This is a genomic window from Pseudomonas borbori (assembly GCF_900115555.1).
Taxonomy (GTDB): Bacteria; Pseudomonadota; Gammaproteobacteria; order Pseudomonadales; family Pseudomonadaceae; genus Aquipseudomonas; species Aquipseudomonas borbori.
In genome coordinates this window covers 1-56,736 of sequence record NZ_FOWX01000004.1, presented here as the reverse complement: position 1 = coordinate 56,736, position 56,736 = coordinate 1, and the positions used below count along the sequence as shown (strand labels likewise).

Here is a 56,736-nt window from a genome sequence, read left to right as displayed (position 1 = left end):
CGATCGTCAACGAACTGGTGATCCTGCCGGATATCGAAAAGCGCCTGGAGGCCTTTGTCCGCGTCGGCCACGGCATCATCATCTTCCCCGGCGGCGCCGGCACCGCCGAAGAGCTGCTGTATCTGCTCGGCATCCTCATGCACCCGGACAATCGCGACCTGCCCTTCCCGCTGATCATGACCGGGCCGAAGAAAGCCACGCCCTACCTCGAGCAGCTGCATGAATTCATTGGCGCCACCCTGGGCGCCGAGGCGCAGCAGCGCTGCAAGATCATCATCAATGACCCGGGCCAGGTGGCCCGAGAAATGGCGCAAGGCATCCATGAGGTCACCCAGTACCGGCGCAAGCAGAATGACGCCTTCCACTTCAACTGGCTGCTGACCATCGACGAGAGCTTCCAGCACCCCTTCGAGCCCACCCACGAAAACATGGCCAGCCTCAAACTGACCCGCAATCAGCCGGTGCATGAACTGGCAGCGCATTTGCGCCGGGCGTTCTCGGGTATTGTCGCCGGCAACGTCAAGGACAAGGGTATCCGCCGGATTGAACAACACGGCCCCTACGAGATCATCGGCGACCGGGACATCATGCTGCCGCTGGATCGCCTGCTGCAGGCCTTCGTCGACCAGCATCGAATGAAGCTGCCGGGCAACACGGCCTATGTGCCCTGCTACAAACTGGCGACCTGAGCAGGTGCGGCGCGCTTTCCCCGGAAGGCGCGCTGAATCCTGCGCGCATGAAGTCGCCACGAGAATTAGACCAACGGGGTACTTTGCAGCGCCGTGCCGCCCGCGTAATCTGGCGCAATGCCATTATTACAGCGCCAATTAATCGCCGCCCTACTGTTCGCCTGCCTGGGTCTCGCAGCCCAGGCTCAGCCGCTGCGCATCGTCAGCGAAGCCTGGCCGCCCTATATCCATGACGACAACGGCGTACTGCGCGGCCTCGATTACGAAGCCGCGCACACCGTCCTGCAACGCCTGGGCGTCGAGGTCGAATGGCAACTGCTGCCGTGGCGGCGCTGCCTGTTGGCCATGGAGCAGGGCCAGGCCGACGGCATCCTGGGCATCTTCCGCACCCCGGAGCGCGAAGCCGCGATGCTGTTTCCCCACGAGCCGCTGTCACAGGTCGAGTTCGTGCTGTTCTACGCCAGGGCCAACCCCTATCCATTCCACAGCCTCGTCGATCTGCGCGGGCTGAAAATCGGTGTCTCCGCCGGCTACTGGTACAGCAACCGGGCCTTTCGCGAGTCCGCACTGTTCGCCCGCGAGCCGGCCCCCAGCCATGTAGCCAACTTCGGCAAACTGGTGCGCAAACGGGTCGACCTGGTGATCAACGACCGCCGTAGCGGCCACTTTGCCCTGGCCCAGGCCGGCCTGGACAACCAGGTCCGCCAGCACCCCCGGGTTATCAGTCGCGACCGGATGTACCTGGGGCTGCGCCGCACTGCCGGGCATGCGCAACTGGCCCGGCGCTTCGCCAGCGAATTGCGCCGTTTCAAGCGCGAGCCTGCCTATGCGGCCCTGCAGGCGCGCTACAACGATCCGGCCCCGAGCACGCCGGCTAACCATTAAGCAGGCGAACGCTGCACAAGGGCATTGCTCTGTTATACTCCGGCCTTCCCGCCAGGCTTGCGCCCGGATGCTAGTCCCCAGAGGCCAGCAGTACCGGACGGGATTGCGCCCCCCAAGCGCGATTCAAGTCAGGCAATACACCCCATAGGGCCTCGCCCTCACTAGACAGGATTACTCATGTCCTTTGCCTCCCTCGGTCTCTCCGAGGCTTTAGTCCGCGCCATCGAGGCAGCGGGCTACACCCAACCCACCCCGGTGCAACAGCGGGCCATTCCCGCCGTGTTGCAAGGCCGCGACCTGATGGTTGCCGCCCAGACAGGGACGGGTAAAACCGGCGGCTTCGCCTTGCCGATCCTCGAACTGCTGTTCCCCAACGGTCATCCGGATCGCGAGCACCGCCACGGCCCGAAACAACCGCGCGTGCTGGTGTTGACCCCCACTCGCGAACTGGCGGCCCAGGTCCACCAGAGCTTCAAGGTCTATGCCCGTGACCTGAAATTCGTCAGCACCTGCATCTTCGGCGGTGTCGGCATGAACCCTCAGGTGCAGGCCATGGCCAAGGGCGTCGACGTCCTGGTGGCCTGCCCCGGTCGCCTGCTCGACCTGGCCGGCCAGCGTGCCGTGGATCTGTCCCACGTGGAAATCCTGGTCCTGGACGAAGCCGACCGCATGCTCGACATGGGCTTCGTGCATGACGTGAAGAAGGTCCTCGCCAAGCTGCCGGCGAAGCGTCAAAACCTGCTGTTCTCGGCGACCTTCTCCAAGGACATCACCGACCTGGCCGGCAAGCTGCTGCACAACCCCGAGCGCATCGAGGTCACGCCGCCGAACACCACGGTCGAGCGCATCGAACAGCGGGTCTTCCGCCTGCAGGCCAGCCACAAGCGCGCCCTGCTCGCCCACCTGATCAGCGCCGGCGCCTGGGAACAGGTGCTGGTGTTCACCCGTACCAAGCACGGCGCCAACCGCCTGGCCGAGTACCTCGACAAGCACGGCCTGGCGTCCGTGGCGATTCACGGCAACAAGAGCCAGAACGCCCGCACCAAGGCCCTGGCCGACTTCAAGGCCGGCAACGTACGGATCATGGTCGCCACCGATATCGCCGCCCGCGGCCTGGATATCGACCAGTTGCCCCATGTGGTCAACTTCGAACTGCCGAATGTCGAGGAGGACTACGTCCACCGCATCGGCCGCACGGGCCGCGCCGGCCGTAGCGGCGAGGCGATCTCGCTGGTCGCGCCGGACGAAGAAAAGCTGCTCAAGGGCATCGAGCGGATGACCAAGCAGAAGATCGCCGACGGCGACCTGCTCGGTTTCGACGCCAGCACGGTCGAGGCCGAGCGCCCGGAAGTGCGCGAACCGCAGAAGCCACGCCAGCCCCGCGGCGCCAAGCCGGCAGGCGAACGCCACGGCGGCGGGCGCAAGGACAAGGGCAAGGACAGCGGCAAGGCCAAGCCTCAGGCCGGCCGTGCGCAGCAGCCACGCGCGGCACAGACCGGCCGCGCCGCCGCGCCGGCAGTACCCGCCCTGCCGCCGGATCGGGCGCCGGATGAATTCCGCGACGACGAAATCGATAACTTCGGTAATCGGGCCGACTATGTCAGCCCACACCAGAACAAGCAGCAGAACCGTGGCCGTCGGCCCGGTGCGCCTGCTTCGGGCGCCGGCAACGGTGCTGGCCAGGGTCCGCGGACACCCGGCAATAACCCGCGCAGCGGCGCGGGTGCCGGCGGCCAAGGCAAGCGCCAGGGTGCTGGCGGGCGCAATGGCTCCGGCCGCGCCCGGCCGCCGCGTGACTCGCGCGAGATCACCACGTCGCTCAACCGCGATGAACTGCCGCGCCAGGAGGGTGCGGTAAAAAGCCCGCGCGACAAGCAGCCGGTGATCGTGCACAAGGGTTCGCGCAACACCGAGCGCTTCCCCACCCCCGAGCAGCTCGACCAGCTGCCGAGCAGTCGGCCGCGCGGCGAGAAACCTGCGCTGCTGACGCGTAACCGCGACAGCTAAGCAGCACCGTTAACGACAACGCCGACCCCAGGGTCGGCGTTGTCGTATCTACGCAGGCAAAAACGCCGCCCGTCGGCGTTCTGCACTACGGGCTTGGGCTTACTGGCGCACGCCTTCTACCGAGATGATCAGTTCGACTTCCGAAGATGCCGGACCGAGATCCTTCTCGATGGCGAAATCTTTCAGTTTGAGCCTGGTGCTGCCGGCAAAGCCGGCACGGTAGCCGCCCCAGGGGTCATCGCCCTGGCCGATGAATGTGGCGGCGATCACCACCGGCTTGGTCACGCCGTTGAGCGTCAGGTTGCCGGTGATGTCGGCCGTGCCTGCGCCGGTGGATTTCACCGAAGTGGAGGCGAAGGTCGCCGTCGGGTGCTTGCCGACGCTGAGGAAGTCATCGCTGCGAATGTGCTTGTCGCGCTCGGCGTGGTTGGTGTCGACGCTGGCCGTGTTGAGGCTGACATTGACCTTGCTGGCCTCCGGGTTCTTCTCGTCGAAGCTGAAGCTGCCGTCGAAGTCCTTGAAGGTGCCGTACAACCAGCTGTAACCCAGATGGCTGATCTTGAAATTGACGAAAGCGTGCTGGCCTTGCTTGTCGATGGCGTAGTCGGCGGCCGTGGCATGGCCCGCGCCGAGCAGCGCGGAACCGAGAGCCAGGGCGACGAGGGTTTTCTGCAACATGGGCATTCTCCTTGTGAGCTTGGGTAAATCGGCACGCGGGTCATTCCACGCGCCAGAAAGGCTGTCAGCGACCGAACATGCGGACCAGGGTGCGGTCACGATCGAGAAAGTGATGTTTCACTGCGGCCAGGGCGTGGATACCGGCGAAAATCACCAGCGCCCAACTGAGGTATTCATGCACCAGGCCGGCCACATCTTCCTGGCCGGGAATGCTGGTGATGGTCGCCGGCACCTCGAACCAGCCGAACACCCCGATACCCCGGCCATCGGCGGTGGAAATCAGGTAGCCGGAGAGCATCAACACGAACAAGCCCAGATAGAGGAAGGCGTGGCCGAACCGGGCGCCCAGGCGGGTTAGCCGGTCATGCCCGGGCAAGCTGGTCGGCGGCGGGCTGATCCAGCGCCAGAGCATGCGCCCGATCAGCACCACGAACAGCAGGATGCCGATGCTCTTGTGCAGGTCCGGCGCGGTCTTGTACCAGCTGCTGTAGTAATCCAGGCCGACCATCCAGTAGCCCAGCCCGAACAGACCAAAGACCGCCATCGCCACCAGCCAATGCAAGGCGATGCTGATCAAGCCGTAATGAGAGGAGGTGTTGCGCCACTGCATCGGAAAGGCTCCGCACAAAAAGTTCGACAAAAAAATGATCCGGCAAGGGTAGCGGCAAATCTATCGAATAAAAGCGGAATTTTTCGCTTTGAAATATCGGGAAATACGATGTGTAAACCTGGAATTTTTCCCCAACGAAATTGGTTCGCCCGGCTTACCAGAAGTTCAGCCAACGCCTACCAGCGGTATTCCGGAGCGGATAACCGGCACTGCCGCGCTCGCGAGCCGGCCGACAGTGACGCACATGGGCAGGGAGGCATCTGATAGGCTTGCCGTTGATGACTGGGAGACTGTTTCGATGAGCCTGAACGACCACTGGATGCAGCGCGACCTGAATGTGCTTTGGCATCCCTGTACCCAGATGAAAGACCACGAACAGCTACCCCTGGTGCCGATCAAGCGCGGTGAAGGGGTCTGGCTGGAGGACTTCGACGGCAAGCGCTACCTCGACGCCGTCAGCTCCTGGTGGGTCAACGTGTTCGGTCACGCCAACCCACGGATCAACCAACGCATCAAGGATCAGGTCGACCAACTGGAGCACGTGATCCTCGCCGGCTTCAGCCATGCGCCGGTGATCGAGTTGTCCGAGCGCCTGGTCAAGCTGACTCCGGCCGGCCTCGACCGGGTGTTCTATGCCGACAACGGCTCATCCTGCATCGAAGTCGCGCTGAAGATGAGCTTTCACTACTGGCTGAATGTCGGCAAGCCGGCGAAGAAGCGCTTCGTCACCCTGAGCAACAGCTACCACGGCGAAACCATCGCCGCCATGTCGGTGGGCGATGTCGCCCTGTTCACCGACACCTACAAGGCGCTGTTGCTGGACACCCTCAAGGTGCCCAGCCCGGACTGTTATTTCCGCCCCGACGGCATGGACTGGGAAGCCCACTCGCGGGCCATGTTCGCCCATATGGAGCGAACCCTGGCCGAGCACGGCCATGAGGTCGCCGCGGTGATAGTCGAGCCGCTGATCCAGGGCGCCGGCGGCATGCGCATGTACCACCCGGTCTACCTCAGGCTGTTGCGCGAGGCCTGCGACCGCTACGGCGTGCACCTGATCCACGACGAGATCGCCGTCGGCTTCGGCCGCACCGGCACGATGTTCGCCTGCGAGCAGGCCGGCATCCGCCCGGACTTCCTCTGCCTGTCCAAGGCCCTGACCGGCGGCTATCTGCCACTGGCCGCCTGCCTGACCACCGACCGCATCTACCAGGCGTTCTACGATGACTACACCAGCCTGCGCGCCTTCCTCCATTCGCACAGCTACACCGGCAATCCGCTGGCCTGCGCCGCGGCCCTGGCGACCCTGGACATCTTCGAGCAGGACAACGTCATCGAGGCCAACAAGGCCCTGGCCGCGCGCATGACCAGCGCCACCGCGCACCTGGCCGATCACCCGCATGTCGCCGAAGTGCGTCAGACCGGCATGGCCCTGGCCATCGAAATGGTCCAGGACAAGGCGAGCAAGACCGCCTACCCCTGGCAGGAGCGGCGCGGTCTCAAGGTTTACCAGCACGCCCTGCAACGCGGCGCCCTGCTGCGCCCCCTGGGCAGCGTGGTGTATTTCCTGCCGCCCTATGTGATCAGCGAAGAGCAGATCGACTTCCTCGCCGAGGTGGCCAGCGAAGGCATCGATATCGCCACGCGCAATTCGGTCAGCGTGGCCGTGGGCAATACCCAGTATCCGGACTTTCGCGATCCGGGCTGACGACGTGAATCGTGGACGCTTCCCCCATCCACCATTGCGCTACTGCGGTGGATGAAAAGAGCGTCATCCACCCTACGGAAAGCGGTGCGCACGGCGCACCCTACGGCTAGAATTTTCGCCTTTGTCCCAGGTTCGCCTCCTATGCGCCTATCCCGTTTCTTTATCGACGCCCCGCTCTCGCTCGGCCAGCATCAGTTGCCGGAAACCCAGGCCCACTACATTGGTCGCGTGCTGCGGCATGCGGTCGGCGATGCCGTGCAGCTGTTCGACGGCAGCGGCAACGAGTTTCTCGGCGAGCTGATCGAGGTCGGCAAGAAGGCGGTGCGCGTCGAGTTGCGTGAAACCTTCGCCGGCCTGGCCGAGTCGCCGCTGCACATCCACCTGGGCCAGGGCCTGTCGCGGGGCGAGCGGATGGACTGGGCGATCCAGAAGGCCAGCGAACTGGGGGCCAATGCCATCACCCCGATTGTCAGCGAGCGTTGCGAGGTGCGCCTGAAAGACGAGCGCGCCGACAAGCGCATGGCCCATTGGCGCCAGGTGGCGATCAGCGCCTGCGAACAGTGCGGCCGCTCGGTGATTCCGCTGATTCACCCGCCGCTGGGCCTGGGCGACTGGCTCGAGCAGACCGAGGCGCAGTTGAAGCTGGTGCTGCATCCGGTGGCCGAGCCGCTGGCCAGCCACGGCAAACCGCAGTCGCTGGCCTTTCTGATCGGTCCGGAAGGCGGCTTGGCGGATGCCGAAGTGACGCAAGCGCAAAACGCCGGCTTCCATGCCGCCCGCCTGGGCCCCCGGGTGCTGCGCACCGAGACTGCCCCAGTGGTGGCGCTGTCTGTCGCCCAACAGCTCTGGGGCGATTTCTAGGCGCAATAACGCCCCCTCGGCCCCTTTGCCGCCCCATCATGATCGCCTCTCGACTCGCTCGCCCGAGGTAACACCAGCGCACCACGGGTGCCTGACGGGCGCACCCGCGCGGGGCCGGTGTTACCGCCGGAAACCCCTGATCTAGAGGCCCGGCACGGCTGTGCCAGAAGCCTGGCTTAGATGAAAAAACGCTCACAGAGCAAGCTCTTGTAACAATCTGAAACACGTCATAAAGCTTCTTTTTCGCGACCTTTTTCAGGTCATTTTTCTAACGCGCGCAAATCTCCGATAACGCTAGAAGAATCCTTCAAAACGGCCTGCTTTTTGCTTACGTATCGCATCCTGCCCAACCCATGCGGCGGCAGGACGCCCCAACTATCGTATCGGCACGTATCGCGCCAACGATTCACAACTCCCATAACAAGCCGAGCCGGCGCTGCACTCCACAAGAGTTCAGGCAACCGTCACCGGCACTTGGAGCATTCCCCCCAATGAACGATCTGGTTAATTACCTCAACGGCCTCGTCTGGAGTCCGGCACTGATTTATCTGTGCCTGGGCGTTGGCCTGTATTTCACCCTGCGCGGCCGCTTCCTGCAGATTCGCCACTTCCGCGAGATGGCCCGCCTGATTTTCGCCGGCCGTACCGACAGCCATGGCATCACCTCCTTCCAGGCGCTGACCATGACCCTCGCCGGGCGCGTGGGCACCGGCAACATCGCCGGGGTCGCCACCGCCATCACCTTCGGTGGCCCGGGTGCGGTGTTCTGGATGTGGATGGTGGCCTTCCTCGGCGCCAGTTCGGCTTTCATCGAGTCCACCCTCGGCCAGGTGTACAAGGAAGAGGTGCGGGGCCAGCACCGCGGCGGCCCGGCGTTCTACATCGAGAAAGGCCTGGGCATGAAGTGGTACGCGGTGACCTTCGCCATCGTCACCATCTTCGCCTGTGGCCTGCTGCTACCCGGCGTCCAGGCCAACTCCATCGGTTCCGGCTTGCAGAACGCCATGGACATCCACCCCAACACCACCGCGGCGGTGCTGGCAATCATGCTCGGCATGATCATCTTCGGTGGAATCAAGCGCATCGCCTCCTTCACCGAAGTCGTCGTGCCCTTCATGGCGCTGGGCTACATCATCGTCGCCTGCGTCATCGTCATGCTGCACATCGAGCAACTGCCTGAGGTGATCGCGCTGATCTTCAAGAGCGCCTTCGGCCTGGAGGCCGGCTTCGGCGCTATCCTCGGCCAAGCCATCATGTGGGGGGTCAAGCGCGGCGTGTATTCCAACGAAGCCGGCCAAGGCACCGGCCCGCACGCCTCCAGCGCCGCGGCCGTCAGCCACCCGGCCAAACAGGGCCTGGTCCAGGGCTTCTCGGTCTACATCGACACCCTGTTCGTCTGCTCCGCCACCGCCTTCATGCTGCTGATCACCGGCCAGTACAACGTGCAGGGCGCCGACGGTGAAGCGCTGTTCACTGGCATCGCCGGCGTCGCCGCCGGCCCCGGCTACGTGCAGAACGCGATGGAAAATATCATGCCGGGCTTCGGCTCCTACTTCGTCGCCATCGCCCTGTTCTTCTTCGCCTTCACCACCATCCTCGCCTATTACTACATCGCCGAAACCAACATCGCCTACCTCACCCGCAAGGTAGATCGTCCTTGGCTGGCCCCGCTGCTGAAGTTCGGCATTATCGCGGCGACCGTCTACGGCACCGTCAAGACCGCCGACCTGGCCTGGGGCCTGGGCGACCTCGGCGTTGGCCTGATGGCCTGGCTGAACATCGGTGCCATCCTGCTGATGCACAAGGTGGCCTACACCTGCCTGAAGGACTACGAGGCGCAGAAGAAGCTGGGCCTGGACCCGGTCTTCGATCCGGAGAAGCTCGGCATCAAGAACGCCGACTTCTGGACCGGCAAGCAGCCCGTCAGCGAACCGGCTACGGCGGATGCACCGCTCGCCGGTGCGCAGCCCGAAAGCGCTCGCTAACACGCTGAAATAAAAAGCCCCGTCTGCCGGACGGCCCCGACCGGGGCCGCTCGACAGGCGGGGCTTTGTTGTTTTGGCCGGCGCCGGTTAGATCAGCCCGAGATCCTCGAGCTTCTGCTCCAGAGCGATCAGGTCGGGAATCTTCAGTACATCCTCGCCAATCAGCACCGCGTCCAGCTCCAGCGGCGACAGCGCTACATCGGCGCGCAGCAGCTCGGCGCCGACCCTTACCGAGCGCGGGATGCCCTGGACCAACAGGGCGATGAACTTGACCTTGGCGCGGCCGCCGAGGGCGTTGAGGATCGCCACCCGCGCGCCGGAACCGACCTGCACCTGGCCATCGGAGGCCGCCTCGAAGGACAGCAGCGGCAGACTCAGATCACGCCAGCCAATCTGGCCGAGGAACCAGGCCGGCATGCCGGCACCGACTTGCGGCGTGCGATAGGCAACCAGTTCGGCGACCGCCACGTTGGGCAGCAACAGGCTGCGGTCGGCCAGCGGCACCAACAGGGCGGTCAGGCTGTTGACGGTATTGGGGGTGGCTACGACTTGGCTCATGAAAAGGCTATGCCCCAGTTATCTGTGGTGTGGGTTGCCGCGCTTCGGCTGCACGGCACTGCTCGGCCAGATGATTGACCAGTCCTGCGGCCAGCTCCCGAGGGTCGCCACTGAAGCTGCTGTAACCGCCCTCGCGCAGGCTCTCCGGCATGCTCGGGCAGGCGCAACTGTCGCCACGCTGGGTCCAGATGGCCCCACCCTGACGCCGCACGTACGCGGCCGCCGCACAGCCATCACTGCCCATGCCACTGAAGGCGATGACGCCGCACAGCCCGGCAAATTGCTGGGCAAGATTGAGCATCATCTGATCGATCGACGGGCTGTAGGGTTCCGGCCAGGCGCGTTCGCCGACCTGCATGGCGCCTGCGTCGCTGAAACCCAGCTCACGGCTGATCGGCACCACCACCACCTCGCCACAACGTACCGTATCGCCATTGCGCACCGGATTGACGCGCCACTGGCTATGCCGGCCGACCGCCTGCGGCAGCGCCGACTCGAAACTGGGGTCGATATGCTGGGCATAGACGAAGCCCACCGGCAAACCGCCGGGTAAGGCGTCGAGGAACGCCTTGACCGCCGCCGGACCGCCGAGCGAGGCGGCCAGCAACCAGACCTGCCGCGCCGGCTCGCCAACCACCAGCGGCGTATCCGCGAGCACCTGCGGCAACTCCAGGCGCGCCGGCCGCTGCGCCTCGGCCAGTAACGCCTGCAGGCTGGGCCCAACCGCTTGCGAGGGGTCGCCGATCAGTTTCTTCAACTTGCCGAACAGGCGGCGCTCCCAGCGCGGATAGTTTTCCGAATGCCGCTCCGGTGCATGCCCTTCGCCAAACAGGATCGGGGCACTGGCGTTCTCCATCAGGTTGTCGACCAGAGGGAAATCCTCGGCCTGGGTCAGGTCGACCAGCCACAGATCGGTCTCGCAGGCCGCCAGGGTCGCCTCATCCAGACGGGCCGGATCGCTATTGAACACCACCTGATAGCCACTGCCGGTCAACGCCTGCTGCAGCACATGGCGCTGCAGGGCAGTGTCGGCAATGACCGCAATGCGTGCCACAGAGTGCTCCGTCATGTTGGCGTACCCGGGCCGCGATCCACCGGGTGGCGATCCACCAGCCTGGCAATGCTTTCGAGCAACAACGACTCCTGATAGGGTTTGCCGAGGTATTCGTTGACCCCGATGGCCAGCGCTCGCTCGCGGTGTTTCTCGCCGCTGCGCGAGGTGATCATGATGATCGGCAGGTCTTTCAGGTGCTCGTCGTGACGCACCAGGGTCGCCACTTCGAAACCGTCCATGCGCGGCATTTCGATGTCCAGCAACATGATGTCGGGCCTATGTTCCTGCAACTGGGAAATGGCGTCCACGCCGTCCTTGGCGGTCAATACGTTCATGCCGTTACGCTCGAGCAGACGGCTGGTGACCTTGCGCACGGTGACCGAGTCGTCCACCACCATGACCAGGGTCGGCCGATCCGCCTCGATTTCCGCGGCGCTCGCCGTGTGGCCGGGCAGGCGCGGATGCAGTTGGTTGAGCAGGTGCGCATGCAGCACGCGGATGGTGGCCAGCAGGTCGAGAATCACCACCACCCGACCGTCGCCGAGGATGGTCGCCCCGGAAATGCCGTGCACCCCGGCGAACTGCGGGCCGAGGCTCTTCACCACGATCTCGCGGGAACCGGCCAGGGAATCGACCTGCACCGCCACCGCGTGCTCGCTCGAACGCACCAGGATCACCGGCAACGGCAGGCTCTGGCCGACCAGCTTGGGTTGCTGACCGTTATTCAGCAGATCGCCGAGATAGCGCAACTCGTAGGCCTGGCCGGCGTACTCGAAGCGTGGCGTATCCGCCGTGCCCGCGGCGCTCTGCTCGTAGAGGGCTTCCAGCTCGTAGGGAGAAATCCGCACGATGCCTTCGATGGTGTTCAGCGGAATGGCATACAGGTCTTCGCCCGACAGCACCATCAGCGCACGGTTGACCGACACGGTGAACGGCAGACGGATGGAGAAGCGGGTTCCCTCGCCCGGCGTCGAGTCGATGCTCATGGAGCCGCCGAGCTGTTTGACCTCCGAATGCACCACATCCATGCCGACGCCACGCCCGGAGATCTGGGTGACCGCCGCGGCGGTGGAAAAACCGGCCTCGAGAATGAACTGGAGGATTTCGTGATCGCTCAGATCCGACTCCTCGTCCATCAGGCCACGCTCGATGGCCTTGCGCCGCACGGCATCGAGCCGGATGCCGCCGCCATCGTCGCTGAGGGTCAGGACGATATCGCCGCCCTCGCGGCCGAGGTTCAGGCGGATGGTGCCGTGCGCAGGCTTGCCCGCGGCGCGGCGCACCTCGGCCGATTCTATGCCGTGGTCGACGGCGTTGCGCAGCATATGCTCCAGCGGCGCGACAATCCGTTCGAGCACGCTGCGGTCCATCTCGCCGTCGGCATTGCCGAGGACGAACTCGACCTGCTTGCCCAACTCGCCGGCGACCTGGCGGACGATCCGCCGCAACCGCGGCACCAGCCGCTCGAAGGGCACCATGCGGGTGCGCATCAGGCCTTCCTGCAACTCGGTATTGACCCGCGCCTGTTGCAGCAACAGGGTTTCCGCGTCGCGGCTGCGCATGGCCAGGGTTTCTTTCAGGTCGAGCAGGTCGGAGGCGGACTCGAACAATGCGCGCGACAGCTGCTGCAACTGTGAGTGGCGGTCCATTTCCAGCGGATCGAAATCCTCGTAACCGGCTCGCTCGGCCTCGGCCTGGTAGCGGCTGAGGATCTGCGCCTGGGTCTCGATATCGAGGCGGCGCAGTTGATCGCGGACACGGTCGATGGTCGCTTCCATCTCGCTCAGGGTGAAACCGAAATCACTGACCTGCTGCTCGACCCGACCGCGGAAGATCGAGGTCTCGCCGGCCAGGTTGACCAGGCCTTCAAGCAGGTCCGCCGGCACCTTGACCAGCTCCTGCGGGGCACGCCGGGCGGCGGCGTCCTGCGCCGCCTCCTGGGCGCGACGCACGAACGGCAGGACTTTGGCCGCCCGCTCGCGGGCCGGCAGGTCGCTGGCCGCGACTATGGGTGCAGCCAGGCCGTACACCTGAGCCGGCTCGACAAGCGCCGCCGCACCGTCTTCCGCCGCCAGACTGGCCTGCAGACGCTGACGCAATTGATCGAGCTCTTTCTGCAGCCCCTCGAAACCCGACTGCACATCGAGAAACAGGCTTTCCGGCCAGGGTGCGCCTTGCAGCAGCGCCTCGCTCAGGTGCGACTCGAGGTCATGGGTCAGGTTGCCCAGGCGGTTCTGCCCGGCCAGCCGGGCACCGCCCTTGAGGGTATGCAAAACGCGCAACATGTCATCGACCGCGACAACATCGTCGCGCTGCTCGTCCCAGCGGCCCATGGCTGCTTCCATGGCTTCCAGCAGGTCGTCGGCCTCCTCCAGGAAGATGTCGAGGATGTCCGATTCGTCATCGTCCTGCTCCGGCTCCTGGTTTTCCGCTAGCGTCTTGAGTTGCACCGCAGACGGCATGCTCAGTTGTTGATCCGGGTTGGCGCGAAAATGCTTGATCGTCTCGATCAGCGCATCGCCATCCGGCACCCTGCGTTTGCCACGTACCGCGTCGAGCATCTCGGCCAGGCGATCCTGGCATGCCTGGAGCAGGGTGAAGAGTTCCTGACCGGGGCGCAGGCGACCATCACAGAGCCCTTCGTAGAGGAATTCGAGTTCATGGGCGAGGTCGCCAATTTCGCGGATCTCCGCCATGCGCGCACCACCCTTGAGGGTGTGCAGGTCGCGCTGCAGCGACTCCAGCTCGAGGCTGTTGTCGACGTCGTCCACCCAGCGCTGCAGGGCCGCGCCGGAACTGTCGATGATGTCGAAACCCTCCTCGAGGAAGATGTCCACCAGTTCCTGGTCGGGCTGCTCCTCGAGCGCAGCTGTCGAGGGCATGCCAGCAGCGCCTGGCGCTGCCAGGGTGTCGGCCGGCGCCGGCGGCTCGACTGGCAGCGACTCAGACTCATCAGCGTCGGCCGCCGGTTCGATCTCGTCCTCGCCTTGCAGCAACGCCAACAGCTCGCGCTCAACCTCATGCTCGGCTCGGCTTCGGCTTCGGCTTCGGCTTCGGCTTCGGCTTCGGCTTCGGCTTCGGCTTCGGCTTCGGCTTCGGCTTCGGCTTCGGCTTCGGCTTCGGCTTCGGCTTCGGCTTCGGCTTCGGGGTCAGTCTCTGGGGCCGGCGCCGACGCAGGCAAGCTCTGTGTACCTCCGCCCTGGCGGAAGCGACGAATCGCCTCGATCAGTTCGTGCGGCTGCTGCAGTTCGGCCTGACTCTGCAGTTGCTCCAGCTGCATGGCCAGGCAGTCATGGCTTTGCTGCAGCAGGGCGGCCAGCGCGGGGGAATGGCTGAAGCGCCGATCCACCAGACCTTCGTACAAGGACTCCAGCTCATGGGCGAGGTCGCCGATCGGACGGATTTCGGCCATCCGTGCGCCACCCTTGAGGGTGTGCAAATCACGTTGCAGGGACGAGAGCGCGGCCTTGTTGTCCGGTTCGGCACACCAGCGCTGCAACGCCTGGCCGGCACTTTCGAGGATGTCCACGGCCTCCTCGAGAAAGATCTCGACCATCTCTGCATCGAGCGCCTCATAACCAGAGGACGTGCCAGAGGATGCAGCAGGTTCGGACTCGGTCAGGACGCCGGTGTCCTCATCGATCTGCAGCTCAATTGCCGTGGCCGTCTCGCCCTCGTTTTCCTGCGCCCAGGGCATCTGCTCGAGCGCCCTGGTGGCGGCATCCAGCTCGACGACCTCCAGGCCCGCCTGACCTTGCGCGGACAACAGAGCCAGGGCCCGCGGATCCAGTGCCTGTGCGAGCAAACCACGCAACGCCTCGACCCGCGCCGGCTCGGCGCTGACCTGCAAGCCGGCAGCCACCTGATCCATCATGCCGATCAGGGCTTCATGCGCCTGCTCGGCCTCACCGAAGAAACGCTCGCTGACCGCCAGGCTGCCCTCTTCCACCGCACCATAAAGGTCGAGCAGGGCTTCACAGAGCTCGTCGATCTGCGGCAGCTCGGCCATCTCCGCGCCGCGCCCCAGAGTCGTCAATTCATCCAGCAAGGCGCTCAGTTCCTGACGCTCGGACGGATGCTCACGCCAGCGCCGCAGCAACGCCTCGGCATCCAGCAGGATATCCATGCCCTCGGCGAGGAAAATGCTGATCAGCTGCGGATCGCGGGTTTCACCCCTCTCGCTCTGACGACTGTTTTGCGCGGCATCGAGGCGGTCCTGATGCAGTTTGTGCGTTCGCTCGAGGAACTCCGGGGCACCGGGCAGAGACGCCAGAGGCTGAGTCTCCAGTTGCTCCAGGCCCAGGCGGAACAGCTTCTCGGCTGCACTCAATAATTCGGCTTCGCCCAGATCCATGGGGATCAGGTTGCTTTTGAACTCCTTGACCATTTTCTCCAGCGGCGCGGCTATCTCCGCTACCGGCAGAATTCCGGCCATATAGGCGCTGCCCTTGAGGGTGTGCAAGGCTCGCTGCAAATCGTCGGTAACCGGCCTTGGCAGTTCCTGCGCGCAATCGGCAAGAAAGCCGACCAGGGTATCGAGGTGGGTTTCCGCCTCGTTACGGAAAATCTCCAACAGCTGCGGATCGAGGGGTTCTCCATAGAGGGGCTCGCCGTCGAGCACGTCGACCTGTTCGGCGCCTGCCGCGACCGCCGCGGCTTCGTCCGCAGGCGGGATAACCGGGGCAGCGGCCGCCATGCTCTGGCCTTTCGCCAGCGCATGCGCGGTGGCAGCCAGCAGGTCGACATCGTCACGCTGACGCTGGGCTTTAGCAGAGAATTCATCGACCAGTGCCGGCATCAGCGCGACCACATCGGTGACCACCTGGAGCACCTCGGCAACGGGCTGGATACTGCGGTCGAGTACCCGGTTGAGCAGGTTCTCGATCGACCAGCCCAGCTCACCGATCACCAGCGCCCGCACCATGCGGCCACTGCCCTTGAGGGTGTGGAAGGCCCGGCGGATTTCGACCAGGGCCTCGTTGCTGGTCGTGTCGGCGCACCATTGCGGGAAAAACACGCCGATGGTTTCCAGGACTTCGCCGGCTTCCTCGACAAACACTTCCATCAGCTCTTCGTCGACCGGCTCCTCATCGGCCGGCGGCGGCAGCAAGCTGGGCGGCACATCGTGAGCCGGCGGATTGATCGCCTGCAACGGTGCGGCCATGACATCGGCCAGCGACAGCGGCTTGTCGGCAGCGGGCTCATCGATCACTGGCGATGCACTCGGCAGCTCGACCTCGGGCACACCCAGCGACGCCAACTCGACCTCATCCCACTGAGCATGGCTGCTCAGCCCGTCCAGGCTCGGTTCTTCCAGCGGCATGCCGTCCAGTTGCATGGTATCGCTGCTGGGGGCAGACAACGGCACTTGTGGCTCTTCGCTGAGGTCGAGAGTCGAAAAGGGTTCGATTGCCTGTGGCTCGAACGTCAGCGCATCGCCCTGCAGTGGCTCCAGGCTCCAGCCGTCATCCGCCAGCTCGGCCTCGGCCGCAACAGCGCCGAGCTCGGCGAACTCGGCGCTCAGCTCCTCTGGCGGTGCCGGCTCGACCCGCACCGGCGGCTGTTCGGCTATCGGCTCAATAGGCTCGAGAGACGCCGCCGGCTCATCGGCCAGTACTTCGATGTCATCCAGCGGATCGGCCAGGGGGGCGAACTCTGCTTGCCGTGGCTCTGGCGGCTCGATAATCGAAGGTTTTTCTTTCAGTGGATAGCCGAGGCTTTCCAGACTTTCCTCGGCCACATCGAGAATCAGGTCGCCCTGGCTGCCATGATCTTCGGCCAGACGCTCGAGGTAGTACTCGACGCTGGTGATGGCATCGGCCAGGGTGTCCAGGCTCTGCCAGTTCGGCACGGCCTTGCGCGCCAGCAGCTGTTCCTGGATGTAGCGGTTGCAGGCATTGAGCAGCTCCGCGGCACGCGCCAGCGGAATCATCGCCAGGCCGCCACGCACCTGGGTCAGCAGCGCCGGCACACGCGCCAGATGTTCGTGATTCCACTGTGAGGCGATGAATTCGATGATCGCGTCCTTGGCCTGCTCCAGACCATTGCGCGCTTCCTTGATCACCAACTGGTGAATCTGCGCCACGTCGGTGGTGGGCAGGTGACTCTCTTCGCGGCCACCGTCGGCGACCGGACCGACCATGCCGGCCAGGGTCGCTTCGACGTACAGCAGCGCACCGGCCACATCCATCAGCACGGCATCGCTCGGCGCCTGCCGGCCAAGGTGCAAGCCTCGAACCACGTCGATCTGATCGAGGATGACCTTGCGCGGCTGGCCGAAACCGAGCACGGCCAGGGTGTCGGCAATCTGCTTGAGCGGCGCCAGCAGGCTACCCAGCTCGGCCACCTGAATACGGTCGCTGCGCACGAACAGGTCGAGGCTGTCCTTGACCTGCACCAGCTCCTCGCACAGCGCGCCGACCACCGAGCGCATGGCGTTGCGATCCGGGCCGGCCAGACGGGCCCGCTCCTCATCGACGACCTCGGTGTCCGGCAAGGCGTCGTCGAGACGGTACTGCTCCTTCAAGAGGCTGATGCGTGGCGACTGCGCCGGCGCCTTGGCCACATAGAACAGCAGGTTCTTGATCAACTCGTCGGTGGCAGGCTGGTTGATGCCATCGGCCCCCTGCTCGAGCAGGCGTTTCAGCTCTTTATCGACCTCGCGCAGCAAGGTGCGTACCGACGGGCTATTGACTACAGCACCGCTGGCCAGGCCCTCGACCAGACCCGAGGCGATCTGCCACAACGGACCGAGCGGCGCGTCTTTGCACAGCGTCTCGAGGCGCCCGAAAACCCGCGCCATGTAACCCAGATTGGTCGGCAGATCCTGATTGCGAATCACCCCGACCAGGGCCACCTGCAGCATCTGGCGCAGCTTGCGCAGCAGTACCGGCAGCTCCGCGGTGCGCAACTCGCCCATGGACTCGACCGACAAGGCCGGCGCACGCCCGGACATGTCCGGGGAAAACAGGCTGGTTTCCGAGAGCAGTTTTTCGCCGCGGGCGGCGCGCAGGTCGTTGAGCAGCGGCAGCACCACCATGGGCAAGTCGCGGCGTGCGGTCTGGATCCGGTCGAGGTAGACCGGCAGCTGGAGGATGGCCTGCATCAGCACTTCCAGGGCTTCGCCCTGGTTGGCCACGCGGCCGTCCATCAACGCCTGGGCCAGATGCTCCATTTCTTCGGCGAGCAAAGCCGCGCCGTAGAACTCCACCATTTGCAGAGTGCCCTGTACCTGGTGCACATAGGTCAGGCAGAAGCGCATGCGCGTCGAGTCCTGCGGAGCCTCGACGTACGCCTCCAGGGCTTGGCGCGCCTGCTTCAGGGTTTCCGCGATTTCGCCTTTGACCCATTCCAGGGCGACATAGTCGTGCCGATCCCCCATAGCCACTCCACTCATATACTTGGCTCTGCCTTATCAGGCTGTTGAAAAACTACCTGCGTTGCCATCGCTGGGTTAAAAGCAGGCTGCCTCGTCTACGCTTTTCAACGGCCTGCTATCCCTTGCGGGTAAACGCCAGCACTCGCTCGTCGGCCACCGGAAGCAGGTCCGGATGCTGCCAACCGACCACTTCACCCACTCCCACCACCAGCAGACCACCCGGTGCCAGGCGCTCGGCCAGGCGGTTGAGGATCTCGCGGCGACGCCAGCGACGAAAATAGATCAGCAAGTTCTGACAAAAAATGACGTCCATACCGGACACTGGCGCCTTGGCCAGCTCCAGCACATTGAGCCGGGCGCAACACACTCGCGCGGCCAGGCTCGGGATCACCTTGAAACGTCCATCGGCCTGGGCCTCAAAATAGCGTTGACCCAGCGGCGCATCGATTTGTTCCAGCTTGCGTGCGCCATACTGCCCATCGCGCGCCATGCTCAACGCGTTCAGGCTGATATCGGTACCGGTCACGCCAAAGTGCTCGGGGCGCTCGCTGCCACGCAGCATTTCGGCCGCCGTGATCGCCAATGAATAAGGTTCCTCACCGCTCGAACAACCCACGCTCCAGAACTCCCAAGGCCGGCTCAACCCTCGCTGCAGTCGCTCGTGCAGGTAGCGCTCGAGCACCTCGAACGATGGCCGGTGACGAAAGAAACGGGTCTCCTGCACGGTCAGGCGGTCCAGCAGGGTCGACCACTCGACCGCACCGCGTGGACCATCCGTGACCTGGCGAAAATAGCTGGCGTAATCCACCACCCCCAGCTCACGCATGCGCGCGCTCAGGTTGGTTTGCAAAAATGCTCGCCGCTGCTCGCTGATCACCATGCCGGTGCGCTCTTCGAGCAGCGTCTGCCAGGCGCGAAATTCGCCGGCGGACATGTCCACCACCGGCTGCAAGGCCCAGACGCCTGACTGCATGTCGTGCCTCTCGCTTATGGCCGTAGGCACAGGACAGCGACCGGACAAGGCCGCCACCCCGCGCGCTTATGCCTGTTCGCCGCTTTCCGGCAAGGTAAAGCCGGAAACCGACTTGCGCATCTCACTGGCCATCTTGGCCAGATTACCAATGCTCTTGGCGGTCGCCGTGGTACCGGACGAGGTTTGCGAGGTGATCTCCTGGATCACGTTCATGGTGTTGGAAATGTGACCGGCCGAGGACGCCTGCTGGCGCGCCGCGTTGGAGATGTTCTGGATCAGGGCCGCGAGGGTCTTGGATACCTTCTCGATCTCTTCCAGCGCCACCCCGGCGTCCTGCGCCAGACGGGCACCGCGCACCACCTCGGAGGTGGTCTGTTCCATGGAGATAACCGCCTCGTTGGTGTCGGTCTGAATCGTCTTGACCAGCGCCTCGATCTGCTTGGTCGCCGCCGAGGAACGTTCCGCCAGGCGCTGGACTTCGTCCGCTACCACGGCGAAGCCGCGGCCCGCGTCACCGGCCATGGAGGCCTGGATCGCCGCGTTAAGGGCGAGAATGTTGGTCTGGTCGGCAATGTCGTTGATCAGGCTGACGATGTCGCCGATCTCCTGGGACGATTCGCCGAGGCGCTTGATCCGCTTCGAGGTGTCCTGGATCTGCTCACGGATGTTGTCCATGCCGGTGATGGTGTTGTGTACGACTTCGTTACCCTTGTTGGCGATGGCTACCGAACGTTCCGCTACCGCGGAGGACTCCGAGGCGTTCGCCGACACCTGGTCGATCGACACGGCCATTTCGTTGATCGCCGCCGATGCACCGGCGATTTCCTGGGCCTGGTGTTCCGAGGCTTCGGCCAGGTGCATCGCCGTCGCCTGGGTTTCCTGGGCGGCGCCGGCGACCTGAACGGCGGTCAGGTTGATGGTCACTACCAGGTCGCGCAACTGGTCGATGGAGTAGTTGATGGAGTCGGCGATGGCGCCGGTGAAGTCTTCGGTTACGGTCGCGGCTACGGTCAAGTCACCGTCGGCGAGGTCGGCGATTTCGTCGAGCAGGCGCAGAATCGCCGCCTGGTTACGTTCGTTCTTCTCGGCGGTTTCAGCCAGGCGGCGGTTGGTCTCGCGCACCATCACGATACCGATCAGGATGATCGAGCCCAGCGCCAGAATGCCCAGCACATAGCCGGCCAGGGTGTTGATGGCGCGGCCATCGGCCAGGTCTTCAAAGCCGGTTGCCAGCTCGGAGGCCTTGTCCAGCAGGGTCTGCGAGACGCTGAAAATGCCGTTGGCCGACTCGCGCACCTGGAACAGTTCCGGCGAGGTTTCGAGAATTTCGTCTACCGAACCGGAGACGAACTCGAACAGCTCGGAAATTTCCGCCAGTCGCTCGAGCGCTTCGGCATCGGTCACCTGGGTAATCTCCATGGCCGCGTTGCCTTCCAGCATGGCGCTCAAGACCCGTCCGAACAGGCTGGCGTCACGGCCGAACATGTCGGCGGCCTGGACCGAATCCTGGTCACCGGCCAACACTTTGTTCACCGAGCCGAGAATACGTTCGGCCAGCAGCGACTGGCGCTGGGCCACCGACACCTGGGCGGCCGGCGCGCCGCTTTCCAGGAGGATGTCGACCACCTCTTCGTACTCGACCTGCAGCTGCGGGATGGTTTCCGCCAGGGTTTCGGCCACCTGGTGCAGGGACAGAACCGTCTGTTCGCTGGCCAGAATGGCGTCGGTGTTCTGCCGCAGGCTGTCCCAGTCCCGCTGCACGGCAGCCATCTGCGCCTGCACGGCCTCCGGTGCCGAGGGCACGCCACTCTCCTGGTTGCCGTTGGTCAGATAGCCCCAGCGGGTTTCGAAGTCGTTGCGCGCCTCGCGCAACAAACCGAAAGCCTCGGCAGTGCCGGCGGCCGCTTCGGTGGAGTTCTTGGCAATACGCTGAGACAGAACCCGCAGCTCACCGGAGTGGCCGATGTATTCCGTATCGTAGTTGGATTGCGTATTGATGTAGGCGAAGTTGGCGAACAACAGCACGATGGAGACGATCAGGACGATAAACAGCCCGGCGATCAGCGTACTGCTGCGCGTACCCGCGAATAAATTGCCTGCATTGAGTTTTTTCATTATCTGGCCCCCGCCTGGACCGACCGCGCTACGGTTCCCACACCACCCCAACAGGCCGGCAAAGCCGGCCCAACCGAAAAACTGTTAAAACGCAACATCGAGAAACCCCTGGTGCTGAGCCAGCGCATGAGGACTGAACACCAACCAGGGTTGCTCGCGCTGGAAGACGCCATGAATGAAGGGCGCGATGGACGCTTCGAGTGGCGGTAACTGTTCGGAGAAGGTGTCCACCGCAAAGTGCTGCATGCCGAACACTTCATCGACCGTCAGTCCGGCGAATATTTCCTGGTGGTCGACCACCAGCACCCGCCGCTTCTTGCGCAGCGGCGACAACTCGTTGCCGAAGAAGCCGCACAGATCCATTACCGGCAGCAGACGACCGCGCACGTTGGCCACGCCCTTGACCCAGCTTTTAACCCCGGGCAGCAGGGTGTGGCGCGGCTCGTGCAGGACTTCCCCGACCTCGCCCATGGGCGCGACGAAAAACCGCTCGCCCATGCGAAAGCCGATGCCACTCCAGGTTTGCACGGCGGCCTGCTGCAATGGCAAGCCAGCCGCCAGCAATCGACAACGCTGGTCGATGCCGAGGAGGGTTTGAAAAGGTGTCTGCGTGTCCGCCATGCCAACCGTGGCCTTTTATTCTTCAGTAGTGCATCGGCACGGCATCAACCGGCCAATACGGCATTCAAGGTTTTCAGCAGCGTCGCTTCGTCGACCGGCTTGGTCAGGTAGTCCTTGGCGCCCTGGCGCTTGCCCCAGACCTTGTCGGTTTCCTGATCCTTGGTGGTGACGATGATCACCGGGATGTGGCTGGTGTCGGCGTCCTTGGTCAGCTGACGGGTCGCCTGAAAACCATTGAGGCCCGGCATGACGATGTCCATCAACACTGCGTCGGGTTTTTCCTGACGCGCCAGGGCCACGCCGTCCGCGCCATTTTCTGCCTTGAGCACCTGATGGCCATTTTTCTCCAGCATGGCGGTCAGTTTGTACATCTCGGTCGGCGAGTCATCAACAATCAGAATTCGAGCCATGGTGTTTCCCAATACATGAAAAGGCGTCTACCGCTATCGCGGCAGACGTCAGGATGCCTGTTCCACCGGGGTGAAATTAGGTACATGAGCCTTGATCGCTCCAAGCAACTCTTCCTTGCTGAAAGGCTTGGTCAGATATTGATCGGAGCCAACGATGCGCCCCTTGGCCTTGTCGAACAAACCATCCTTGGAGGACAGCATGATCACCGGGGTGGACTTGAAAGCACTGTTGTTCTTGATCAGGGCACAGGTCTGATAGCCATCGAGCCGCGGCATCATGATGTCGACAAAAATAATATTTGGGTGGGTATCGGCGATCTTTGCCAAGGCATCGAAGCCGTCAACCGCGGTTATCACCTCGCAACCCACCTTTTTCAGCAGGGTTTCCGCGGTACGACGAATCGTCTTCGAGTCGTCGATCACCATCACCCTCAAACCCTCGGAATGCTGTTCCATGTTTGCCCTACCATCCGCCTCGGTGAGTCGTTATTTTTCGCGTTCTATCAGTGCGCCTGAGGCCTTGCCAACGACGGGTGCAACCCAATCGTCGGGCCTTTTTAGCACACTCTCCCCATGCAAGCTATAAGCCGCGGAAGGGCAAGGTTTTTTCCTTGACCACCCGCTTCCCCAGCGCCACCCTGATGTCACATGCTCGCCCCGACACCCTTTAAACTGCTGCCTTTCACGGAGAAATTCCCCCATGAGCGTTCGCCTCGGCATTGTCATGGACCCCATCGCCCGGGTCGCCTTCAAAAAGGACAGCTCGCTGGCCATGTTGCTGGCCGCCCAGGCGCGCGGCTGGTCGCTCTTCTATATGGAGCAGAAGGACCTTTACCAGGCCCGGGGCGAGGCACGCGCCCGCCTGTGCCCGCTCGTCGTATTCAATGACCCTGAGCACTGGTTCGAACTGGGCGCCGAGCGCGACGTCGCGTTGACCGAGCTGGATGTGATCCTGATGCGCAAGGATCCACCCTTCGATAACGAGTTCGTCTATTCCACCTACCTGCTGGAGCAGGCCGAGCAAGCCGGGGTACTGGTGGTCAACCGCCCGCAGAGCCTGCGCGACTGCAACGAGAAGCTGTTTGCCACCCTGTTCCCCGAGTGCACGCCGCCTACCCTGGTCAGTCGCCGATCCGACATTCTGCGCGAGTTTGCCAAAGAGCAACGTGACATCATTCTCAAACCCCTGGATGGCATGGGCGGATCTTCGATATTTCGTCACTGCGAGGGCGATCCCAACCTCTCGGTGATCCTCGAGACCCTTACCGCCCACGGCACACAACAGATAATGGCGCAACGCTACCTGCCGGCGATCGTCGAAGGCGACAAGCGCATCCTGATGATCGATGGCGAACCCGTACCTTATTGCCTGGCGCGCATCCCGGCACACGGCGAAACCCGCGGCAACCTGGCCGCCGGCGGCCGCGGCGAAGCCCGCCCGCTGACCGAGCGCGACCGCGAAATCGCCGCGGCCGTGGGCCCGACCCTGCGCGAAAAGGGCCTGCTGTTCGTCGGCCTGGACGTGATCGGCGATTACCTGACCGAGATCAACGTGACCAGTCCGACCTGCATCCGCGAGATCGACGCCGCCTACGACACCCGCATCGGCGAGCGCCTGATGGATGCCATCGCAGGCAAGCTGAAACCGTAAGCCGTAAACGGAAAGCATGACGCAGGTTGCAGCCTGGCGCTTGGCGCTTGCAGCTGGCGGCTCCGAGCCGTCAGACTGCGCGGCAATCTGAGCCGACCCGAAACCGCATGAACGCAGCCACGCTCCCAGTCGATCTACCCGCCGCAGGCGTCCGCCCAGCGGATCGGCTGGGCTTTACCCTGTTCCTCGCGGCGGCGCTGCATGCCGCGCTGATTCTCGGCCTGGGCTTCAGCCTGGCCGAGCCCAGCCAGATCAGCAAGACCCTGGAAATCACCCTGTCGCCCTTCAAGAGCGAGGAAAAGCCGAAGGAAGCCGACTTCCTCGCCCAGGACAACCAGCAGGGCAGCGGCACCCTGGAACACAAGGCCGCGCCGAAAACCACCGAGCAGGCGCCGTTCCAGGACACCCAGGTCAAGCGCGTGACACCGCCCGCCGCCCCGGCGCAACCGGCGGTACGCCAGGAAGCGCCGAAAGCCACGCTAGCGACCCGCGCCCCGCAACAACAAAAGACCCCGGTCAAGCGCGAAGCAGTCAAACCCACAGTGCAGGCGCCCCCGGCACCGGTATTCGACAGCGCGCAACTCTCTGCGGAAATTGCCAGCCTGGAAGCCGAACTGGCCAACGATATCCAGCAGTACGCCAAACGGCCGAAGATCCACCGCCTCAGCGCGGCCTCGACCATGCGCGACAAGGGCGCCTGGTACAAGGACGAGTGGCGCAAGAAGGTCGAACGGATCGGCAACCTCAACTACCCGGACGACGCACGCCGCCAGCAGATTTACGGCAGCCTGCGGGTGCTGGTCTCGATCAACCGCGACGGCACCCTCTATGAAGTCCAGGTGCTGCAGTCCTCCGGCCAGCAATTGCTCGACCAGGCCGCCCTGCGCATCGTGCGCCTGGCCGCACCCTATGCCCCGTTCACCGGCGACCTGGCCGATGTCGACCGCCTGGAAATCATCCGCACCTGGCGCTTCGAGCGTGGCGACCGCCTGTCGAGCCGCTGAGACGGCAAGCCGCAATCGGCTCGCCCGGCCACAGGATCACGCTTTTTTCTTGCAGCTTGCCGCCTGACGCTTGAAGCTCTTGGCTCGAAGCCTGAAACTATTGCCCATGAAAGACGCCAACCCGAGCTACCTCAAGCACCAATTCCTGATTGCCATGCCGCACATGGCCGATCCGCATTTCGCGCAGACCCTGATCTACCTGATCGAGCATAACGAGCAGGGCGCCATGGGCCTGGTGATCAACCGCCCGAACGGTCTCAACCTGGCCGATGTGCTGGAGCAGTTGCGTCCCGACGAGGAGCCGCCGGAGCGCTGCCAGGAGCTGCCGATATTCTCCGGCGGCCCGGTGCAGACCGATCGCGGCTTCGTCCTGCATCCGGCTGGCCCGCAGTTCCAGGCCACCCTGGAACTCGGCGAGCTGGGGCTGTCCACCTCCCAGGATGTGCTGTTCGCGATTGCCGACGGCACGGGACCGGCAAAATACCTGATCACCCTCGGCTATGCCGGCTGGGATGCCGGGCAACTGGAAACCGAGTTGGCCGACAACGCCTGGCTGACCTGCCCGGCCGACAGCGCCATCCTCTTCGACCTGCCCTTCGATCAGCGCCTGAATGCCGCCGCCGCGCGCCTGGGCGTCAACCTCAGCCTGCTCACCTCGCAAGCCGGGCACGCCTGATGAGCGAGGGCAAAGCGCTGCGCCTGTTGTTGGGTTTCGATTACGGCAGCAAGCAGATCGGCGTTGCCGTCGGCCAGGTGATCACCGGCCAGGCCCGCGAGCTGTGCATCCTCAAGGCGCAGAACGGCGTGCCGGACTGGCAGAAAGTCGAAGCCCTTATCAAGGAATGGCAGCCGGACGCCATAGTCGTCGGCCTGCCGCTGAACATGGACGGCAGCCCGAGCGAGATGAGCGAGCGGGCCGAGAAGTTCGCCCGCCGCCTCAACGGCCGCTTCAACCTGCCCGTGCATACCCACGACGAACGCCTGACCACCTATGAGGCCAAGGGCCAGCGCCTGCAACAAGGCCAGAACGGTGGCTATCGCGAGCGCCCGGTCGATGCCCTGGCCGCAGCACTGCTGCTACAAGGCTGGCTGGAAGAAAACAGCCCCTGAAAACTACCTGCGTTGCCCCTTCTCTATAAACAAGAGGGACGTTAAAAACAGGCTCAGAAAGGAGCTAGCTGCTGACGCGCTTTAGCGCGGTCCGGAGGACGAGCGAAGCGAGCAATGCTCATTTACAACACGTAAACTCGCGTGCGAGCCCAGTGCGCTTCCTCGCCGCTTTGACCAGCCGGAGGCTGTTACTAACGTAGCGCCTTGTCCCGGCTGCCTCGCCTACGTTTTCAGGGGCTGTTTTACTTACATCTGGAGTGTTGCCATGAGCCTACCCAACCCCGCCGAACTGCTGCCGCAAATGGCCGCGGCACTGATCGGCCACCTCAATCGGCGGCAGATCGGCGAGCCGCGCTTCATCGGCATCCGCACCGGCGGCGTGTGGGTCGCCCAGGCACTGCTCGAAACCCTGGGCAGCCCGGCACCGCTGGGCATCCTCGACGTCTCCTTCTACCGCGACGACTTCACCCAGAGCGGCCTGCACCCGCAGGTGCAGCCGTCCGAACTGCCGTTCGAGGTCGAAGGCCAGCACCTGGTGCTGATCGACGACGTGCTGATGAGCGGGCGCACCATCCGCGCCGCGCTCAATGAACTGTTCGACTACGGCCGTCCGGCCAGCGTGACCCTGGTCAGCCTGCTCGACCTGAACGCTCACGAGCTGCCAATCCGCCCCGACGTGGTCGGCGCCAGTCTGTCGCTGGCGCCGAATCAACGGGTAAAATTGTCCGGCCCCACGCCGCTGACCCTCGAACTCCAGACGCTGGCCAACCGAGAATGATCGCGATGACACCCATGGATGCCAAGCGCCCACTGCAGCTCAATGACCAAGGTCAGCTGCGCCACTTCCTCTCCCTCGACGGCCTGCCGCGCGAGCTGCTGACGGAAATCCTCGACACCGCCGACTCCTTCCTCGAAGTCGGCGCGCGGGCGGTGAAGAAAGTCCCGCTGCTGCGCGGCAAGACCGTGTGCAACGTGTTCTTCGAGAACTCCACGCGCACCCGCACCACCTTCGAACTGGCCGCCCAGCGCCTGTCCGCCGACGTCATCACCCTCAATGTGTCGACCAGCTCGACCAGCAAGGGCGAGACCCTGTTCGACACCCTGCGCAACCTCGAAGCCATGGCCGCCGACATCTTCGTGGTGCGCCATGCCGATTCGGGCGCCGCGCACTTCATCGCCGAACACGTCTGCCCGAACCTGGCGATCATCAACGGCGGCGACGGCCGCCACGCCCACCCGACCCAGGGCATGCTCGACATGCTGACCATCCGCCGGCACAAGGGCAGCTTCGAGCAGCTTTCGGTAGCGATCGTCGGCGATATCCTGCACTCGCGGGTGGCCCGCTCGAACATGCTGGCGCTGAAGACCCTCGGCTGCCCGGACATCCGCGTGATCGCACCCAAGACCCTGTTGCCGGTCGGCATCGAGCAATACGGCGTGACCGTCTACAGCGACATGGCCGCCGGCCTCAAGGATGTCGACGTGGTGATCATGCTGCGCCTGCAGCGCGAGCGCATGAGTGGCGGCCTGCTGCCCAGCGAGGGCGAGTTCTACCGCCTGTTCGGCCTCACCGAGCAACGCCTGGCCCTGGCCAAACCGGATGCCCTGGTGATGCACCCGGGGCCGATCAACCGCGGCGTGGAAATCGAGTCGGCAGTGGCCGACGGCCCGCAATCGGTGATCCTCAACCAGGTCACCTATGGCATCGCCGTGCGCATGGCCGTACTGTCGATGGCCATGAGCGGGCAGAATGCCCAGCGTCAACTCAACCAGGAAGCCGAGGAGTCCAACTGATGCGTATCGCAATCCTCGGTGCCCGCGTCATCGACCCGAATAGCAACCTCGACCAGGTCGTCGACCTGTTCATCGACGGCGGCAAGCTCATCGCCATCGGCCAGACCCCGGCCGGCTTCGTCGCGGAAAAAATCATCAACGCCCAGGGCCTGGTGGCCACGCCCGGCCTGGTCGACCTGTCCGTCGCCCTGCGCGAACCCGGCTACAGCCGCAAGGGCAGCATCGCCAGCGAAACCCTGGCCGCGGCCGCCGGCGGCGTCACCAGCCTGTGCTGCCCACCCTTTACCAAACCGGTGCTGGACACCCCGGCGGTGGCCGAACTGATCCTCGACCGCGCCCGCGAGGCCGGCCACACCAAGGTCTTCCCCATAGGCGCGCTGAGCAAGGATCTCGCCGGCGAACAGCTGGCCGAGCTGGTTGCCCTGCGCGACGCCGGCTGCGTGGCCTTCGGCAATGGCCTGGATAGTTTCCGCAACACCCGCACCCTGCGCCGCGCCCTGGAATACGCCGCCACCTTCGACCTGACGGTGATCTTCCACTCCCAGGATCACGACCTGGCCGAGGGCGGCCTGGCCCATGAGGGCGCCACCGCCAGCTTCCTCGGCCTGGCCGGCATCCCGGAAAGCGCCGAGACCGTGGCCCTGGCCCGCGACCTGCTGCTGGTCGAGCAAAGCGGCGTGCGCGCCCACTTCAGCCAGCTGACCAGCGCCCGCGGCGCCCAGCTGATCGCCGAGGCCCAGGCCCGCGGCCTGCCGGTGACGGCGGATGTGGCGCTGTACCAGCTGATCCTCACCGACGAGGCGTTGAGCGACTTCTCCAGCCTTTATCACGTACAGCCGCCACTGCGCACCCGGACCGATCGCGACGGCCTGCGCGCGGCGGTGAAGAGCGGGGTGATCTCGGCCATCGCCAGCCATCACCAGCCCCATGAACGCGACGCCAAGCTAGCCCCCTTCGGCGCCACCGAACCGGGCATCAGCAGCGTGCAACTGCTGCTGCCGCTGGCCATGAGCCTGGTGCAGGACGGCCTGCTCGACCTGCCGAGCCTGCTCGCGCGCCTGTCCAGCGGCCCGGCCCAGGCCCTGCGCCTGCCCGCCGGCCGCCTGAGCCTGGGCGCAGCGGCCGACCTGCTGCTGTTCGACCCGCAGGCCTCGACCCTGGCCGGGGAAAGCTGGTACTCCAAAGGCGCCAACTGCCCGTTCATCGGCCACTGCCTGCCGGGCGCGGTGCGCTATACCCTGGTCGATGGGCGTATCAGCTACCAGGCTTGAACAACTGCCAAGCGCAAAAGCCCGCCAATCGGCGGGCTTTTTTGTGCTTGGCGATCAGCCGCGCTGGGCGTTCTTGATCGATATCTGCTCGTTCAGCGTCCAGAAGTCGTAGAGCACGCCAATCAGGAACAGGCCACCGGTGAGCAGGTAGAGAATCCCGCTGAGCCACTTGCCCTGGTACATGCGGTGTACACCGAAGACGCCAAGGAAGGTCAGCAGGATCCAGGCGACGTTGTAATCGGTGGCGCCGGCGGTGAAGCGCAGATCGGCCTCGCGATCCATTGCCGGGATCAGGAACAGGTCGACGATCCAGCCGATAAACAGCAAGCCGAGGGTGAAGAACCAGATGGTCCCGGTCACCGGCTTGCCGTAATAAAAGCGGTGCGCGCCGAGAAAACCGAAGATCCACAGCAGATAACCGATGACCTTGCTGTGGGTGTCCTTTGTTACGTCCATGCCTTGCTCCTGCGCTGCTGAGTGATGCGAATGAGACCGGCAAGACCGCGCAAGGTTTACCGCTCGAGAAAAAGCCCGCGAATGCGGGCTGGATTGAGTCGTTTCAGCTGAAACGCCGACCCGGATCCTCGGGGGCGACCTCCAGGGACAGGCCATCGCTCATGTGCGCCAGGTGCTCACCGTCGGCTTCCGAACCGAGCTTGATCAGCAGGCGCAGGTCGTTGGCCGAGTCGGCATACAGCAGCGCATCTTCGTAGGTGATCTCGCCCTGGCTGTAGAGGCTGTACAGTGCCTGGTCGAAGGTCTGCATGCCCAGTTCGGTGGAGCGCTTCATCAGGCCCTTGAGTTCGTGCACCTCGCCCTTGCGGATCAGGTCGGCGGCCAGCGGGGTGTTGATCAGCACCTCGATCACCGCGCGCCGGCCCTTGCCGTCCGGGGTCGGCACCAGCTGCTGGGCGACTATGGCCTTGAGGTTGAGCGACAGATCCATCCACACCTGATTCTGCCGATCGGCCGGGAAGAAGTTGATGATCCGGTCCAGCGCCTGGTTGGCGTTGTTGGCGTGCAGGGTGGCCAGGCACAGGTGACCGGTCTCGGCGAAGGCCACGGCGTGGTCCATGGTCTCGCGGGTGCGCACCTCGCCGATCAGGATCACGTCCGGCGCCTGACGCAGAGTGTTCTTCAGCGCCACCTCGAAGGACTCGGTGTCGATGCCGACCTCACGTTGGGTGACGATGCAGTTCTGGTGCTGGTGGATGTACTCGATCGGGTCTTCGATGGAGATGATGTGGCCGCTGCTGTTCTTGTTGCGGTGGCCGATCATCGCCGCCAGCGAGGTGGACTTGCCGGTGCCGGTGGCGCCGACGAACAGCACCAGGCCACGCTTGGTCAGGGCCAGTTTCTTGAGGACTTCCGGCAGCTTGAGGTCATCCAGGGTCGGGATGTTGGTCTCGATCCGGCGCAGCACCATGCCCGCCAGGTTGCGCTGGTAGAAGGCGCTGACGCGGAAGCGGCCGATCCCGCGGGCGCTGATGGCGAAGTTGCATTCGTGGCTCTGGGCGAAGTCGCGGCGCTGTTGCTCGTTCATCACCGAGTGCACGGTTTCCCGGGTTTGCTCGGGCGACATGGGGGTCTTGGTCACCGGCATGATCTTGCCGTTGACCTTCATCGACGGCGGTACGCCGGCGGTGATGAACAGGTCGGAGCCGCCTTTTTCGACCATCAGGCGCAGCAGTTTCTCGAATTCCATGCGTTATCTCGCCCATCACCGTCACGCGCTTGGCCAACGACCAGTTGCTGGGCGCGTGCCTCGCCAACAACTTGCATTGCCGGCCAACCTCGCGGTCAGCCGGTAATGGATTAGAAATTTTCCGGGGTCTTGGCTTTTTCCCGCGCGCTGTCACGGGTGACCAGACCCTTGGCGACCAGGTTCTTCAGGCAGGCATCCAGGGTCTGCATGCCCAGCGAACCGCCGGTCTGGATCGACGAGTACATCTGCGCCACCTTGTCCTCGCGGATCAGGTTACGGATCGCCGGGGTGCCGATCATGATTTCATGGGCCGCCACCCGACCGCCGCCGACTTTCTTCAGCAGGGTCTGCGAGATCACCGCCTGCAAGGACTCCGACAGCATGGAGCGGACCATGGATTTTTCTTCGGCCGGGAACACGTCGACCACCCGGTCGATGGTCTTGGCCGCCGAGGTGGTGTGCAGGGTGCCGAACACCAGGTGACCGGTTTCCGCGGCGGTCAGCGCCAGGCGGATGGTCTCCAGGTCGCGCATCTCGCCGACCAGAATGATATCGGGGTCTTCGCGCAGGGCCGAGCGCAGAGCCTCGGAGAAACCGAGGGTGTCGCGGTGCACCTCGCGCTGGTTGACCAGGCACTTCTTCGACTCGTGGACGAATTCGATCGGATCCTCGATGGTCAGGATGTGCTGGTACTTGCTGCCGTTGAGGTAATCGAGCATCGCCGCCAGGGTGGTCGACTTGCCCGAACCCGTGGGCCCGGTGACCAGCACCAGGCCCCTTGGCACGTCGGTGATCTTGCGAAACACCTCGCCCATACCGAGGTCTTCCATGGTCAGCACCTTGGACGGAATGGTGCGGAACACCGCACCGGCGCCGCGGTTCTGGTTGAAGGCGTTGACCCGGAAACGCGCGACGCCTGGCACTTCGAAGGAGAAGTCGGTCTCGAGGAACTCCTCGAAGTCCTTGCGCTGCTTGTCGTTCATGATGTCGTAGATCAGCGCATGCACCTGCTTGTGATCCAGGGCCGGCAAATTGATCCGGCGCACATCGCCGTCGACCCGAATCATCGGCGGCAGACCAGCAGAGAGATGCAGGTCCGACGCGCCTTGCTTGGCGCTGAAGGCAAGCAGCTCAGTGATATCCATGGGACTCCCTAATGACAAGCAAGCAGGTAGAATGCCGCGAACACTAGGCGGCTGGCGCGAGTAATGTCCACGATAGCAGAGAATATTGCAAAGGTCGGAGCACGCATCCGTGAGGCGGCGCAAGCCTCGGGGCGGGATTGTGCAACGATCGGCTTGCTCGCGGTGAGCAAAACCAAACCCGCGGCGGCGATTCGCCAGGCCCATGCGGCAGGCTTGTGCGACTTCGGCGAGAACTACCTGCAGGAAGCCCTGGAAAAACAGCTCGAGCTGAGCGACCTGCCATTGATCTGGCATTTCATCGGCCCCATTCAATCGAACAAGACCCGGGCGATCGCCGAACACTTCGCCTGGGTACACTCGGTGGATCGTTTGAAAGTCGCCGAGCGCCTGTCCGCACAGCGCCCGCCGCACCTGCCGGCGCTGAATATCTGCCTGCAGGTGAACGTCAGTGGCGAGGCCAGCAAATCAGGCTGCAGCCCCGAAGAGTTGCCGGCACTGGCACAGGCTGTTACACAACTGCCCAACCTCAAGCTGCGTGGATTGATGACAATTCCCCAACCCAGCGACGACCGTGCGACGCAACAGGCCGCCTTTGCCCGCCTGGCTGAACTGCAAGCCAGGCTGAACCTGGACCTCGACACCCTGTCCATGGGCATGAGCCACGACCTCGAGGCCGCCATTGCCGAAGGGGCGACCTGGGTTCGCATCGGTACCGCCCTGTTTGGCGAGCGCGACTATTCATAAGCGCCGCTCTACTCGACTCGATAAATAAGGAAACCGCTTATGACTTCCCCCCGTATTGCGTTTATCGGCGCCGGCAATATGGCCGCCAGCCTGATCGGCGGGCTGCGCGCCCAAGGCGTCGACGCCGGCAGCATGTGCGCCAGCGACCATGGCGCCGAGCAACGCGCCAGGATCGGCGCCGAACACGCCATCGACACCTTCGCCAGCAACGCCGAGGCCATTCAGGGCGCCGATGTGATCGTCCTGGCCGTCAAACCGCAGGTGATGAAAGATGTCTGCCTGGAACTGGCCGCGCATATCAGCGACCGCCAATTGATCGTGTCCATCGCCGCCGGCATCAGCTGCGCCAGCCTGGAACGCTGGCTCGGCGCCCGAGCGGTCGTGCGCTGCATGCCCAACACCCCGGCGCTGCTGCGCCAGGGCGTCAGCGGCCTGTATGCCAACAGCCGGGTTTCGGCGGCGCAACGCCAGCAGGCCGAACAGCTGCTGGGCGCGGTTGGCCTGACCCTGTGGCTGGATGAAGAACGGCTGATCGATGCGGTCACCGCCGTGTCCGGCAGCGGCCCGGCGTATTTCTTCCTGCTGATCGAAGCCATGACCGCCGCCGGGGAGAAACTCGGCTTGCCCCGCGAGGTCGCCGCACAACTGAGCGCACACACCGCCCTGGGCGCCGCGCGCATGGCCACCGGCAGCGATGTCGATGCCAGCGAACTGCGCCGCCGCGTCACCTCGCCGGCCGGCACCACCGAAGCCGCGATCAAGACCTTCCAGGCCGGCGGCTTCGAAGCCCTGGTCGAACAGGCACTGCATGCCGCCGCCCGGCGCTCGGCGGAACTGGCCGAGCAGCTTGGCCAATAAACCATTCGGCCCCCATGAATGGGCCATCAAGGAGTAAGCAATGATCGGACTGAGTACCGCAGCGGTGTATATCCTGCAAACCATCGGCAGCCTGTACCTGCTGATCGTGCTGCTGCGCTTCATCCTGCAACTGGTGAGGGCCGACTTCTACAACCCGCTCAGCCAGTTCATCGTGCGCGCCACCCACCCGCTGCTCAAGCCCCTGCGCAAGGTCATTCCCAGTTTCGCCGGACTCGACCTGGCTTCGCTGGTGCTGGCGATCCTGGTGCAACTGGTGCTCATGGCCCTGGTCCTGCTGCTGATGGGCTATGGCCTCGACGATCCGCTGCAGCTGCTGGTCTGGTCGATCATTGGCGTCACTGCCCTGTTCATCAAGGTGTTCTTCTTCGCCCTGATCATCAGCGTGATCCTGTCCTGGGTCGCCCAGGGCAGCCACAATCCCGCGGCCGAACTGATCAATCAGATCTGCGAGCCGCTGCTGGTGCCGATCCGGCGGATTCTGCCGAGCATGGGCGGGCTGGACCTGTCGCCAATCGTGGCCTTCCTGGTCCTCAACCTGATCGACATGCTGGTGGTGCGCAACCTGGCGGTGATGACCGGCATGTTCAAGGGCCTCAGCCTGGCGGTCTGAGCCCGAGAACCCGATGAGTTTCTATCGCTGGGACGGCGAGGACCTGATCCTCGATTGCCACCTGCAGCCCAAAGCCAGTTGCGACGAGTTCGCCGGGCTGCACGGTGAGCGGCTGAAGATCCGCCTCACCGCGCCGCCAGTCGACGGCAAGGCCAACGCCAAGTTGCTGGCCTTTCTCGCCGACGCCTTTGCCGTGAGCAAGAGCCAGGTCAGCCTGGAAAGCGGCCAGCAAAGCCGGCAGAAGCGCGTGCGCATCAAGCAGCCGCGGCAGCTGCCGGCAGCGCTCGAACTGACCGCTCGCCCCGCCTGAGCGACCATCAGGCCGCGCCGTGATGATGGCCAATTGACTCACCTCATACGATCCGCATAATGCTCGCCAGCCCAGCGCATCGGCGCCCGCCACGCGCCGCCGGGCAGACCCGCGCCGGTAGCCGCGCCAGCCAGAGGAACGCCAGGATGAGCATGGAACGTCTCAGTCAACAGGTCGATGCCTACGTCGGCTGGAAGCGCGAGCTGATCCGCCAGATCACCCGCTACCGCAGCTGGCTGGTGAACAACCGGCTCAACGCCGAGGCGCTGGACGCCAAGCTGGAGCGCGCGCTCAAACTGCTGCGCAGCGACCACATCACCCTGGCCTTCGTCGGCGAGTTCTCGCGCGGCAAGACCGAACTGATCAACAGCCTGTTCTTCTCCGCATACGGCCAGCGCATGCTGCCGTCCCGGGCCGGGCGCACCACCATGTGCCCCACCGAGCTGTTCTTCGATCCCCGCTCGGAACGCTCCTACATCCGCCTGCTGCCGATCGAAACCCGCGCCACCGAGACCAGCGTCGCCCAGTTCAAGCGGATTCCCCGGCATTGGGTGAACATCCCGCTGGACCTCAGCGACCCGGACAACATGATCCAGGCCTTCACCCAGGTGGCGAAGAGCAAGCCCATGCCGGTGGAGCAGGCCATCCAGCTGGGCTTTCACCCCGACGCCCTGGAAAGCACCGGCAAACCCGGCCAGGTGCTGGTGCCGGCCTGGCGCCATGCCATGGTCAACTTCGATCACCCGCTGCTGCGCCAGGGCCTGCGCATCCTCGACACCCCCGGCCTGAATGCCCTGGGCAGCGAACCGGAGCTGACCCTGTCGATGCTGCCCAGCGCCCAGGCGATCATCTTCCTGCTGTCCGCCGACACCGGGGTGACCGCCAGCGACCTGGCGGTCTGGCAGCAACATATCCGCCAGCTCGACGACGACACCCAGACCTGCCTGTTCGCCGTGCTCAACAAGATCGACATCCTCTGGGACGACCTGGCCGGCGAAGCCTTCGTGCAGCACGCCATCGCGCAGATCCAGACCCTCACGGCCAGGCAGCTCGGCATCCGCCCCGAGGAGGTGCTGCCGCTGTCGGCCAAGCAGGCGCTGCTGGCCAAGGTACGCAAGGACGAGGCCCTGCTGGCCCGCAGCCAGATGAGCAGTCTGGAGAACCTGCTGTGCGAACGCATCGTCAGGCAGAAGGAACGCCTGATCGAAGAGCGCGTGGTCAACCAGGTGCTGGCCCTGCTGCAGAGCAGTCAACATGCACTCAACCTGCGCCTGGACAAGGTCAACGAACAACAGGCGTTGCTGAGCAACCACCAGCACGACAATGGCCAGTTGCTGTTCGAACTGACCGCCAGGACCAAGGACGACCATAACCAGCACCACAAGCGCCTGCTCGGCCTGAAAAGCAACCAGCGCCTGCTCAAGCGCCAAGGCGAGCTGCTGCAGCTCGCCGTGCGTGCAGAACGCCTTGACGAGCACCTGAACAAGGTGCGCAAGAACCTTGCCGGCAGCTGGACCACCCTGGGCATCAACCAGGCGATCCTGCACTTCTTCCGCTCGCTGGCACATGATCTGGACAGCCTGGCCCATGAAGCCGAGATGGCCAACAAGATGGTCGCGGCCATCTACCGCCGGCACAACCAGGAGAATCCGCTGCAAGGCGTCGATGCGCCGCAGTTCAGCGTCAAGCGCTACCTGGGCGAACTCCAGCAGTTGCAGACCCAGGCCGACCAGTTCCGTCTGCACCTGAAAACCCTGCTCACCGAACAGCGCAGCCTGACCCGGCGCTTCTTCGCCACCCTGGTGCAGGAGGTCATCGGCCTGCACCAGCGCCTGCGGATCGAAGCCGGGCAGTGGGCCGACGACGCCCTGATGCCGCTGATGCAACACAGCCTGGAACACAAACAGCTGCTGGAAAGCCACATGCTGCGGCTCAAGTCCCTGGCCCAGCAAACCCAGCAGGCGCGCCAGCGCGGCCAGCAGCTGGCCGGCTACCGCGACGAGCTGCAGCAGCAACTGGCCCAGGCCGGCGAGATGCTGCGCAGCCTGCGCCGCCCCGCGCCGATCCAGCGCCAGGGCAAGGTGGTCAATCTGCCCGGCGTGGCCTGGAGCCACAGCGGCGGCGAATAAGCGCCACCAGGCATTGCCCGCCGCCCCGCACGCTTGCCGCCCGGGGCGGCGCTCTTTAGACTGCGGCACTTCCTTTACCGCGAGCAGGGTCGATGTCTACAGCCTTTCCCCAAGACTCTGTTGGCCTGGTGACCCCGCAGGTGCTGCACTTCGCCGAGCCCCTGGCGCTCGCCTGCGGGCGCAGCCTGGCCGACTACCAACTGGTCGTTGAGACCTACGGCGAACTGAACGCCGCGCGCAGCAACGCCGTGCTGATCTGCCATGCGCTGTCCGGCCACCACCATGCCGCCGGCTACCACAGCGCCGACGAACGCAAGCCCGGCTGGTGGGACAGCTGCATCGGCCCCGGCAAACCGATCGACACCAACAGGTTCTTCGTCGTCAGCCTGAACAACCTCGGCGGCTGCAACGGCTCGACCGGCCCCAGCAGCCTCAATCCGGCCACCGGCAAACCCTTTGGCGCGGACTTCCCGGTGATGACCGTGGAAGACTGGGTGCACAGCCAGGCGCGCCTGGCCGACGCCCTCGGCATCGGCCAGTGGGCCGCGGTGGTCGGCGGCAGCCTCGGCGGCATGCAGGCCATGCAGTGGGCGATCAGCTACCCGGAGCGCATCCGCCACTGCCTGGCGATCGCCTCGGCGCCCAAGCTGTCGGCGCAGAACATCGCCTTCAACGAGGTGGCGCGCCAGGCGATTCTCACCGACCCGGAGTTCCATGGCGGGCACTTCCAGGAGCGTGGGGTGGTGCCCAAGCGCGGCCTGATGCTGGCGCGCATGGTCGGCCACATCACCTACCTGTCGGACGACGCCATGGGCGAGAAATTCGGCCGCGGGCTGAAGAGCGAGAAGCTCAACTACGACTTCCACAGCGTCGAGTTCCAGGTCGAGAGCTACCTGCGCTACCAGGGCGAGGAGTTTTCCGGGCGTTTCGACGCCAACACCTACCTGCTGATGACCAAGGCGCTGGACTACTTCGACCCGGCGGCGGCGTTCGACGGCAACCTGGCGCAGACCCTGGCCGGGGTGCAGGCGGACTTCTGCGTGATGTCCTTCACCACCGACTGGCGCTTCTCGCCGGCACGCTCGCGGGAGATCGTCGACGCCCTGATCGCCGCACGCAAGAACGTCTGCTACCTGGAAATCGACGCGCCGCAGGGCCACGACGCCTTCCTGATCCCGATCCCGCGTTACCTGCAGGCCTTCAGCAGCTATATGAACCGAATCGCAGTATGAGGCGCCCATGAGAGCCGACCTGGACATCATCCAAGACTGGATCCCCGCCGGCAGCCGGGTGCTCGACCTCGGCTGCGGCAATGGCGAGCTGCTCGCCTGGCTGGCCGAGCACAAGGGGGTCAGCGGCTATGGCCTGGAGATCGACCCGGACAACATCGCCCAGTGCGTCGCCAAGGGCGTCAACGTCATCGAGCAGAACCTCGACAAGGGCCTGGGCAACTTCGCCAGCGACAGCTTCGACGTGGTGGTGATGACCCAGTCGTTGCAGGCCCTGCACTTCCCGGACAAGGTGCTGGCGGAGATGCTGCGCATCGGCAAGAGCTGCATCATCACCTTCCCCAACTTCGCCCACTGGCGTTGCCGCTGGTACCTGGCGAGCAAGGGGCGCATGCCGGTCTCGGACTTCCTGCCGTACACCTGGTACAACACGCCGAACATCCACTTCTGCACCTTCGCGGACTTCGAGCGCCTGTGCCACGCACAAAAGGCCAGGGTTCTCGAGCGCCTGGCAGTAGATCGCGACCATCGCCACGGTTGGGCCAGCCGCATTTGGCCTAATCTGTTAGGTGAGATCGGCATTTACCGCATCAGCGGATCGACCGCCAACTGATTTCGACGGCAACCCGGCCATCCTGAGGAGAACCACCATGCGTCGCATCGCCCTACTGTTTATCGCCCTGTGCCTGAGTCTGCCGGCACTTGCCGAACGCAAGCAAAGCTTCGGCGACCTGGATGTACACTACAGCGTCTTCAACTCCAGCTTCCTGCAACCGGAGATCGCCGCTGCGGCGGGCCTCAGCCGTGGCAAGCAGCAGGGCGTGCTGAATATCTCGGTGCTCAAGGCCGGCCAACCGGCCGCGGCCGTGGTCAGCGGCGAGATGCGCAACCTGCTCGGCCAGATTCACCGCCTGAGCTTCAAACAGGTGAGCGAAGGCGAAGCCATCTACTACCTGGCCCAGTTCCCCATCGAGCAGCAGGAGACGCTGCGCTTCAGCCTCAAGATCCAGGCCAACGGCGGTGCCAGCCACAGCCTCGACTTCAACCAGGAACTCTTCCCCGACTGATGATCCAGCCAAGCGAGCTCGTACTGGCCAGCCATAACGCCGGCAAACTCAAGGAACTCCAGGCCATGCTCGGCACCGCCGTGCGCGTGCGCTCGATCGGCGAGTTCAGCGACGTCGAGCCGCACGAGAGCGGCCTGACCTTCATCGAAAACGCCATCCTCAAGGCCCGTCATGCGGCGCGGGTGTCCGGCCTGCCGGCGCTGGCCGACGACTCCGGCCTGGCGGTGGATTTTCTCGGCGGCGCCCCCGGCATCTACTCCGCGCGCTATGCCGATGGCCAGGGCGACGCGGCGAACAACACCAAGCTGCTCGAGGTATTGCAAGACGTCCCGGATGCCGAGCGTGGCGCCCAGTTCGTCTGCTGCCTGGCCCTGCTGCGGCACGCCGAAGACCCGCTGCCGATCATCTGCGAGGGACTCTGGTACGGGCAGATCCTGCATGCCGCGCGCGGCGAGTACGGCTTCGGCTACGACCCACTGTTCTGGGTCGAAGAGCGCCAGTGCTCCAGCGCCGAACTGCCGGCCGCCGAGAAGAACCGGATCAGCCACCGCGCCCGCGCCATGGCCCTGCTCAAGCAGCGGTTGGGGATATGAACAAAGCCCCAAGCGGTAAGCCTCAAGCCACAAACCAAAGCGCCGCGGACGGCTTGCAGTTTGCCGCTTGCGGCTTCGAGCTGCCGCCCCTGGCGCTGTATATCCATATTCCCTGGTGCGTGAAGAAGTGCCCCTACTGCGACTTCAACTCCCACGCCGCCGGGCCGACGCTGCCGGAACAGGAGTACGTCGACGCCCTGCTCGCCGACCTCGACCAGGACCTGCCCCGGGTGCATGGCCGGCCGCTGCGCTCGATCTTCTTCGGTGGCGGCACCCCCAGCCTGTTCTCGGCCAAGGCCCTGGGTCGCTTGCTCGAAGGCGTGGAGCGGCGCATCCCGTTCGCGACGGATATCGAAATCACCCTGGAAGCCAACCCCGGCACCTTCGAACAGGCCAAGTTCCGCGACTACCGGGCGCTCGGCATCAACCGCCTGTCGATCGGCGTGCAGAGCTTCCAGGCGGAAAAGCTCAAGGCCCTGGGGCGCATCCACGACGGTGACGAGGCCATCCGCGCCGCCGACATGGCGCGCGCCGCCGGTTTCGCCAACTTCAACCTGGACCTGATGCACGGCCTGCCCGAGCAGTCCATCGAGGACGCGCTGGGCGACCTGCGCATCGCCATCGCCCAGGCGCCGACCCACCTGTCCTGGTACCAGCTGACCCTGGAGCCGAATACGCTGTTCTGGAGCCAGCCGCCGACCCTGCCCGAGGACGACATCCTCTGGGACATCCAGGAAGCCGGCCAGGCGCTGCTGGCCGAACACGGCTATGCCCAGTACGAAGTGTCCGCCTACGCCCAGCCCGGCAAGGCGGCGCGGCACAACCTCAACTACTGGAGCTTCGGCGACTTCCTCGGCATCGGCGCCGGCGCCCACGCCAAGCTGAGCAGCCCGCAGGGGGTGATCGCGCGCAGCTGGAAGACCCGCCTGCCCAAGGACTACCTGGACCCCGGCAAGGCCTTCAGCGCCGGCGAACGCCTGCTCGGCCCGGACGAGCTGCCCTTCGAATTCCTGATGAATGTGCTGCGCCTCACGGACGGCGTCGCCAGCTCCCTGTTCACTGAGCGCACCGGTCTGCCGCTGAGGGTACTGGCCGCGGCGCGCGAGGAAGCCGAACAGCGCGGTCTCTTGCAGCGCGACCCGGCCCGCCTGGTCGCCACCCGCGAGGGCCAGCTGTTTCTCAACGATCTGCTCCAACATTTTCTGCCCTGACCTGCCGTGCGCCACGCTGCGCTAAGGACCCCGCTTGGATCTGCTATTCGACCTGATCGCCACCCTGTCGCGCTGGAGCCGTGGCCACCTGTATGACATCGCCCTGGCCATCATGGCCACCCTGTTCGTCCTGTTCGGCCCCGGGCTCAATGCCTGGGTGCAGCGCTCGATCGGCGGCCTCAATTTCTTCTTCCGCACCCTGATCTTCGTCCTGGTCTGCGCGGTCGGCTACGGCCTGGCGATAGTCTTCATCACCCCCTGGCTGGCCCAGGGCCTCGGCCACTTCAACAACTACACCCTGGCGCCGGTGTTGCTGCTGGTGTTCTTCCTGATCGGCGTGCTGGCCGATCGCAGCTAAGCACCCGCCGCTGCCGGTGTAATTGTTAGGGACCCGCCGACAGGCCGAGGTTTCGCGCTAACCCAACAACTGCCAAAGGCTGTGCGTTAGCAGCCCGCCGGCCGCCAGCAGGGAGAGCAGCAGCAACAGTTGACGCGGGCTGCGCTTGTCGAAACGGCCGTCCAGGCAGCGGGCCAGACCATAACCGACCATCACGCCGGGCGCCAACTTGAGCGTGGCGTGCAGGTAGTCCAGCGGCATGCGTCCCTGGTAAAGCAGGAACAATACCGAGACCGGGGTGGTCAGCAGGAAGAAGGCAGCCAGTTCATCGCGCGCGCTGATGCGGCCGCAGGTCTGGTAGACCAGGGCCATGGGTGGGCCGCCGACCGAGGTGGCGGTGCCCATCAGCCCCGAGCAGAAACCGGCGATGGCCAGGTTGCGCGGGTTACAGCGGACCTCCAGCCAGCGGTAGCTGGTGAGGGTTGCCAACAGCACGCAGGTACCGAGCAGCAGACCGAGCCAGGCACTCGGCAGCAGGCCCAGCAGCAGGCCACCGCACCAGGCGCCGGGTAGCCGCGCCAGAATGGCCGGCAAGGGCCGACGCCAGGCCAGCGCCTGGCGATTGCCGAGGAGCATGCAGCTCGCCAGGAGAAAACCCAGCAGCAACACCGGCCCGGGCACATAGCTGGGCTCGAGCAGATACAGCAGCGGCGCTGCCAGCAGGCCGAAGCCGATGCCCAGCAGCCCCTGCACCAGGCTGCCGCCCAGCACGATCAACAGCGCCAGATATTCGCTGCCGCTGTAATCCATCAAGGCTCGTCCGCCGAGGCTGCGTTAACGGCCACCGGCGCCGCTGCGCGACTGCTCGGAATTCTCCACCAGCACCGCTTCGGCCAGGTGGTTGAGCTGTTGCCACAGTTCGATGGAAATATCCATGCCGCCTTCCAGAGCGCCCGCGCCCGCGCGGGCAAACTGCTCGGGGCTGACCTGGCGATAACCGCTGCGCTGACCCGTGCTGCCGTGCAACTGCCCCTGCAGGTCGATGCGCGTGCTGAACAGCAGGGTCAGGGTCTGGGTGTCGGCCATGGCGGGATCGGCCAGCAGGGCCTCGCTGTAGCTGGGATAGCGGGCTCCGGCGGCGATGCTGGCGACATGCTCGCTGACCGGCTGTTTGCCGTTCTGCCAGTAGGCCAGCACGCTGATACCGCAACGGGCACTGTCGACCAGCAGCTTGAGGATGAACTTGCGGTTGTGGCAGTTGCGCACCTTGACGTTGACGCAGCCCTGCTCCAGCACCTTGGTCTGCGCCAGCTCGACGATGCTCGGCAGGCAGTTCAGGCCGCTGCGGCCATGACAGTCGAACAGCAGCGCCTGGCTCTCCTCGACAAGCAGCTGCAGGGGCGGGCGCTGGCTGTCGGCGACATAGGGCAAGGCGCGCTGCAGCTCGCCGAAGCCCTGCTCGCCATGCACCTGCAGCCATTTCACCAGGGCGGCGGCGTCCTCGTAATAGCCGACGGGATAGCCCATTCCTTCGAACACGCGCTTGAGCAGGGCGGTCAGTTCATTCGATGAAATCAGCATCAGCGCTTCTCCTCAGTCGGGGCCAGGGGCAGGAACCAGTCGTCTTCGAACGGCTGGCCGATATCCTCCAGCAGCGGCGCGCCCTGGAACATGGTGTTGCGCACCCACAGGCGCGAGCGCGGGTCGAACTTGCTGACGCCGAAGAACGCCAGCTTGCAGCGCAGCAAGTGCATGGGCAGCACCTCGCGATCGAGCAGGTTGGCCTGGATCTCGCCGTAGCGGGTCTTGGCCATGCTCTGCATACGCCGCACTATGCCGCGCTGCTCGGGGTGACGCAGGAGGAAGCTGGCGGTGCACTGCGCGGGCTGCTCGGCCAGGTAGGCGCACAGCTGACGATGACACTGCTGCGCCAGATAGCCGATACCCAGGGGCATCTGCTTGTCACGGCCGCTCTCCAGGCTGCAGTTGCCCAGACGCGGTTCCTGCTTCTCCTCGGAGCGGTACCAGAAGGTCTCGCTGGCGCCGTCGGCCGTGAAGTCGATGGCCAGGGCCCAGGCGTAGTGCCGCTCGATCAGCGCTTGCAGCTCGGCGGCCGGCATCTCGGGTTGCAGCTCGAGGGATTCGACCAGGGAAAAACTATCTTCCAGACTGTCGACCAGCTCCGGGTAAAGCTCCAGGAGGATGCAGTTGAGCAGTTCCTGCCCCTGCAGGCTGAGGCGCTGCTCAGCCCAGGTCGACAACTGCTCCCAGCTGCGCAGCGGATGACCGGCGAGCCAGTCCTGTAGCGCGGCGAAGTCTTCCAGCACCTGGCAGTTGTTGCCGGTCTGCCAGTCGTCCTCGGTGACGGTCTGCTGGATATGGGCGATGCCGCGCACGACCAGCGCCTGCAGGCGGGCCAGGCGCTCGGCGGTGACCTGGCCGAGGCCGCGCACGCGCGCCAGGGCCAGCTCACGCATCTCGATCCAGCGACTGATCAGCTGCGGGTGATTGATCAGGTAGGGCGCCATGCCCAGGCCGGTGGAGTTGCCGATGCCAAAGTAGCGTTTGAGCGCCGGCTGCATCGGCACAGCCGTGTCCGGCGCACGCTGACGGGCAATGTGCTCGGCCTGCTGCAGGCTGAAGTTGCGCAGCATGAAGCAGTTGAACATCTCGGCGGCGAACGGCCGGGCGAAGTCCGGGTGCTTGCTGCTGACTTTCTCCCAGTCGGCCATGCCCAGCTTGCCACTGCCGTATACCGCGGTGGTGCGATAGAGGTAGCCGACCTTGGCGATCTGCTCCACCTCGGGCTGCCGGCCGGCACTCAGGGCCGCCACCACGCTGTCGAAGTTGCGCACGCTGCGATTGGCCCGCGACAGCACCATCACCCGCGAGTCGAGGCGCCCGGCTTCCTGCAACGGCACATTAAGACGCAGGTATTCGACGTAGCCGTCGTCCACCTCGCCCTCACACAGCGCCATGGTCAGGTCCCACTCGCTGGCGATCACCCGGTCATTGCGCTTGCCCGGATCGAGGTATTGGGAAAACAGCACGAAGCTGAACAGGTCGCCACTGGTCTGTACCCGGTAGATCACCGTGCCGTAACCCTCGGCATCCAGCTCGAAACGCCGCGCCTCGATCTGCCAGCCCTCGCGCATGATCTTGCGCACCAGGCTGCGCATGAAACTCAGACGGCTCTGGTGCAGGCTGCCGAGGCGCTCCAGGTCCATGACCACATGAGCCGGGCGCAGACGGACCGCCTGGGCGCCGAGCTTGGCAGAGTCGATGCTTGAAGGAATGCTCATACAGGTGCCCTCGACTGGCGCAAGCCGTACCCGGCACTGGGCCTACTGAGGGCCAAGCGGGACACGGCGGGTTGTTGTTATCTGCCGTCGATGGTGGTCCAAGGGCCGGCGCAGGGCAATTCAGATCGCCCTATCAGCCGATAAGGGAAACTTATCTAAAACACCATACCGATCAGATTAAAGCGCGCTCAGACCTGCTTCGGATCGAGTTCGTTGTCACGCAGGATGAAATCGAACAGCGCCTGGGCCGCCACCGGCAACGAGTGATCGGCGCGACGTACGATGCCGATGTCGCGGTTGACCTGCGGCTCGCTCAGCGGAATGAAGCGCAGTTGACCATGCTCGGCCGGAAAGGCGAAGCGCGGCAGGGTGGTGATGCCCATGCCGGCCTCGAGCATGGCCAGCAGCGAGATCATGTTGGACATATAGAACTGCGCGTCGGCCACCAGCTCTTCGGCCGCGGTGTCCGCCAGCAGGCGCGAGGTGCCGTTAGCGATCAGCCGCTCGCCGCGCAGTTGCTGCCAGCTCAACTCGGTTTCATCGGCCAGCCGATGGTCGCTGCGGCAGACCACGCCGATGCTGTCCTCCCAGATCGGGATGAAGCGGATGTCACTTTCCGCTTCCCACAGGCTGGCGATGCCGAAATCCACCTGCTGATTCTCGACCATCGCCAGCACCACCTCGGAACTGTCGTCGAACAGGCTGACGTGCAGGTCGGTGGCGTCGCCGATAAAGCGGGTGAGGATATCCGGTAGCAGGCGGCTGGCGATCGACGGCACCGAGGCGATGCGCAGATGCCCGGACTTGTGCTGGGCGATCAGGCTCATGTCCTTGATCACCCGGTCATGGTGGGCGATCAGTTCCTTGGCGTAGGCCATGAACTGCACACCGAAGGGCGTCAGCTCCGGCCTGGCCGCGCGGGCGTTGCGCTTCTCGAACAGGGCCTGGCCAAGCTTGCCCTCCAGGTCACGGATCGACAGGGAAATCGCCGGCTGGGTGCGGTGGGCCTTTTCCGCCGCGGCATGAAAGCCCTGCAGCTCATGAACCCAGACGAAGTGCCGCAGCTGGACGATCTTGAGGTCGGGAAGCACGGTAAGTTTTCCTTATCAAACAATATTTACAACTCATTTTAGTTTATCGAAAACGGCGCCTACCATTCGCTGACAGTTTGAGAGGAGGTGCATATGTCCGGCGATATCTTTGCTAACTACATCAATGGCGAGTGGCTTACGGGCTCCGCGACTATCCGCAATATCAGCCCCGCGAACATCCAGGATGTGCTCGGCGACTATGCCCAGGCCGACGCCGGGCAAATCGAGCAGGCCCTCGACGCGGCTATCGCCGGTCAGCTCGAGTGGCAACGCAGCGGTCTGGAGCAGCGCTACCAAGTGCTGACCACGATCGGTAACGAACTCATCGCGCGCAAAGCCGAACTGGGCGAGCAGCTGGCTCGCGAAGAAGGCAAGACCCTCGCCGAAGGCATGGGCGAAGTCTACCGCTCCGGCCAGTTCTTCCACTACTACGCCGCCGAAGTGCTGCGGCAGATGGGCGAGACCGCCGATTCGGTGCGCCCCGGCGTGGAAATCGAAACCCGCCGCGAGCCGGTCGGCGTGGTCGCCATCATCACCCCGTGGAATTTTCCCATGGCCACCGCGGCCTGGAAGATCGCCCCGGCCCTGGCCTTCGGCAATGCCGTGGTGTTCAAGCCGGCCAACGCGGTACCGGCCAGCGCCTGGTCGCTGACCGAGATCATCGCCCGCCAAGGCTTGCCGGCCGGCACCTTCAACCTGGTCATGGGCAGCGGCGCCACGGTCGGCGATGCGTTGATCCACTCGCCCAAGATCGATGCCCTGAGCTTCACCGGTTCGGTGGAGACCGGCCGCAAGGTCGCCAGCGCCACCGCCGCCAATTTCGTCCGTTGCCAGTTGGAGATGGGCAGCAAGAACGCCCTGATCGTGCTCGACGACGCCGACCTGGAGCTGGCCGTGGACTGCGCGTTGAACGGCGCCTTCTTCGGCACCGGGCAGAAGTGCACCGCCTCCTCGCGGCTGATCGTCACCGCCGGCATGCACGACCGCTTCGTCGCCGCCCTGGTCGAACGCATGGCTCAGCTCAAGGTCGGCTATCCGCTGCGCGAAGGCACGCAGATCGGCGCGGTGATCGATGGCAAGCAGCTCGAACAGAACCTGCGTTACATCGAGCAGGCCAAGGCCGATGGCGCGGTGCTGGCCTGTGGTGGCGAGCGCATCGACGAGGAATACGAGGGTTTCTATATGCGCCCGGCGCTGTTCGTCGACACCCGTAACGACATGCAGATCAACCGCGACGAGGTGTTCGGCCCGATCGCCTGTGTGATCAAGGTAGCCGACTACGAGGAGGCCCTGGCCACCCTCAACGACACCGACTTCGGCCTCACCGCCGGGATCATGACCCAGTCGTTGAAGTACGCCAGCGACTTCAAACGCCGCGCCAGGACCGGCTGCGTGATGGTCAACCTGCCGACTGCCGGCACCGATTACCACGTGCCGTTCGGCGGCCGCAAGAACTCCAGCTTCGGCCCGCGCGAACAGGGCAGCTACGCCCGCGAGTTCTACACCGTGGTCAAGACCACCTACATCCGTGCCTGAGGTGTGCGCCATGCATGACGACCTGATCGTGATCGACGGCCTGCAGTACTCCAACTGGGACCGCGAGCTGTTCACCCAGCTGCGCCAGGGCGGAGTCACTGCGGTGCACGTGACCCTGGTGTACCACGAGAACGCCCGCGAAACATTGAGCCGCCTGGGCGAGTGGAACCGCCGCTTCGAGCAGCACGGCGACCTGATCATGCCGGTGGCCGGCGCCGCCGACATTCGCCGGGCCAAGCAGCTGGGCAAGGTGGGGATCTTCTTCGGCGCGCAGAACTGCTCGCCGATCGAGGACGATATCGCCCTGGTCGAGGTGTTCCGCCAGCTCAACCTGCTGATCATGCAGCTGACCTACAACAACCAGAGCCTGCTGGCCACCGGTTGCTACGAGGGCAGCGACAGCGGCATCACCCGCTTCGGCAAGCAGGCCATCGCCGAGATGAACCGGGTCGGCATGCTCATCGACATGTCGCACAGCGCCGAGCGCAGCACCCTGGAAGCCATCGAGCTGTCGAGCCGGCCGATCATCATCTCGCACGCCAACCCGGCGTTCTTTCATCCGGCCAAGCGCAACAAGTCGCAGACCGTACTGCGTGCCCTGGGCGAGTCCGGCGGTCTGCTCGGCTTCAGCCTGTACCCCTTCCACCTGAACAACGGCTCGGATTGCACCCTGGCGCAGTTCTGCGACATGGTCGCGCGCACCGCCGACCTGATCGGTATGGATCACATCGGCATTGGCACCGACCTGTGCCAGAACCAGCCGCAGTCGGTGCTGGAGTGGATGCGCAGCGGCCGCTGGTCAAAGCAGATCGACTACGGCGAGGGCTCGGCGAACAACGCCGACTGGCCCAAGCCGCTGGGCTGGTTCGGCGACAGCCGCGATTTCCCGAATATCACCCAGGGCCTGCTGCAACGCGGCTTCAGCGCCGAAGACACCGCCAAGGTCATGGGTCTCAACTGGCTCAACACCCTGGAGCAAGGCCTCAAGCCTGCCCCGTAACTGTCCTGAACAACTCAACAAGTACAAGATTCTTGTCAGGAGGCTGTAATGAATAGCACGCAATCGGCGACCCACCTGGGGAGTCCCGCCATGAGCTACAAGAGCAAGCTGCTGCACGAAGTGGATGCCCCGGTGTTCCTCATCAGCGGTGGCTTCATCCTGCTGTTTGCCGCCCTCGCCCTGTGGGACATCGAGTCGATGACACTGTGGGTCAACAGCGCCTTCGCCTGGTCGACCAGACTGTTTGGCGCCTACTGGCAGGTGCTGTTGCTGCTGACCTTCGTCATCGGCCTGTTCCTCGCCATGGGCCGCACCGGCCGCGTGCGCCTGGGCGCCTTGGCTAAGCCTGAGATGCCGGCCTACACCTGGGTGTCGATCATCATGTGCACCCTGCTCGCCGGCGGCGGCGTGTTCTGGGCGGCGGCCGAGCCGATGGCCCACTTCCTCTCGCCACCGCCACTGTACGGCGGCGAGACGGGTACCCCGCAGGCGGCCTACAACGCGCTGGCGCAGAGCTTCATGCACTGGGGCTTCCTCGCCTGGGCGATTCTCGGCAGTCTCAGCGGCATCGTGCTGATGCACCTGCACTACGAGAAAGGCCTGCCCCTCAAGCCACGCACCCTGCTCTACCCGGTGTTTGGCGAACGCGTCATGAGTGGCTGGTTCGGCGCCCTGATCGACGCATCCTGCGTGATCGCGGTGGTCGCCGGCACCATCGGCCCGATCGGTTTCCTCGGCCTGCAGGTGAGCTTCGGTCTGGAGAAACTGTTCGGCATCACCAACGACTACGGCACCCAGCTGATCATCATCGGCGCACTGGTGGTGACCTACACCATTTCAGCCGTATCAGGGGTGACCCGCGGGATCAAACTGCTCAGCCAGCTGAATGTGGTGCTGGCGGTGGTATTGATGCTGTTCATCCTGCTGTTCGGCCCGACCGCGTTCATCTTCGATGCCTATGTGCAGTCCATGGGTATCTATCTGGACAAGTTCATCCCGATGGCCAGCTTCCGCGCCGACCCGGCCTGGCTGGACTGGTGGACGGTGTTTTTCTGGGGCTGGTTCCTCGGCTACGGCCCGCTGATGGCGATGTTCGTCGCGCGCATCTCCCGTGGCCGCACCATCCGCGAGCTGGTGACGATGATCTCGATAGTGGCGCCGGTGATCACCTGCTTCTGGTTCACCATCGTCGGCGGCAGCGGCCTGGCCTTCGAGCTGAGCAACCCCGGTTCGGTGTCCGCAGCCTTCGCCGGCTTCAACCTGCCCGGCGCTCTGCTGGCGATCACCGCACAGCTGCCGCTGGGCTACCTGATCTCGGTGCTGTTCCTGCTCCTCACCATCATCTTCGTCACCACCACCGGTGACTCTATGACCTACACCATCTCCATGGTGATGACCGGCACCGATCACCCGCGTACAGAAGTCCGCGTGTTCTGGGGCGTGATGATGGGCGTGGTGGCGGCCCTGCTGATCTCCATCGGCTCGGGCGGCATCAGTGCGCTGCAATCGTTCATCGTCATCACCGCCGTGCCGGTGTCCCTGGTGCTGCTGCCGGCCCTGTGGAACGCACCGCAGATCGCCCGGCGCATGGCCGACGAACAGGGCCTCTAACCCCCACCTTTGAGGGAGCGCGGCAGCCGCCGCCTCCCTCTTTTTTATTCCCCAGCAAATAGGAGCACGCCATGCAGCAGGCCGTTAAAACCCAATTGTTCCCGTCCAAGGCCCCGCTGGAGTGGGCGGTGATCGGCAACGGCACCCTGTACACCGCGCAGATCCCCATCGACGCCCAGGGCCAGGTGGTGCCCGGCGGCATCGAGGCGCAGACCCGGCAGACCCTGGACAACCTCAAGCACTGCCTGGAATGCGCGAACCTGGGCATGGACGCGGTGACCCAGGTGCTGATCTACGTCACCGACCGCAGCTACCTGGCCACGGTCAACGCGGTGTACGCCGAATACTTCAGCGCGCCTTACCCCAACCGCGCGGCCATGATCATCGCCGGCCTGGCCCGCGAGGAAATGCTGGTGGAGCTGGTGGTCTACGCCGTCGCCTGATGCGCATGGCCTAACGCGCTCGCTCGGCACAACCGGCTGGCGCGTCGAGTGCCTGGCACTCACCCCCTGTCGCGGCCACCGCACCAACCCAGGGCCCCCTATTCCTCGCGCACCAGCGCCCAATCGCCACAAGCGAGGACCGCGCCGCGCACAGCAAAAAGCCGCCCAACCGGGCGGCTTTTTGCGCTTGGCTTAAGCCTCAGTTACCTTCGCGGCGCAGCGCTTGCGGGCTGAAGTCGCGCGGGCTCAGGCGGGCGTTGAAGTCGTACATCGGCTCGTTGTTGTCCAGGCCGTCGACGAAGTAGCGGCCACCCTGCAAGTCGTAGAGGGTTTCCAGGGTGCTGCCGAACATCGGCACCTCGTAGTAGCTGATCGGGTGGCTTTCCTGCAGGCCGATAAGGACGCCGTTCTTGTCGTACAGATCGACCGCGAGGATCTGCCAGCTGTCCTCGTCCAGGTAGAAACGGCGCTTGCCATAGGGGTGGCGGAAGCCCTTGCGCAACTCGGCCTCGACCACCCAGACGCGGTGCAGCTCATAGCGCAACAGCTCGGGATTGAGCGTATTTTGCTGCAGGATCTGCTCGTAGGGGATGCCCTGCTGATGCACCGCGTAGCTGTTGTAGGGCACCAGCATTTCCTGCTTGCCGAGCAGCTGCCACTCATAGCGATCCGGCGCACCGTTATAGGCATCGACCTGGTCGGCGGTGACCAGGCCGTTGGTGTCCGGCCGCAGGGTGTCGTAGGCCAGCATCGGCAGGCGCCGTACGCGCCGTTCGCCGCGGCTGTAGCGCCAGACCTTGCGGATCGCCAGCACCTGGTCGAGGGTTTCCTGCACCACCAGCGCCGAGCCCGCCAGCATGGCCGGGGCGACCACCTTGTACTTGTAGTAGAACAGGGTGTTGTCCAGGTCCTGCGGGCGGACATCGGCACGGCCGTAGAGAAAGTACAGGTCGCGCTCCAGCTTGAGCAGGTTGTAGTCGCCATTGGCGAGCACCGCCGCCTGGCTGGTGACCATGCGCACCTGCTCGCCACGGTAGCGCATGATGTGGTTCCAGATGGCCTGCTGACCGTCTTGCGGCAGCGGGAAGGGAATCCCCGCGGCAACCCCGGCGACGCCGTTGCCGCCGGAGATCAGCTCGGCATTCAGCGCATTGAAGCGGGTGGCGTCATAGATGCGTTGCGGCGCCGCGGCGCTGCGCCGGGTCGGATAGACCTCGAGGAAATGCTCTGGATGCTTTTCCAGCAACAGCTTCAGGCCCGCCGGCAGTTGCGCCTGGTAGTCGGCGAGGTTGTGGCTGCCGAGCCGATACAAGGGCGCATCGCCGGCGTAAGGATCGGGATGGTGCATGCCCGGCCGGTATTGGGCCAGCGGCTGGGCCAGGCCGCCCGCCCAAGGCGGAATGCTGCCGGCAGCGTTGCCGGCGCGCTCGCCACCCAGCGGGGTTAGATCCCGGTCCAGGCGCGCAGCCTGGGTGCTGTCGACCCTGGCCTGCGCCTGCAGCGCAACGACGGCCAGCAGCAGAAGTGAACATGCTCTCAACACAACGAACTCCTCAGAGGTTGTGAAAATATCGAGCGCCGTCGCGAGAGCGACTCCAGGCGTTCGCGGCAAGGCGCGCTACGCAAAAAATGGGGGAGTTTAGCGAGCTAAATGACCCCGTTTTTTGCGTAGCGCAACGTCAGCAGCGGACGCCTGGAGGCGGTCGCAGTAGGCGAGAGTTTTTTCACAAGCTTTCAGCGCAGTTGGCGTCCTGCGCCACTGCTTTTTCGTGCCCGGACCGCCAAGGGGTCGGGCGTTATTTGGCTTCGGTGTTGCGGTGAGGAGCCGTCCTGGCGCCGGGTGGTCCCGATCTTGTGCAAGCGTCCTGTGGCTGTCGTGCAGCCGGTTGCGGCGCGTGAAACTTCTATCCTGCTAGCTCTCGCGCTGGAACTTCAGATCCCAGACACCATGACCGAGGCGCTCGCCACGGCGCTCGAACTTGGTCACCGGGCGCTCTGCCGGACGCGCCACGCAACGGCCGTCGGCAGCCAGGTTGCGGTAACCGGGCGCCACGTTCATCACTTCCAGCATGTATTCGGCGTAGGCTTCCCAGTCGGTGGCCATATGCAGCACGCCACCGACCTTGAGCTTCTGCCGCACCAGCTCGGCGAATGCCGGCTGGACGATTCGGCGCTTGTGATGCCGCGACTTGTGCCAGGGGTCGGGAAAGAACAGCAGCAGGCGGTCGAGGCTGGCGTCGGCCACGCAGTTGCGCAGCACTTCCAGGGCATCGCAGCTGTAGACCCGCACATTGCCGAGGTTCTGCGTCATCAGGCCGTTGAGCAGCGCGCCGACACCCGGCCGGTGCACCTCGACGCCGATAAAGTCCTGTTCGGGGGCGGCCGCGGCCATTTCCAGCAGGGAATGGCCCATGCCGAAGCCGATCTCGAAGGTGCGCGGCGCACTGCGGCCGAACAGCGCATCGAAGTCCTGCGCGCCATCTCCAAGTTCCAGGCCGAACCTCGGCCAGCCCTGGTCGAGGCCGCGCTGCTGGCCTTCGGTCATGCGCCCGGCGCGCATCACGAAACTCTTGATAGCGCGGTGCTGGCGCTTGTCTTCGGCCGCTGCCTGGGGTTGCTGCGATTCGGTCATCGGTGGCTCTTCAAATCGGTGGTTCTTGAGTGTGTTGATCAGCCGCATCGTTGGCCCGCTGAACGACTGGCGGCTTACGCCTTCGGCCAACCCACCTTAGGAGGCTGTCCTGTGTGGGAGGGGCTTTAGCCGCGATTGACCTTGAAAGCGCTGAAAAAATCGCGACTGAAGCGCAATCCCGCCCCGCAAAGCGACAGGTTATTCAGGTCGAGGCACTAGGCAATGCCTCGTTCCTGGCAGCAGAGTCGCAACAGGTTCAGCGGATCAGGCCGTCCAGCGGCGACGAGGCGCTGGCATACAGTTTCTTCGGCATGCGCCCGGCCAGGTAGGCCAGGCGGCCGGCTTCGATCGCGTATTTCATGGCCTCGGCCATCAGCACCGGGTTCTGCGCATGGGCGATGGCGCTGTTCATCAGCACCGCCTCGCAACCCAGTTCCATGGCGATGGTGGCATCGGACGCGGTGCCCACGCCGGCATCGACCAGCACCGGTACGGTGGCTTCTTCGAGGATGATGCGCAGGTTGTAGGGGTTGCAGATGCCGAGGCCCGTGCCGATCAGGCCGGCCAGGGGCATCACCGCGATGCAGCCCATCTCGGCCAGTCGGCGGGCGATGATCGGGTCGTCGCTGGTGTAGACCATCACGTCGAAACCGTCCTTGACCAGCACTTCGGCGGCCTTGAGGGTTTCGATCACGTTGGGGAACAGGGTTTTCTGATCGGCCAGCACTTCCAGCTTGACCAGCTTGTGGCCGTCGAGCAGCTCACGGGCCAGGCGGCAGGTGCGCACGGCCTCGTCGGCGTCGTAGCAGCCGGCGGTATTGGGCAGGATGGTGTAGCGCGAAGGCGGGATCACGTCGAGCAGGTTCGGCTCGCCCGGATTCTGGCCAATATTGGTGCGGCGCACGGCGACCGTGACGATCTCCGCCCCCGAGGCCTCGATGGCCGCACGGGTCTGGTCGAGATCCTTGTACTTGCCGGTGCCGACCAGCAGACGCGACTGATAGGTCCGCCCGGCCAGGGTAAAGGGCTTGTCGCTACGAACTTGGCTCATTGCAAACTCCTAACTGGGCGCCTGATAACAGGCCTTTGAAAATGTAGCGAGACCGATGTCGACATGGCCTAGCCGAGCGCAGTAGTTTTCAACGGCCTGTCAGCCGCCACCAATGGCGTGCACCACCTCAACCCGGTCACCGTCGCGAAGCACGGTGGCGGCATGCTGGCTGCGCGGCACTATATCCAGGTTGAGTTCCACCGCTACCCGGCGTTCAGTCAGATCCAGACGGCCGATCAGGTCGGCAACGCTGGCGCCATCGGCCAGCTCGAATGATTCACCGTTCAACTGAATACGCATAACGGGGCGGTCACAACGTGGGAGGGGGCGGGCATTCTAGCCCGATCACGGGCGATGACCAAGGCCAAAGGCTGCCATTCGTCCAGCATTCTGACGTGAGGGTCAGGTTAAACGCCAGGCCGCCAGCCCCAGACACAACCAGCCGGCCAGAAAGGCCAGGCCGCCGAACGGGGTGATGATACCGAGCCCGGCGATGCCGCTGAGGGTCAGCAGATACAGGCTGCCGGAAAACAGCAGAATGCCCAGGGCGAAACAGCCACCGGCCAGATTCACCAGACGCCCCGGCGCCTGCAGCGCCAGCAGGGCGACACCGAACAGCGCCAGGGCGTGGAGCAACTGGTAGTGGCTGCCGGTCTGAAACACCGCCAGGTGCTCCGGGCCGAGCCGACTTTTCAAACCATGGGCAGCGAAGGCGCCGAGGGCGACACCGGTAAAGCCGGTCAGGGCAGACAGCAACAACCATAGACGCGCCATGCATCACTCCAGACAAGGGAACTGCGGCCGCTATAATGGCCGGCAAAATCAGCCTGGCCAAGCCCGCATGTTTCGCTCCATCCGCCGCCTCATGTTCAAATTGCTGCTCTGCCTCATGGCCGGTTCGGCCCTGCTGGTGCTGGTCTTGCGCTGGGTGCCGCCACCCGGCACGGCCCTGATGGTCGAACGCAAGATCGAGTCCTGGGTAGACGGCAAGCCAATCGACCTGCAGCGCAGCTGGCGGCCCTGGAGCGAGCTGCCGGACAATCTGAAGATCGCGGTGATCGCCGCCGAGGACCAGAAATTCGCCGAGCACTGGGGCTTCGATATCCCGGCGATCCGTGCGGCACTGCGCCACAACCTGCAGGGCCGCTCGGTGCGCGGCGCCAGCACGCTGAGCCAGCAGGTGGCGAAGAACCTGTTCCTCTGGTCGGGCCGCAGCTGGCTGCGCAAGGGTGTCGAGGTCTGGTTCACCGGCTTGATCGAGCTGCTCTGGCCCAAGCAGCGGATTCTCGAGGTCTACCTCAACAGCGCCGAGTGGGGCGACGGCGTATTCGGCGCCGAGGCCGCGGCCCAGCACCACTTCGGCAAAGGCGCGCCCTACCTGTCACGCCAGCAGGCCAGCCTGCTGGCTGCCGTGCTGCCGAATCCGCGACAGTGGAGCGCCAGTCGCCCGGGCAACCATGTCAGCCGCCGCGCGGCCTGGATCCGCCAGCAGATGTGGCAGCTCGGCGGCAGTCACTACCTCAGCCGCCTGCAAGCGGCACGCCCGGACTGGTGGCCGCACTGGCTGAAGGCCTGAGAGCCGGCCCAACCCCCGTGTGCCGCCCAGTAGATCCGATTGCAAGACCCGCGGCCTCGTAGGGTCGATGACGCTTCACCCATCCACCAACAGCGCTGGTGGATGAAAAAAGCGCCAGCTACGCGCCCCGATCCACCCTACACAACCCCCAAGCCCGGATGTAATCCGGGGACGAGCGCCAAGGCCCCGGATTGCGCTACGGTGTGCTCAGACGCTCACCCAGCGCATCGCGTGGCACCACCTGCAACAGCAGCAGCTGTTCGTCTGCGGTGTGCGCGGTCAGCCCCGCCTCGGGATAGACCCAGGCCTGGCCTGCGGCCAACTCCAGGCGCAGGCGCGGCTGGCCGACGCTGCTGGCCAGACGCTCGGCGGCCACGGCCTGTTGCGGTTTGAGGGTCAGGCCGACGATGGCATGGGCGCCCAAATCGGCCAGCAACTGCTGGCCGAGCGGCTGTTCAGCGTCGCGCACGCCCAAGCCGGCCGCAGCCATCAGGCTGGCGCGCTCGGCCTCGTCCAGCTCGAGTTCGGCTTCCAGCGCCCAGGGCTCGCCACTCGCCTGCCAGTGCGCGCGGTAGAGCAGGCGCGCCCCATCCAGGCGTGGCTGCAGCCAGAGCTCGCCCTCCACCTGAGTGCGCAACATGGCCAGGCTCAGGCGGTTATCGGCCAGGGGCACGAGCACCGCAGCCTGCCACTCGGCCAGCCAGGGTAGCGGCGCCGCCGCTGGCTGCGGACGCACCAGCCAGGCGCCCCAGACGAAGAACAGCAAGGCGACGACAGCGAAGATCAAACCATGCTGCATGCGTAGGGGCGGCAGATTCATGTGCATTCTCCAGGATCGGGTAGAAGGCGGGGTCGCCCCCGCCGTCCTCCCACACCACCGTACGTACGGTTCCGTATACGGCGGTTCCTGCCTACTGACCAACTGCGTCAGCGAGCTTGGTTTCGTTCGATGTGTCGCCCGCGTAATCTAAGCACCCAGACAGGCCCTCGGGACTTCCGGCCCCTACTTCCTAAATGTCCAGGCCTCCGTATTAGGGAGCTTGTGCCTACGACCCGCTCAGAGAGCACACCTGACTATCCGCTCATGACAGGTTCAGCCCTTCATTGCTCCGGTTTCGAGCAGCTACTACGGCCTCGGCTGACTTCTGCTCACCCATCCCGCCATCTTGCGATGCC

At 64.7% G+C, this 56,736-nt stretch carries 51 protein-coding genes and 1 pseudogene (1 of these 52 only partly in view); 29 read left to right on the top strand and 23 right to left on the bottom strand.

The window, feature by feature from the left end:
• The 3 genes from ppnN to rhlE2 form a co-directional block, all read left to right on the top strand.
• Nucleotides 1-689, top strand: the 3' portion of a protein-coding gene (gene ppnN / locus BM315_RS04005) for a nucleotide 5'-monophosphate nucleosidase PpnN (RefSeq protein WP_090498054.1). It extends 685 nt beyond the left edge of the window; only the last 689 of its 1,374 coding nucleotides appear in the window; its start codon lies beyond the left edge, outside the window; it ends in the stop codon at nt 687-689.
• A 117-nt stretch (nt 690-806) separates the two neighbouring features.
• Nucleotides 807-1,574 (top strand): substrate-binding periplasmic protein, encoded by a 768-nt coding sequence (locus BM315_RS04000; RefSeq protein WP_090498052.1) that lies wholly within the window; start codon nt 807-809, stop codon nt 1,572-1,574.
• 177 nt (nt 1,575-1,751) lie between these two features.
• The gene (rhlE2, locus tag BM315_RS03995; protein ID WP_090498050.1) at nt 1,752-3,581 is read left to right on the top strand and encodes an RNA helicase RhlE2; all 1,830 of its coding nucleotides are present in this window, start codon (nt 1,752-1,754) and stop codon (nt 3,579-3,581) included.
• Nucleotides 3,582-3,680: 99 nt separating this feature from the next.
• Here rhlE2 and BM315_RS03990 read toward each other — a convergent pair whose 3' ends face one another.
• Nucleotides 3,681-4,259, bottom strand: a complete 579-nt coding sequence (locus tag BM315_RS03990) for a YceI family protein (protein ID WP_090498048.1) — start codon at nt 4,257-4,259, stop codon at nt 3,681-3,683.
• A gap of 64 nt (nt 4,260-4,323) precedes the next feature.
• Entirely contained in the window at nt 4,324-4,869 is a 546-nt protein-coding gene (locus BM315_RS03985) for a cytochrome b (protein WP_090498047.1), read from the bottom strand.
• A 298-nt stretch (nt 4,870-5,167) separates the two neighbouring features.
• On the opposite strand from BM315_RS03985, the gene BM315_RS03980 reads away from it, so the two are divergent.
• From BM315_RS03980 to BM315_RS03970, 3 genes are all read left to right on the top strand, one after another.
• Nucleotides 5,168-6,574, top strand: coding sequence for an adenosylmethionine--8-amino-7-oxononanoate transaminase (locus tag BM315_RS03980; protein WP_090498045.1), 1,407 nt, complete (start codon nt 5,168-5,170; stop codon nt 6,572-6,574).
• Nucleotides 6,575-6,715: 141 nt separating this feature from the next.
• Entirely contained in the window at nt 6,716-7,435 is a 720-nt protein-coding gene (locus tag BM315_RS03975) for a 16S rRNA (uracil(1498)-N(3))-methyltransferase (protein ID WP_090498043.1), read from the top strand.
• Between the two features lie 491 nt (nt 7,436-7,926).
• Nucleotides 7,927-9,420 carry an alanine/glycine:cation symporter family protein gene (locus BM315_RS03970; RefSeq protein ID WP_090498041.1) on the top strand — a complete coding sequence of 498 codons (1,494 nt, stop codon included), beginning with the start codon at nt 7,927-7,929 and terminating at the stop codon, nt 9,418-9,420.
• An 87-nt stretch (nt 9,421-9,507) separates the two neighbouring features.
• Here BM315_RS03970 and BM315_RS03965 read toward each other — a convergent pair whose 3' ends face one another.
• The 8 genes and pseudogenes from BM315_RS03965 to pilG form a co-directional block, all read right to left on the bottom strand.
• Nucleotides 9,508-9,978, bottom strand: a complete 471-nt coding sequence (locus BM315_RS03965) for a chemotaxis protein CheW (RefSeq protein WP_090498039.1) — start codon at nt 9,976-9,978, stop codon at nt 9,508-9,510.
• Between the two features lie 7 nt (nt 9,979-9,985).
• Nucleotides 9,986-11,047: a chemotaxis protein CheB gene (locus BM315_RS03960; protein WP_090498037.1), complete on the bottom strand. Its 1,062-nt coding sequence runs from the start codon at nt 11,045-11,047 to the stop codon at nt 9,986-9,988.
• Nucleotides 11,044-18,413 (bottom strand): annotated as a pseudogene (locus tag BM315_RS03955) (hybrid sensor histidine kinase/response regulator). Before BM315_RS03955 ends, BM315_RS03960 begins: the two are co-directional and overlap by 4 nt.
• Nucleotides 18,414-18,525: 112 nt before the next feature.
• A complete protein-coding gene (locus tag BM315_RS03950; protein ID WP_090498035.1) occupies nt 18,526-19,383 on the bottom strand; it encodes a CheR family methyltransferase in 858 nt (285 codons plus the stop codon).
• 66 nt (nt 19,384-19,449) lie between these two features.
• Entirely contained in the window at nt 19,450-21,498 is a 2,049-nt protein-coding gene (locus BM315_RS03945; protein WP_090498033.1) for a methyl-accepting chemotaxis protein, read from the bottom strand.
• An 84-nt stretch (nt 21,499-21,582) separates the two neighbouring features.
• Entirely contained in the window at nt 21,583-22,119 is a 537-nt protein-coding gene (locus BM315_RS03940) for a chemotaxis protein CheW (protein ID WP_090498031.1), read from the bottom strand.
• Nucleotides 22,120-22,163: 44 nt separating this feature from the next.
• Complete coding sequence (pilH, locus tag BM315_RS03935; protein WP_090498029.1) at nt 22,164-22,529, bottom strand: twitching motility response regulator PilH; 366 nt, start codon at nt 22,527-22,529, stop codon at nt 22,164-22,166.
• Between the two features lie 48 nt (nt 22,530-22,577).
• Nucleotides 22,578-22,985, bottom strand: coding sequence for a twitching motility response regulator PilG (gene pilG / locus BM315_RS03930; protein WP_079203716.1), 408 nt, complete (start codon nt 22,983-22,985; stop codon nt 22,578-22,580).
• 244 nt (nt 22,986-23,229) lie between these two features.
• Between pilG and gshB the strand changes: the two genes are divergently transcribed.
• The 7 genes from gshB to BM315_RS03895 all read left to right on the top strand — a co-directional run bounded on the left by gshB (nt 23,230) and on the right by BM315_RS03895 (nt 29,359).
• Nucleotides 23,230-24,180 carry a glutathione synthase gene (gshB, locus tag BM315_RS03925; protein ID WP_090498027.1) on the top strand — a complete coding sequence of 317 codons (951 nt, stop codon included), beginning with the start codon at nt 23,230-23,232 and terminating at the stop codon, nt 24,178-24,180.
• 107 nt (nt 24,181-24,287) lie between these two features.
• Nucleotides 24,288-25,184 (top strand): energy transducer TonB, encoded by an 897-nt coding sequence (locus BM315_RS03920; protein ID WP_090498025.1) that lies wholly within the window; start codon nt 24,288-24,290, stop codon nt 25,182-25,184.
• 106 nt (nt 25,185-25,290) lie between these two features.
• Nucleotides 25,291-25,860 (top strand): YqgE/AlgH family protein, encoded by a 570-nt coding sequence (locus BM315_RS03915; protein WP_090498024.1) that lies wholly within the window; start codon nt 25,291-25,293, stop codon nt 25,858-25,860.
• Nucleotides 25,860-26,294: a Holliday junction resolvase RuvX gene (gene ruvX, locus BM315_RS03910; RefSeq protein WP_090498022.1), complete on the top strand. Its 435-nt coding sequence runs from the start codon at nt 25,860-25,862 to the stop codon at nt 26,292-26,294. The genes BM315_RS03915 and ruvX overlap by 1 nt, the downstream gene beginning before the upstream one ends.
• 265 nt (nt 26,295-26,559) lie before the next feature.
• On the top strand, nt 26,560-27,072 hold the full coding sequence (gene pyrR / locus BM315_RS03905; RefSeq protein WP_090498020.1) for a bifunctional pyr operon transcriptional regulator/uracil phosphoribosyltransferase PyrR: 513 nt from the start codon (nt 26,560-26,562) through the stop codon (nt 27,070-27,072).
• Nucleotides 27,073-27,077: 5 nt separating this feature from the next.
• Entirely contained in the window at nt 27,078-28,088 is a 1,011-nt protein-coding gene (locus tag BM315_RS03900; protein WP_090498345.1) for an aspartate carbamoyltransferase catalytic subunit, read from the top strand.
• On the top strand, nt 28,088-29,359 hold the full coding sequence (locus tag BM315_RS03895) for a dihydroorotase (protein WP_090498018.1): 1,272 nt from the start codon (nt 28,088-28,090) through the stop codon (nt 29,357-29,359). The genes BM315_RS03900 and BM315_RS03895 overlap by 1 nt, the downstream gene beginning before the upstream one ends.
• Nucleotides 29,360-29,413: 54 nt before the next feature.
• On the opposite strand, the gene BM315_RS03890 is transcribed toward BM315_RS03895, so the two are convergent.
• The 3 genes from BM315_RS03890 to BM315_RS03880 form a co-directional block, all read right to left on the bottom strand.
• Nucleotides 29,414-29,815: an NINE protein gene (locus tag BM315_RS03890; RefSeq protein WP_090498016.1), complete on the bottom strand. Its 402-nt coding sequence runs from the start codon at nt 29,813-29,815 to the stop codon at nt 29,414-29,416.
• A 103-nt stretch (nt 29,816-29,918) separates the two neighbouring features.
• A complete protein-coding gene (locus tag BM315_RS03885) occupies nt 29,919-31,064 on the bottom strand; it encodes a PilT/PilU family type 4a pilus ATPase (protein WP_090498014.1) in 1,146 nt (381 codons plus the stop codon).
• 110 nt (nt 31,065-31,174) lie between these two features.
• Nucleotides 31,175-32,209: a type IV pilus twitching motility protein PilT gene (locus tag BM315_RS03880; RefSeq protein WP_090498012.1), complete on the bottom strand. Its 1,035-nt coding sequence runs from the start codon at nt 32,207-32,209 to the stop codon at nt 31,175-31,177.
• A gap of 63 nt (nt 32,210-32,272) precedes the next feature.
• Here BM315_RS03880 and BM315_RS03875 point away from each other — a divergent pair, with 63 nt between their 5' ends.
• From BM315_RS03875 to BM315_RS03825, 11 genes are all read left to right on the top strand, one after another.
• On the top strand, nt 32,273-32,953 hold the full coding sequence (locus tag BM315_RS03875) for a YggS family pyridoxal phosphate-dependent enzyme (protein WP_090498009.1): 681 nt from the start codon (nt 32,273-32,275) through the stop codon (nt 32,951-32,953).
• A gap of 39 nt (nt 32,954-32,992) precedes the next feature.
• A complete protein-coding gene (gene proC / locus BM315_RS03870; protein WP_090498007.1) occupies nt 32,993-33,811 on the top strand; it encodes a pyrroline-5-carboxylate reductase in 819 nt (272 codons plus the stop codon).
• A gap of 40 nt (nt 33,812-33,851) precedes the next feature.
• Nucleotides 33,852-34,442, top strand: a complete 591-nt coding sequence (locus tag BM315_RS03865; RefSeq protein ID WP_090498005.1) for a YggT family protein — start codon at nt 33,852-33,854, stop codon at nt 34,440-34,442.
• A 13-nt stretch (nt 34,443-34,455) separates the two neighbouring features.
• On the top strand, nt 34,456-34,752 hold the full coding sequence (locus BM315_RS03860; protein WP_090498003.1) for a DUF167 domain-containing protein: 297 nt from the start codon (nt 34,456-34,458) through the stop codon (nt 34,750-34,752).
• 146 nt (nt 34,753-34,898) lie between these two features.
• Complete coding sequence (locus BM315_RS03855) at nt 34,899-36,881, top strand: dynamin-like GTPase family protein (RefSeq protein WP_090498001.1); 1,983 nt, start codon at nt 34,899-34,901, stop codon at nt 36,879-36,881.
• A gap of 92 nt (nt 36,882-36,973) precedes the next feature.
• Entirely contained in the window at nt 36,974-38,113 is a 1,140-nt protein-coding gene (gene metX / locus BM315_RS03850; RefSeq protein WP_090497999.1) for a homoserine O-succinyltransferase MetX, read from the top strand.
• A gap of 7 nt (nt 38,114-38,120) precedes the next feature.
• The gene (gene metW / locus BM315_RS03845) at nt 38,121-38,723 is read left to right on the top strand and encodes a methionine biosynthesis protein MetW (RefSeq protein WP_090497997.1); all 603 of its coding nucleotides are present in this window, start codon (nt 38,121-38,123) and stop codon (nt 38,721-38,723) included.
• Nucleotides 38,724-38,760: 37 nt separating this feature from the next.
• Nucleotides 38,761-39,177, top strand: coding sequence for a DUF4426 domain-containing protein (locus BM315_RS03840; protein ID WP_090497994.1), 417 nt, complete (start codon nt 38,761-38,763; stop codon nt 39,175-39,177).
• Nucleotides 39,177-39,770 (top strand): RdgB/HAM1 family non-canonical purine NTP pyrophosphatase, encoded by a 594-nt coding sequence (gene rdgB, locus BM315_RS03835; RefSeq protein ID WP_090497992.1) that lies wholly within the window; start codon nt 39,177-39,179, stop codon nt 39,768-39,770. The genes BM315_RS03840 and rdgB overlap by 1 nt, the downstream gene beginning before the upstream one ends.
• Complete coding sequence (gene hemW, locus BM315_RS03830) at nt 39,767-40,981, top strand: radical SAM family heme chaperone HemW (RefSeq protein ID WP_090497989.1); 1,215 nt, start codon at nt 39,767-39,769, stop codon at nt 40,979-40,981. Before rdgB ends, hemW begins: the two co-directional genes overlap by 4 nt.
• 34 nt (nt 40,982-41,015) lie before the next feature.
• Complete coding sequence (locus BM315_RS03825; RefSeq protein ID WP_090497987.1) at nt 41,016-41,339, top strand: DUF3392 domain-containing protein; 324 nt, start codon at nt 41,016-41,018, stop codon at nt 41,337-41,339.
• 57 nt (nt 41,340-41,396) lie between these two features.
• Here the strand turns inward: BM315_RS03825 and BM315_RS03820 are convergent, their stop codons facing one another.
• The 4 genes from BM315_RS03820 to BM315_RS03805 form a co-directional block, all read right to left on the bottom strand.
• The gene (locus BM315_RS03820) at nt 41,397-42,128 is read right to left on the bottom strand and encodes a TSUP family transporter (protein ID WP_090497984.1); all 732 of its coding nucleotides are present in this window, start codon (nt 42,126-42,128) and stop codon (nt 41,397-41,399) included.
• Nucleotides 42,129-42,152: 24 nt separating this feature from the next.
• Nucleotides 42,153-42,899 (bottom strand): DUF3726 domain-containing protein, encoded by a 747-nt coding sequence (locus BM315_RS03815; RefSeq protein WP_090497981.1) that lies wholly within the window; start codon nt 42,897-42,899, stop codon nt 42,153-42,155.
• Nucleotides 42,899-44,620, bottom strand: coding sequence for a hypothetical protein (locus BM315_RS03810; RefSeq protein WP_090497978.1), 1,722 nt, complete (start codon nt 44,618-44,620; stop codon nt 42,899-42,901). Before BM315_RS03810 ends, BM315_RS03815 begins: the two co-directional genes overlap by 1 nt.
• 188 nt (nt 44,621-44,808) lie before the next feature.
• Nucleotides 44,809-45,711 carry a LysR family transcriptional regulator gene (locus tag BM315_RS03805; protein ID WP_090497976.1) on the bottom strand — a complete coding sequence of 301 codons (903 nt, stop codon included), beginning with the start codon at nt 45,709-45,711 and terminating at the stop codon, nt 44,809-44,811.
• Between the two features lie 93 nt (nt 45,712-45,804).
• On the opposite strand from BM315_RS03805, the gene BM315_RS03800 reads away from it, so the two are divergent.
• The 4 genes from BM315_RS03800 (at nt 45,805) to BM315_RS03785 (ending at nt 50,301) form a co-directional block, all read left to right on the top strand.
• Nucleotides 45,805-47,247 (top strand): aldehyde dehydrogenase family protein, encoded by a 1,443-nt coding sequence (locus tag BM315_RS03800; RefSeq protein ID WP_090497974.1) that lies wholly within the window; start codon nt 45,805-45,807, stop codon nt 47,245-47,247.
• Between the two features lie 10 nt (nt 47,248-47,257).
• Nucleotides 47,258-48,247, top strand: a complete 990-nt coding sequence (locus BM315_RS03795) for a membrane dipeptidase (RefSeq protein WP_170862158.1) — start codon at nt 47,258-47,260, stop codon at nt 48,245-48,247.
• A 48-nt stretch (nt 48,248-48,295) separates the two neighbouring features.
• Complete coding sequence (locus tag BM315_RS03790) at nt 48,296-49,858, top strand: BCCT family transporter (RefSeq protein WP_090497973.1); 1,563 nt, start codon at nt 48,296-48,298, stop codon at nt 49,856-49,858.
• Nucleotides 49,859-49,929: 71 nt separating this feature from the next.
• The gene (locus BM315_RS03785; RefSeq protein WP_090497971.1) at nt 49,930-50,301 is read left to right on the top strand and encodes a RidA family protein; all 372 of its coding nucleotides are present in this window, start codon (nt 49,930-49,932) and stop codon (nt 50,299-50,301) included.
• 199 nt (nt 50,302-50,500) lie between these two features.
• Here BM315_RS03785 and BM315_RS03780 read toward each other — a convergent pair whose 3' ends face one another.
• The 5 genes from BM315_RS03780 to BM315_RS03760 form a co-directional block, all read right to left on the bottom strand.
• A complete protein-coding gene (locus tag BM315_RS03780) occupies nt 50,501-51,844 on the bottom strand; it encodes a DUF1329 domain-containing protein (protein WP_090497969.1) in 1,344 nt (447 codons plus the stop codon).
• 369 nt (nt 51,845-52,213) lie between these two features.
• Nucleotides 52,214-52,933: a tRNA (guanosine(46)-N7)-methyltransferase TrmB gene (gene trmB / locus BM315_RS03775; RefSeq protein WP_090497967.1), complete on the bottom strand. Its 720-nt coding sequence runs from the start codon at nt 52,931-52,933 to the stop codon at nt 52,214-52,216.
• Nucleotides 52,934-53,189: 256 nt separating this feature from the next.
• Complete coding sequence (locus tag BM315_RS03770; protein ID WP_090497965.1) at nt 53,190-53,984, bottom strand: thiazole synthase; 795 nt, start codon at nt 53,982-53,984, stop codon at nt 53,190-53,192.
• Nucleotides 53,985-54,083: 99 nt separating this feature from the next.
• Nucleotides 54,084-54,284: a sulfur carrier protein ThiS gene (gene thiS / locus BM315_RS03765; RefSeq protein WP_090497963.1), complete on the bottom strand. Its 201-nt coding sequence runs from the start codon at nt 54,282-54,284 to the stop codon at nt 54,084-54,086.
• 102 nt (nt 54,285-54,386) lie between these two features.
• The gene (locus tag BM315_RS03760) at nt 54,387-54,758 is read right to left on the bottom strand and encodes a DUF423 domain-containing protein (protein WP_090497961.1); all 372 of its coding nucleotides are present in this window, start codon (nt 54,756-54,758) and stop codon (nt 54,387-54,389) included.
• A gap of 67 nt (nt 54,759-54,825) precedes the next feature.
• Here BM315_RS03760 and mtgA point away from each other — a divergent pair, with 67 nt between their 5' ends.
• Nucleotides 54,826-55,560, top strand: coding sequence for a monofunctional biosynthetic peptidoglycan transglycosylase (gene mtgA, locus BM315_RS03755; RefSeq protein ID WP_090497959.1), 735 nt, complete (start codon nt 54,826-54,828; stop codon nt 55,558-55,560).
• A gap of 196 nt (nt 55,561-55,756) precedes the next feature.
• Here mtgA and BM315_RS03750 read toward each other — a convergent pair whose 3' ends face one another.
• A complete protein-coding gene (locus BM315_RS03750; protein ID WP_090497957.1) occupies nt 55,757-56,380 on the bottom strand; it encodes a hypothetical protein in 624 nt (207 codons plus the stop codon).
• Between the last annotated feature and the right edge of the window lie 356 nt (nt 56,381-56,736).

Bases quoted from the DNA above. Each gene is read 5' to 3' on its own strand.
- BM315_RS03860 (WP_090498003.1), top strand. From the start codon at position 34,456: ATGAGTTTCTATCGCTGGGACGGCGAGGACCTGATCCTCGATTGCCAC.
- gshB (WP_090498027.1), top strand. From the start codon at position 23,230: ATGAGCGTTCGCCTCGGCATTGTCATGGACCCCATCGCCCGGGTCGCC.
- BM315_RS03865 (WP_090498005.1), top strand. From the start codon at position 33,852: ATGATCGGACTGAGTACCGCAGCGGTGTATATCCTGCAAACCATCGGC.
- BM315_RS03840 (WP_090497994.1), top strand. From the start codon at position 38,761: ATGCGTCGCATCGCCCTACTGTTTATCGCCCTGTGCCTGAGTCTGCCG.
- BM315_RS03970 (WP_090498041.1), top strand. From the start codon at position 7,927: ATGAACGATCTGGTTAATTACCTCAACGGCCTCGTCTGGAGTCCGGCA.
- BM315_RS03985 (WP_090498047.1), bottom strand. From the start codon at position 4,869: ATGCAGTGGCGCAACACCTCCTCTCATTACGGCTTGATCAGCATCGCC.
- pilH (WP_090498029.1), bottom strand. From the start codon at position 22,529: ATGGCTCGAATTCTGATTGTTGATGACTCGCCGACCGAGATGTACAAA.
- BM315_RS03980 (WP_090498045.1), top strand. From the start codon at position 5,168: ATGAGCCTGAACGACCACTGGATGCAGCGCGACCTGAATGTGCTTTGG.
- BM315_RS03800 (WP_090497974.1), top strand. From the start codon at position 45,805: ATGTCCGGCGATATCTTTGCTAACTACATCAATGGCGAGTGGCTTACG.
- BM315_RS03960 (WP_090498037.1), bottom strand. From the start codon at position 11,047: ATGACGGAGCACTCTGTGGCACGCATTGCGGTCATTGCCGACACTGCC.
- BM315_RS03915 (WP_090498024.1), top strand. From the start codon at position 25,291: ATGAAAGACGCCAACCCGAGCTACCTCAAGCACCAATTCCTGATTGCC.
- hemW (WP_090497989.1), top strand. From the start codon at position 39,767: ATGAACAAAGCCCCAAGCGGTAAGCCTCAAGCCACAAACCAAAGCGCC.
- BM315_RS03795 (WP_170862158.1), top strand. From the start codon at position 47,258: ATGCATGACGACCTGATCGTGATCGACGGCCTGCAGTACTCCAACTGG.
- mtgA (WP_090497959.1), top strand. From the start codon at position 54,826: ATGTTTCGCTCCATCCGCCGCCTCATGTTCAAATTGCTGCTCTGCCTC.
- BM315_RS03875 (WP_090498009.1), top strand. From the start codon at position 32,273: ATGTCCACGATAGCAGAGAATATTGCAAAGGTCGGAGCACGCATCCGT.
- BM315_RS04000 (WP_090498052.1), top strand. From the start codon at position 807: ATGCCATTATTACAGCGCCAATTAATCGCCGCCCTACTGTTCGCCTGC.
- BM315_RS03770 (WP_090497965.1), bottom strand. From the start codon at position 53,984: ATGAGCCAAGTTCGTAGCGACAAGCCCTTTACCCTGGCCGGGCGGACC.
- BM315_RS03900 (WP_090498345.1), top strand. From the start codon at position 27,078: ATGACACCCATGGATGCCAAGCGCCCACTGCAGCTCAATGACCAAGGT.
- thiS (WP_090497963.1), bottom strand. From the start codon at position 54,284: ATGCGTATTCAGTTGAACGGTGAATCATTCGAGCTGGCCGATGGCGCC.
- BM315_RS03820 (WP_090497984.1), bottom strand. From the start codon at position 42,128: ATGGATTACAGCGGCAGCGAATATCTGGCGCTGTTGATCGTGCTGGGC.
- BM315_RS03855 (WP_090498001.1), top strand. From the start codon at position 34,899: ATGAGCATGGAACGTCTCAGTCAACAGGTCGATGCCTACGTCGGCTGG.
- metX (WP_090497999.1), top strand. From the start codon at position 36,974: ATGTCTACAGCCTTTCCCCAAGACTCTGTTGGCCTGGTGACCCCGCAG.
- BM315_RS03815 (WP_090497981.1), bottom strand. From the start codon at position 42,899: ATGCTGATTTCATCGAATGAACTGACCGCCCTGCTCAAGCGCGTGTTC.
- trmB (WP_090497967.1), bottom strand. From the start codon at position 52,933: ATGACCGAATCGCAGCAACCCCAGGCAGCGGCCGAAGACAAGCGCCAG.
- ruvX (WP_090498022.1), top strand. From the start codon at position 25,860: ATGAGCGAGGGCAAAGCGCTGCGCCTGTTGTTGGGTTTCGATTACGGC.
- BM315_RS03885 (WP_090498014.1), bottom strand. From the start codon at position 31,064: ATGGAATTCGAGAAACTGCTGCGCCTGATGGTCGAAAAAGGCGGCTCC.
- metW (WP_090497997.1), top strand. From the start codon at position 38,121: ATGAGAGCCGACCTGGACATCATCCAAGACTGGATCCCCGCCGGCAGC.
- BM315_RS03975 (WP_090498043.1), top strand. From the start codon at position 6,716: ATGCGCCTATCCCGTTTCTTTATCGACGCCCCGCTCTCGCTCGGCCAG.
- BM315_RS03920 (WP_090498025.1), top strand. From the start codon at position 24,288: ATGAACGCAGCCACGCTCCCAGTCGATCTACCCGCCGCAGGCGTCCGC.
- pyrR (WP_090498020.1), top strand. From the start codon at position 26,560: ATGAGCCTACCCAACCCCGCCGAACTGCTGCCGCAAATGGCCGCGGCA.
- BM315_RS03965 (WP_090498039.1), bottom strand. From the start codon at position 9,978: ATGAGCCAAGTCGTAGCCACCCCCAATACCGTCAACAGCCTGACCGCC.
- BM315_RS03785 (WP_090497971.1), top strand. From the start codon at position 49,930: ATGCAGCAGGCCGTTAAAACCCAATTGTTCCCGTCCAAGGCCCCGCTG.
- BM315_RS03790 (WP_090497973.1), top strand. From the start codon at position 48,296: ATGAATAGCACGCAATCGGCGACCCACCTGGGGAGTCCCGCCATGAGC.
- pilG (WP_079203716.1), bottom strand. From the start codon at position 22,985: ATGGAACAGCATTCCGAGGGTTTGAGGGTGATGGTGATCGACGACTCG.
- rhlE2 (WP_090498050.1), top strand. From the start codon at position 1,752: ATGTCCTTTGCCTCCCTCGGTCTCTCCGAGGCTTTAGTCCGCGCCATC.
- BM315_RS03990 (WP_090498048.1), bottom strand. From the start codon at position 4,259: ATGTTGCAGAAAACCCTCGTCGCCCTGGCTCTCGGTTCCGCGCTGCTC.
- rdgB (WP_090497992.1), top strand. From the start codon at position 39,177: ATGATCCAGCCAAGCGAGCTCGTACTGGCCAGCCATAACGCCGGCAAA.
- BM315_RS03950 (WP_090498035.1), bottom strand. From the start codon at position 19,383: ATGCAGTCAGGCGTCTGGGCCTTGCAGCCGGTGGTGGACATGTCCGCC.
- BM315_RS03810 (WP_090497978.1), bottom strand. From the start codon at position 44,620: ATGAGCATTCCTTCAAGCATCGACTCTGCCAAGCTCGGCGCCCAGGCG.
- BM315_RS03945 (WP_090498033.1), bottom strand. From the start codon at position 21,498: ATGAAAAAACTCAATGCAGGCAATTTATTCGCGGGTACGCGCAGCAGT.
- BM315_RS03750 (WP_090497957.1), bottom strand. From the start codon at position 56,380: ATGAATCTGCCGCCCCTACGCATGCAGCATGGTTTGATCTTCGCTGTC.
- proC (WP_090498007.1), top strand. From the start codon at position 32,993: ATGACTTCCCCCCGTATTGCGTTTATCGGCGCCGGCAATATGGCCGCC.
- BM315_RS03940 (WP_090498031.1), bottom strand. From the start codon at position 22,119: ATGGCGGACACGCAGACACCTTTTCAAACCCTCCTCGGCATCGACCAG.
- BM315_RS03760 (WP_090497961.1), bottom strand. From the start codon at position 54,758: ATGGCGCGTCTATGGTTGTTGCTGTCTGCCCTGACCGGCTTTACCGGT.
- BM315_RS03895 (WP_090498018.1), top strand. From the start codon at position 28,088: ATGCGTATCGCAATCCTCGGTGCCCGCGTCATCGACCCGAATAGCAAC.
- BM315_RS03890 (WP_090498016.1), bottom strand. From the start codon at position 29,815: ATGGACGTAACAAAGGACACCCACAGCAAGGTCATCGGTTATCTGCTG.
- BM315_RS03880 (WP_090498012.1), bottom strand. From the start codon at position 32,209: ATGGATATCACTGAGCTGCTTGCCTTCAGCGCCAAGCAAGGCGCGTCG.